Origin of the sequence: Pseudomonas fildesensis, assembly GCF_001050345.1 — a bacterium.
Lineage (GTDB): Bacteria > Pseudomonadota > Gammaproteobacteria > Pseudomonadales > Pseudomonadaceae > Aquipseudomonas > Aquipseudomonas fildesensis.
This window is the reverse complement of the sequence record NZ_LFMW01000006.1, coordinates 114,707-164,395: the sequence shown is the minus strand read 5'-3', so window position 1 is coordinate 164,395 and position 49,689 is coordinate 114,707. Positions and strand designations below refer to the sequence as shown.

Genomic DNA, 49,689 nt, shown 5'->3' with positions numbered 1-49,689 from the left:
CAGATCTCGTCGAAGTCCAGCTCGGCGCCGGCTTGTTCCTGGACCAGGCGTGCGAGCATTTCGCTCAGCAGTTCATCACTCGTGTCGTGCGCCCAGCGATTTTCCTCTTCATCGTAGTCGAAGTGAAAACCACCGGACCGCGCCGCCAGCCACAGCTGACGCAACGGCTCCTGGCGGCTGAAGATCAACTGAGTGCCGTTCTCGAACTTGACGGTCAGCACGCCGGCCGAGTTTTCCAGGTCGAGGTCCAGGCCGCTCTCATCGAAAATATCTTCCAGCGCCTGCTGGGTCGAATCCACCAGGTCGTGAAAACGGGCTTCGGTCAAACTCATTGTGGCAACCTCAAAAGTGTCTGGTTTTGCTCAAGCGCCGCACAATACGGACGAGCCCCGCCGATTGCAAAGGATACCGAGTTCATTACCGATGGAGGTACGAAATATCCCCAGCAAGCGTAGCCCGGTTCGCGCCCACGTCAGCAAACCCCCGCCGGACGGGTATTCCGGCGCATAGGCAAGCCGGCAGGTGGTCGGTATACTCGGGCGCAATTAATGCATATTCAAGGATTTCGCCATGAAGCGCCTGATCTCTTCCCTTGCTGCGCTCGTCGCGGTCGCTTGCCTCGTTAGTGCCTGTGGTCAAAAAGGCCCGCTGTACCTGCCCGATGACAGCAAAGATCCGAACGAACAGGCGCAATCGTCGCAGAAGCCACAAAAAGCGCACAAGCACGACACTTACTAAGGGAAAATCATGGACGCTTTTAACTACCGGGACGGCGAGCTGTTCGCGGAAGGCGTGGCGCTGTCCGCGATTGCCGAGCGCTTTGGTACCCCGACCTATGTGTACTCACGCGCGCACATCGAAGCTCAATACCGCTCGTTCACCGACCCGCTCAATGGCGTGCCGCACCTGGTGTGCTATGCGGTGAAAGCCAACTCCAACCTGGGCGTGCTCAATGTCCTGGCGCGTCTGGGCGCCGGTTTCGACATCGTGTCCCGTGGCGAACTGGAGCGGGTACTGGCCGCCGGCGGCCAGGCTGACAAGATTGTGTTCTCCGGCGTCGGCAAGAGCCGCGAAGACATGCGCCGCGCCCTGGAAGTCGGCGTGCGTTGCTTCAACGTCGAGTCCACCGACGAGCTGGAGCGCCTGCAAGTCGTGGCCGCCGAAATGGGCGTTCGCGCGCCGATCTCCCTGCGCGTCAACCCGGACGTCGACGCCGGCACCCACCCGTACATTTCTACCGGTCTCAAAGAGAACAAGTTCGGCATCGCCATCGCCGACGCCGAGGACGTATACATCCGCGCCGCCCAACTGCCGAACCTGGAAGTGCTGGGTGTCGACTGCCATATCGGCTCGCAACTGACCACCCTGCCCCCGTTCCTCGATGCCCTCGACCGCCTGCTGGCGTTGATTGACCGCCTGGGCGAGTGCGGCATTTACCTGCACCACATCGACCTCGGTGGTGGCGTGGGCGTGTGTTATCGCGATGAAGAGCCGCCGCTGATTGCCGACTACATCAATGCCGTGCGCGAGCGCACCGAAGGCCGCGACCTGACGCTGATGTTCGAGCCGGGCCGGTATATCGTCGCCAATGCCGGCGTGCTGCTGACCCAGGTCGAGTACCTCAAGCACACCGAGCACAAGGATTTCGCCATCGTCGATGCGGCGATGAACGACCTGATCCGCCCGGCGCTGTACCAGGCCTGGATGAATGTCACCGCCGTGACACCTCGCGACAGCGAAGCCCGTGCCTATGACATCGTCGGCCCGATCTGTGAAACCGGCGACTTCCTGGCCAAGGATCGTCAACTGGCCCTGGAAGAAGGCGACCTGCTGGCCATTCATTCGGCCGGTGCCTACGGGTTTGTCATGAGTTCCAACTACAACACCCGCGGGCGTACCGCCGAGGTGCTGGTGGACGGTGATCAAGCGTTTGAAGTGCGTCGCCGCGAGACGGTAGCCGAGTTGTATGCTGGCGAAAGCCTGCTGCCGGAGTAAGCCATGCTGCTGCGTTTTACCAAGATGCACGGGCTGGGCAATGATTTCATGGTCCTTGACCTGGTCAGCCAGCACGCACACATCCTGCCCAAACACGCTAAACAGTGGGGCGACCGTCATACCGGCATCGGCTTCGACCAGTTGCTGATCGTCGAGGCGCCGAGCAACCCTGAGGTGGATTTCCGTTACCGGATCTTCAACTCCGACGGCTCCGAAGTGGAACAGTGCGGCAACGGTGCGCGCTGCTTCGCACGCTTTGTGCTCGACAAGCGCCTGACCGCCAAGCGCCAGATTCGCGTCGAGACCAAGAGCGGCGTGATCGAACTGGACATTCGCAGCGACGGCCAGATCAGCGTCAACATGGGCGCGCCACGCCTGGTGCCGGCGGATATTCCGTTCCAGGCCACCGAGCAAGCCACGAACTACGCCGTTGAAGTCGACGGCAAGACTGTCGAGCTGGCCGCCGTGTCCATGGGCAACCCCCATGCCGTGCTGCGAGTCAACGACATCAATAACGCGCCGGTGCATGAGCTGGGGCCGAAGATCGAACATCACCCGCGCTTTCCGGCACGGGTCAATGTGGGCTTCCTGCAGGTGATCGACCGTTCCCGCGCGCAACTGCGTGTGTGGGAGCGCGGCGCCGGCGAAACCCAGGCCTGCGGTACCGGCGCTTGCGCCGCTGCCGTGGCCGCGATCAGCCAGGGGTGGATGGATTCGCCGCTGCTGATCGACCTGCCCGGCGGACGTTTGTCCATCGAATGGGCAGGCCCTGGCCACCCGGTGATGATGACCGGGCCGGCCACGCGCGTATACGAAGGACAGGTCCGTCTATGAGTGAGCAAAGCTAATGACCGATAAGCCTCAAGTACCCGCACAAGCTACCCCGAGCGAAAGTCTGGAGGCCGCTGCTGTCGCGGCGTACCTTGAGGCTAATCCGGACTTCTTCGTCGAGCATGAAGAACTGCTGCCAGCGCTGCGCATCCCCCACCAGCGCGGCGATACCGTGTCGCTGGTGGAGCGACAGATGAAGATCCTGCGCGAGCGCAATATCGAAATGCGCCACCGGCTCTCGCATCTGATGGACGTAGCCCGTGACAACGATCGCCTGTTCGACAAGACCCGCCGCCTGATCCTGACCCTGATGGATGCCACCAGCCTGGAAGAAACGGTGATCGCCGTGGAAGACAGTCTGCGCCAGGATTTCCAGGTGCCTTTTGTCAGCCTGATCCTGTTCAGCGACAACCCGATGCCGGTGGGGCGCTGGGTCAGCGGTAGAGACGCACAGACGGCGATTGGCGGTCTGCTCTCCGAAGGCAAAACCATCAGCGGCACCTTGCGCGAGCATGAACTGGACTTTTTGTTTGGCGCCGAACAGCGCCAGCAAATCGGCTCCACCGCCGTAGTTGCCCTCAGCCACCAAGGCCTGCACGGCGTACTGGCCATCGCCAGCCGTGATCCACAGCATTACAAAAGCTCGGTGGGCACGCTGTTCCTGACTTACATCGCCGAAGTGCTCGGCCGCGTACTGCCGCGCTTCACCACTGCCCTGCGCGCGGTGCGCTAGCCATGGAACGGCAACTGGACGCTTACTGCGCTCACCTGCGCAGCGAGCGCCAGGTGTCGCCCCATACCCTGGAAGCCTACCGGCGGGACTTGAACAAGGTCCTGGCCTGGTGCGAAAAACAGCAGATCTCCAGCTGGAAGACCCTGGATATCCAGAGCCTGCGCAGCCTGATCGCCCGCCTGCACCAGCAAGGCCAATCCTCACGCAGCCTGGCGCGCTTGCTGTCGGCGGTGCGCGGCCTCTACCACTACCTGAACCGCGAAGGCCTGTGCGACCACGACCCGGCCAATGGCCTGGCCCCGCCCAAGGGCGAACGACGCCTGCCCAAGACCCTCGACACCGACCGCGCCCTGCAACTGCTGGACGGCGCTGTCGAGGATGACTTCCTGGCCCATCGCGACCAGGCGATCCTTGAGCTGTTCTATTCTTCGGGCCTGCGCCTGTCGGAACTGACCGGCCTGAATCTCGATCAACTGGACCTCGCGGACGGCCTGGTGCAAGTGCTCGGCAAAGGCAGCAAGACCCGCGTGTTGCCGGTGGGCCGCAAAGCCCGTGAAGCGTTACAGCTATGGCTGCCGCTGCGCCTGTTGACCAACCCGGCAGACGATGCGGTGTTTGTCAGCCAGCAAGGTCGGCGCCTGGGGCCACGGGCGATTCAGCTACGGGTCAAGGCTGCCGGCGAGCGCGAGCTGGGGCAAAACCTGCACCCGCACATGCTGCGGCACTCCTTTGCCAGCCATATGCTCGAATCATCCCAGGACCTGCGCGCGGTGCAGGAACTGCTCGGCCATTCCGACATCAAGACCACACAGATCTATACCCATCTGGACTTCCAACACCTGGCAACGGTGTATGACAGCGCCCATCCACGGGCCAAACGCATCAAGGGCGGCGACTCATGAGCATCAAGCTGATCACCTTCGACCTGGACGACACCCTCTGGGACAACGTACCCGTCATCGTCAGCGCCGAAGCGTCGATGCGCGAATGGCTGGCGACCCACGCGGCCAAAGTGGGCGACTTGCCCCTGGAGCATTTCGCCAGCCTTCGCCAGCAGGTGCTGCAACGTCATCCCGAGCTCAAAAACCGCATCAGCCTCCTGCGCCATCGCGTATTGATGCACGCCTTTGAAGAGGCAGGCTATCCGCAGCCTGAAGCGACGCAGATGGCGGATGTGTGCTTTGAAGCATTCATACACGCGCGTCACCAGCTCACCGTGTTCCCCGAAGCCGAGCCCATGCTGCATGCACTGCGCCAGCACTTCCTGCTGGGCGTGATCACCAACGGTAATGCGGATGTGCAGCGCGTCGGCCTGGCGGACTATTTCCACTTCGCCCTGCGCGCCGAAGACATCGGCATCGCCAAACCGGATGCACGATTGTTTGAGGAAGCGTTACAGCGCGGTGGCGTGGACGCCAGTGCGGCGGTGCATGTGGGCGATCACCCGGGGGATGACATCGCCGGGGCGCAACAGGCCGGGCTGCGTGCGGTGTGGTTCAACCCGACGGGCAAGGCCTGGGAGGCGGATAAACGCCCGGATGCGCAGATTAGTAGCCTGAAGGAATTGCCGAAGCTGCTGGCAAGCTGGAAATAATCCCCTGTAGCAGCCATGAAAAAGCCCGCAGCGACGGCGGGCTTTTTCAGCAAGCAGGTGGTTGACCTTAGATAGGTCGGCTGCCGTACTTGTTATCGGGCTTCTTCGGTGGATCTGCCACCACGTTGGCCTCAACTTCCTGCACTCTGCCGCCTTTAGCGAGGAATTCTTCCATCGCACGGGCCAGCGCATCGCGCTCTTTGTTCTTGGCTTCAACGCTCGGCAGTTCGTCTACCGAAACAGCGGCCTTGGCCTTGCCTTTGGCTGCTTTGGCAGGCGTATCGTCGCCACCGTCATCGCCTTCGTCAGGAGCGTCTTCCGCTACCGCTTCAAGTTCTTCGGTATCGTCTTCATCACCGACTTCCAGTTCGTCGTTTTCCAGATCATCGTCGCTCATGTTCTACCTCATGACTTGCGAAAAGCAGATTAGTTATAGCCCAGCTTCACCCTCTGTCGAGTGCGCCGGAAAAAAATCAACATCCACTGGATAACCAGTGGCTTATGCCCCATCACCGTGCAAGGTGGCGAGGACTTTACGAGCACCGCCCTGATCACGGTGCTCGCCCAGATAAATACCTTGCCAGGTCCCCATCGCCAAGCGGCCGGCCTTGACCGGCAAACTCAGCTGGCAGCCCAGGAGACTGGCCTTAAAGTGCGCCGGCAGATCATCCGGTCCTTCGTCGTCATGTTCATATCCCGCCCGACCTTGCGGCACCAGCGCATTGAAAAAACGTTCGAAGTCACGACGAACCGCCGGATCGGCATTCTCGTTGACAGTCAACGAGGCCGAGGTGTGCTGCAGCCACAGGTGCAACAGGCCCACACGACAGGCCTTTAATTCAGGCAAGCCGGCAAGCAACTCGTCGGTCACCAGATGAAAGCCCCGGGGCTTGGCCCGCAGGGTTATCAGGTTCTGTTGCCACATACAGTTCTCCGCCCATCGGCGCGCATTCTAGCGCGCTCAGGGAAAAAACAAAGTGCCGAATACGCCTACATGCCTGTAAGACATTCGCACGCTGAAAAGTGCCGCGTGCGCACCATCACAAACTGGGCGCAAAAACCGGCACAGCTTGCTATGACAGACAAACGCCAGACAAAAAAATGCCCGGCAAGCCGGGCATCTTTTTTACGCGTACTTACAAGTTGTAACCGCGTTCGTTGTGTTGCGCCAGGTCGAGGCCGACAGCCTCTTCCTCTTCGGTCACCCGCAGACCCATGACCATGTCCAGCACCTTGAGGATGATGTAGGTCACGATGGCGGTGTAGATCACAGTGAAGCCGACGCCTTTGCACTGAATCCAGACTTGCGCAGCGATGTCAGTCACAGTGCCGAAGCCGCCCAGAGCAGGGGCTGCGAATACACCGGTGAGGATCGCACCGACGATACCGCCGATACCGTGCACGCCGAACGCGTCCAGGGAGTCGTCGTAGCCCAGCTTGCGCTTGAGGCTGGTAGCGCAGAAGAAGCAAACCACACCCGCGACCAGGCCGATCACCAGGGCGCCCATTGGGCCCACTGTGCCAGCAGCCGGGGTGACCGCAACCAGGCCGGCCACCACACCCGAGGCAATGCCCAGAGCGCTTGGCTTACCGTGAGTGATCCACTCGGCGAACATCCAGCCCAGCGCAGCAGCAGCAGTAGCGATCTGAGTCACCAGCATCGCCATGCCGGCAGTACCGTTGGCCGCAGCAGCGGAACCAGCGTTGAAGCCGAACCAGCCGATCCACAGCATGGCCGCACCCACCAGGGTGTAACCGAGGTTGTGAGGCGCCATCGGGGTGGTCGGGAAGCCTTTACGCTTGCCGAGCACGATGCACGCTACCAGGCCAGCCACACCGGCGTTGATGTGCACAACGGTGCCGCCGGCGAAGTCCAGCACGCCCCAGTCCCACAGCAGGCCACCGTTGCCGCTCCAGACCATGTGCGCGATTGGCGCATAGACCAGGGTGAACCAGATGGCCATGAAGATCAGCATCGCGGAGAACTTCATGCGCTCGGCGAACGCACCGACAATCAGTGCCGGGGTGATGATGGCGAAGGTCATCTGGAAGGTGATGAACACTGCTTCCGGGAACAAAGCCGCAGGGCCAGTGATGCTGGCCGGGGTGACACCCGCCAGGAACGCCTTGCCCATGCCGCCGAAGAAGGAGTTGAAGTTGACCACACCCTGTTCCATCCCGGTCGTATCGAACGCGATGCTGTAACCGTAGACAACCCACAGGATGCTGATCAGGCCAGTGATGGCGAAGCACTGCATCATCACCGACAGAATATTTTTGGAGCGGACCATGCCGCCGTAGAACAGCGCCAGGCCAGGGATAGTCATGAACAGCACCAGCGCGGTGGCTGTCAGCATCCAAGCAGTGTCGCCGGAATTGAGGACTGGAGCCGCCACTTCGTCTGCCGCCATAGCCAGGCTGGGCATTACGATGGACAACAGGGCTCCGAGCCCTGCGATTTTACGCAGAGTCATAGTGTTTTCTCCTGGGGCGTTGGGGTTTGGCGGCTTAGATTGCGTCGGTATCGGTTTCGCCGGTACGGATGCGAATAGCCTGTTCCAGATTGACCACGAAGATCTTGCCGTCACCGATCTTGCCGGTGTTGGCGGCCTTGGTTATCGCCTCGATAACCCGGTCAAGATCCTTGTCGTCAATGGCGACATCAATCTTCACCTTCGGCAGGAAATCGACCACGTATTCCGCGCCGCGATACAGCTCGGTGTGACCCTTCTGCCGACCGAAGCCTTTGACCTCAGTAACGGTAATGCCCTGCACGCCGATCTCGGACAACGACTCGCGTACATCGTCCAATTTGAACGGCTTGATGATGGCAGTGACTAGCTTCATGAAAACTCTCTCCCGAATTGGTGGACTTGCCCCAGGAAAACAAACCCGTCTCAAGTCTAAGCGCAGTGCCTGGCTTTGTAACGCGTCGTCGCCTCGGCATTTACCGTTGCGACGCCAGCGAACCACTGGTGACGAAACCTGTACCCCTGATCCGTCGGCGCACTGCATTCGTCACAGCGACTGCATCAGTGCATGGGTCATGATCGTCTAAGCAGAAACCTTGCCAGCTCCGTAAAAATCACTGAAATCAGTCCTTTGTTCACTTATGCCCACCTGCGGGCGCCCTTGACGAATGTAATGCGCACGAAAACAGTGCGTCACCGCCCAACCCCATGCGCGAAAAGCGTGCGTCTGCGGCCGTGAAAAGACTATAGACGCTGCGTGATACACTGCCCGCCAACAGTTTTCCGGAATGTTTCCCATGCTCGCGCCCAAAGACCTCCTCGACGCCCTGAGCGGCCACGCCTCTCGCCTGTTCAGCGGCGACACCCCGCTGCCCCGCAATGAAATCGAAAGCCAGTTCAAGGCGCTGTTGCAAAGTGGCTTCAGCAAGCTTGACCTGGTCAGCCGGGAAGAATTCGATAGCCAGATGGTCGTGCTGGCCCGCACGCGTGCGCGGTTGGAGAGCCTGGAGGCGAAGGTGGAGGAGCTGGAAGCGCGGTTGAGTCCACCAGCCGAGTAACGCCCACCGTTGTAGGAGCGAGCTTGCTCGCGAAGAACCCGAAAGCGCCGCGTTCATTCAGAATGCCCGCGTTATCGTTGACTATTTTCGCGAGCAAGGGCTAGCCGCCCGCCTCGCTCCTACAGATAGCCCCCTACAGGCAGTCACGTTCTGTAAAACCTCCCCGCCTCGATTTTCCCCACCTCGTCTACCCTTGAAAAACCCGCAGGAAGCGGCCCTCCACTCAAGGAACGAGCATGTCCCTCGCCATCGTCCACAGCCGCGCCCAGATCGGCGTTGAAGCCCCTGCCGTCACCGTCGAAGTGCACATGGCCAATGGTCTGCCTTCGCTGACGCTGGTGGGTTTGCCCGAAACCGCGGTCAGGGAAAGCAAGGACCGCGTGCGTAGCGCCATTCTCAATTCCGCGCTGCAATACCCCGCCCGCCGCATCACCCTCAATCTCGCGCCCGCCGACCTGCCCAAGGACGGCGGGCGTTTTGATTTGGCGATTGCCCTGGGGATTCTGGCGGCCAGTGTGCAGGTGCCGGCATTGATGCTTGATGACGTGGAATGCCTGGGGGAATTGGCGCTGTCCGGCGAAGTCCGCGCTGTGAAAGGTGTGCTGCCGGCGGCGCTGGCAGCGCGCAAGGCCGGACGCACCCTGATAGTGCCGCGGGCGAATGCCGAGGAGGCGTGCCTGGCTTCCGGGTTGAAGGTGATCGCCGTGGACCACCTGCTGCAGGTGGTGGCGCACCTGAATGGGCACGTACCGATTGAGCCTTACAAATCTGATGGTTTGCAGTACCTGAACAAACCCTACCCGGACCTGAGCGAGGTGCAAGGGCAGCTGGCGGCGAAGCGGGCGTTGCTGATCGCGGCGGCCGGCGCTCACAACCTGCTTTTCAGCGGCCCGCCGGGCACCGGCAAAACCTTGCTCGCCAGCCGCCTGCCCGGTTTGCTGCCGCCTTTGAGCGAGCAGGAAGCACTGGAGGTCGCGGCGATTCAATCGGTGGTCAGCCTCGCGCCGTTGAGCCACTGGCCCCATCGACCGTTTCGCCAGCCGCATCATTCGGCGTCCGGCCCGGCATTGGTAGGCGGCGGGTCGAAGCCACAACCGGGGGAAATCACCCTGGCGCATCACGGGGTGTTGTTTCTGGATGAGTTGCCGGAATTTGATCGCAAGGTGCTGGAGGTTTTGCGTGAGCCGCTGGAGACTGGTAGATGGTATTCTCACACTTTTCCAAACGTCACAGGAAGCCCGGAATGCCTACTGCCTACGCTTATATCCGCTACTCATCCAAGGCCCAAGGCGAAGCCGGTAGGGACTCCGTAGACCGTCAAATGGCTTCAATCCAAGCTATTACAAAGCAACAAGGTATTGAGTTGCCGCCCGAGAATATCTACTCGGATACGGGCATATCTGCACACGATGGAAGCAACAAACGAAAAGGAAAACTAAAAGAACTCATTGATATGATTAGCGATATGCATATCAAAGAGGGCGATTATATATTCGTTGAAAGTATCGACCGGCTTAGTCGCCAAAGGCTTCTACAAGCGAAAGAATTAGTCAATGGCATCCTTGAAAAAGGGGTTATTTTAATAACCACCATTGACGGTCAACGATATGAAAAACCAAACGAAACAAACCGTATTGATGACTTACAGCAAGATATTCTTTTAAGTGTTATCGCAAAGCGAGCATACGAAGAAAGCAACACAAAATCAGTTCGCAGAAAATCCGCATGGAATAGGGCCAAGAAATTAGCCGAAGAAGAAAAAGTCATTTTTAACGCTCATAATCCACCCTATGGCATTCGATACAATACAGAACTTAACTGCTTTGAAATCGAGGAAGAAGAAGCTCAGGAAATAAGAGATTTCTTTGAAAGTTTGAAGTATGTTGGCGTGTCATTGTCAATTAAAAAGCTCAACGCTTATTCAAAACGGAAATGGTCAAGTAGAAATATAAAGCACCTAATAGATACAAAATATGTTCTCGGTGCCTACATGGCTCAACGAAGAGACGAAAACAAAAAGAAAGTATTTGAGCGATACATTGAAAATTATTACCCCCAAATTGTTTCATATGAACTATTTAATGAAGCAATAGCTGCAATGAAAAACAGAGCACAGAGAAAAAACTACGGCAACCAAAGTGTTGGGAGCTTGAACATTTTCCGCCACAGCATCAAATGTGAATATTGCCAAGCGTCCATGTTGTTTGAAAAACAAACAAACCCAAAAGGTATTGTTTATCCGTATTTCCAATGCTACACACGCAAAGAATTAAAAAATGGATGTGACCAGCCACGCTTTCGTTTTGATTTGGCTTTTGGGTTATTTCTTGAACTCATATATCAATCAACAACAGATGAAGACTTCAACGTTCACCCATGGCAAAACGAAGCCCCAAATCCTGAACTTCAACATGAATGGATAACTCGCGAAAGCGGGATGAGGTATCGACTCCCAACACAGGAAGATATTGATGAAGAAGAACGAGTAGAAAACTTTAAAGAACTACTAATTAAACTCCTTTCAAACAGAGAAAACCAAACCAAAGACAACAAGAAAATTGTCGAACTGAATAACTTTTTACTTGAACAAAAAAGTTACAGAGAAAACCTAATGAAATCTTTTGCTGGTTTCACCAGCGGAGTTATCCCAAAAGAATTCTTAGAGGTAGTTAGCAAAACAGAAGCAAACATCAACGATATTGAACAAAACCTTGCAGAACTACAAACACAAATAAACATCAAGAAAACCACTATAAACATTTACTCGGAAAACGACATAGTTGATTTATACAAAACAGAAGATGGCCGATTAAAAATAAATCAATTCTTTGTTGCTAACGACATCACCTTCAAATTTAACTTCGACAAAACCACAAGAACTTTGTTTGCTAAGATTTTCCAGAGTGATTTTGAAATTGACCGCATAGCGAAACAGTTCAGCCTACATAATCCACTTAAAGAATTCGGTATCAACAATCTCAACGAATACTTTAATTGAAGCCATCACAATGAAAGTAGGCTGCCTAATCAAGTGGCCTTTTTTGTTCTCGCTTGAAAATAAAATAATACATGGTAACTTGTAGTTAAATAACTCAATCACTGAAAGTATGAGTATTTATCAACCAGTTGATGGTAATTTCACACTTTCACTTCGTGAAAGCCGCTACGCTTGCGAAATGACCACTGGTGCCTAGTCGGCAGGACAGAAACAAAAGCAACGGCAACACCTACTGTTCAACAAGAAAATTCTCACCATTTACAATGGCTCTAATTTCTCTTGTAGAACAATTTGCGAAGACTCCGCACCCTTTAGGGTCGTAGCCTTACGCAGTCACCAGCGGCCTTGTGGGCCTTCTGAGTGACAAAGACAACTCAGTTCACCTACCCGGTGAACATCGATCAGGAGCAAGATGTCCAAAACCAAAAGTATGATCTGGAAAAGATTAAATTTCACCAGTGGTAACCGTGTTAAGAAAACCCCCGGTATCAATCAACTTAAATCATCACTTGAACATTCTTTAAGGATTGTTCAAAAAAATGACCTTGAATTTAACAAAGACCTTATTGAAAAGAACATTGTTTTTTTCAATAACAAACTTACAAGAATGGATAAACTTTCGATTGATGACCGAAAGGAAATATTCATATCCATATACGCCCCACTCACTGAGCAAAAACAAAATAATGGGCAATTATCCGAAGTTAATTGTGAGCTGTCAAAATACGCTTATAAGTTAAAGGCACTTATCAAAAAAAATGAAGATAGTGAATTAACATCGTTCCTTCAAGCCTTGCTTCACAACCCAGAAGCTGTCGATATTGATTCTTCAAATGTTATTGACAAAATGAATATTCAACGCAAGAAGCAAAAGATTTCTTGTGTCAACAACTACATAGAATTAAAAAACAAATCTGTCGAATTGAATAAATCGGATGATGATTTCAGTTTGAAAAAAACTGTTATTCAAGAAGCATTCTGGAAATTCCCGTTCAACCAATGCGTGGACAATGTAAAACCTACTGATTACATGAATATAATCAATAACTTTTACAAAGAGCATCTGCCTGATTACCCAGTTAAATTAATCGTTTTTCATGGTGATGAAATCACCAATCGACATGATGAAAACTTGGGAGTTCACCCACATATATTCATAGATGGAAAAAACAAAAAAACAGGAAAATATGACTTAATCAATGATGAATTTAAAATGGTCAATGACTTTTTGAAAAGTGAGGGAAACCCTGAAATTGAAGGTAGAAAATTTTCCGACGCTCAGACATTAGGAGAAGCCTATCAGAGAATGATATATGCGTTTGTTAATAAGGAGCTTGTTAAAAAGGGTTATGATTTTCAAGTTGATGTATTACCTGAAACAGAAGATAAAAAAATAAGAAGGAAGTTAATCAATGCTGACGCCTCTAAACCAAAGATGTTTAGAACATTCAATTCAATAAATAAAAGCATGGACGAGCTTGCAGCTCTTGAAATCACATTAAAAGAAAAAGCCGAAAACCAAGCCAAGCTTGATAAAGACCTCAAAAGAGTTTTGGGCCTTAGTCAAATATACAAGCAAGAAAATGAAAAATTATCAGGCGACAACAAAAAACTTTATTCAAGAATAGATGATGGCAAACAAGAAGCTATTGTCATTGATAGCAATATCAAAGCAATGAGAAAAACCGAAAATGATTTAGCCACTTCAATAAATTCAAAGACTGATGAAATAAAAGAGCTTGATATTCTCATCGAAGACAAAAGAACTTATTACGAGAAGCTTAGCGACGCTTTTAAATCTGTCCGAAACTTTGTTGAAGCTTGTATTCATCGCAGCATACGCTACGAAACTACCAAACCAAATCAATCGCAACTAGATAACGTTAATAATGAATTAAAGATAATGCATAAAGAACTTCCTTCGCCAGAAGGTCAAAAGTTAATCAATGAATATCTTGATATACAAGAAGCTGAACTTCATAAAAATGACATCCCTGTTAAATTTGAAGGCGGTTTTTTAGATAGAAAATCAAACAGGTTAGCCAAAATAAGGACGTAATCTTTTAAGTCTAGATACAAGACAAACAGAATTTTTAATTCTGTTTTTTATTAGCCTGCTGCTAATTTCTAAAATGAAAAAAGCGATTCTGGATGGTAAGAGCAAAGCCGCGATTTGACTTTATCCAACAAAATGATACAACATTAAAAGGTGAAGCCCTAATGTGATTAGCATTAAGGCTTCGGCGTTGATACTGTTAACGGCAGTTTCAACTTGTAATTAAAGTTATAGCATATAATTTTAACCTTTCAAGTCTCTCCTGCCGTAAAAATCAAATCCTAATAATAAATTTCAGTATTAACACATGTAAGCAATGTTGGAAATTCAGGTGATTGTTCCGTTGCGTAGCCTAAGAGAAATAGAATGGGGATATTGGAAATTTCTCAACCCGCCAGCCATAGAGATATGTTGAACAGGGTTCCAATATGGTGTTGATATAGCCATCAAGTGTTCAAAGTTTAAACTGAGTATCACAGATTTAAACCCCGAGCTAAAATAAGCGTAATCGGGCAAAGCTCAACTGTTTTCAGTTATTGAAGATAGGAAGACCAGCTTTGCCCGAGCTTTATTCTGGTAAGAATAAAAGCGAAGGGCAAGGCTGGAATTAAAAAGATATCACACACACGTACGTACCTACACACCCACACACACGTACCTGCACACCTACACCTACACCTACCTACACACTCACACCTCTACGAGATTACATCGCTAAAACACTCGAAACACCCGAAATTTAGGTGGTTTATTAGGGCGGGAGTAGTAAGACACCTATGCAACTAATTACGCTTCGTAAGCACGCATTTTAAATAACATCTTTTGGTAGCAAAACTTTCGAAAATTTTAAACTCGTTATTTTGCCGTTTTTAGAGGACTCACCATCATCCTCGTATATTAATATCTACACGCAAAAATACGCTGTTTTTGGCCTGTTTCCGTTAACGCACCAAAAAATGCATTTGTTTTTTTATGAGTTTTTTATGTAGTTTTTTGAGTTTTCATTTTCTTGGACAGCCGTTTCTTGGCTTAAAATCAATGAAAACCACTGTCAATAGCAAAATGAAAATAAATTTAAGGTCGAACCTTATTAGTCAAATAGGGTTGGACCTTAATCAATGCAATCATCTGCTCATTTTTCAAACTTGAACAAGTTCAAGCTTTCAAAATGACCTTGCTTATCTATGCTTATGATTTGCACCACTTTCAGCGATTAACATTCCAACGATACGAGCCCCCCAAGTAATTACCAGAAGACCGACGACTATAAAAAACAATGTCCACATTCCTTTGAATGCACTGGCTAATAATGCAAATGGCACTACTGCTCCCCCAAGCAATACCATGCCAAGAATCGCCCAGAAACCACCCCATAGGAACCATGTAGTCAAAAGGCTAATGAGAAAACTCAGGAGGCCGAAAACATATGAAAAAATGTATATCGTTGCACCAGTAAAAACCCGAAGTCTTTTAAAGATTGAAAGTGGCAACAACACAAACAAAATCAACCCTATGCATATCCATCCTACTGATATTAACGGCGGAATTATTTGTTCGTAAGCTCTGGTTATACCTGCAAAAAATAAGAACGGTAAAGCCAGCAATCCTAGAAAAACGGCAATCCCGAACGCAATGCTCCCAGCTTTTGATAAAAATCCCATACAACCTCCTGTTGGCAAAATGCCATTCTCAGTCCAATCAGGAACAAAAATCCATTACTAAAAATTGTGTGGAATAACCCCCTACCATTCGAGTCCGGGCACATTGTGATTTCCCGGGCGCGCGACCGTGTGAGTTTCCCGGCGCGCTTTCAACTGGTGGCGGCGATGAACCCCTGCCCTTGCGGCTACCTGGGCGATCCCTGCGCGCGCTGCCGCTGCACGCCGGAGCAAATTCAGCGCTATCGCAACAAACTCTCGGGGCCGCTGCTGGATCGTATCGACCTGCACCTGACGGTCGCCCGGGAAGTCACTGCCCTTAATCCGGTCCGGCAGGCCGGCGACGACACGCCTACCGCGTCGGCGCTGGTTGCCGAGGCTCGGGAGCGTCAGCAACAGCGCCAAGGTTGCGCCAATGCCTTCCTTGACCTGCCGGGTTTGCGCCAGCATTGCGCACTGTCCAAGCCTGACGAAGCCTGGCTGGAACGCGCCTGCGAGCGACTAACCCTATCCCTTCGAGCAGCGCACCGCCTGCTCAAAGTCGCCCGCACCCTGGCGGATCTGGAGCGCGCAGACATGATCGGTCGCAACCACATTGCAGAAGCCCTGCAATATCGGCCATCGGCATCCAGTCAGGTCGATTGCGCAGGCGGACCCCATTAGTCATGGCTTGGCATTTTGCGCCCTGCGGCTTGGCAGGCGGCCGTTCAGCAGCACGTAGGCGGCCAAACCGATCAGCAACCCCCAAAACGCACCACCGATCCCCAACAGAGTGATATTTGCGGCGCATGCCAAAAAGGTGATCAGGGAGGCTTCACGGGACTTGATTTCAGCCATGGCGTTGGCGAGGCTCGCGCCGATGGTGCCGAGCAGGGCCAACCCGGCCAGCGCAGTAATGAAACCCGCCGGGAACGCAATGAATACGGCGGCGAGGGTCACCCCGAAAACCCCAATAACGATGTAGAACACGCCAGCAGCAACCCCCGCGATCCAACGCTTGGACGGGTCCTGCGAGGCCTCCTTGCCCGTGCAGATAGCGGCGGTGATGGCGGCGACGTTGAATGCGTGAGAACCGAACGGTGCCATTAACAACGAGCCCAGCCCGGTCACGGTCAGGATGGGGTTGGCGCTGGTCTTGAAGCCATCATTGCGCAACACCAGCATCCCAGGCATGTACTGGCCCGTCAGGGTGATCAGAAACAGCGGCAGAGCCACACTGAGCAGCGCATTGATCGAGAACTCAGGCCGGGTGAATACCGGCGCCGCCAATTGCAGGGACAGTCCCGACAAATCCACGCGGCCCTGCACCAGCAGAAATACCAACCCCAGCACCAGAATGCCGACGACGGCGTAGCGCGCGGTAAACCGCTTGAGTACGACATAAGCGGCAATCAACAACCCGACCAGGACAGGGTCCAGGCTCATGCCACCAAACGCGCCGATGCCGAACTGCAGCAGAATGCCAGCCAGCATGGCCGCAGCGATGCCCGGCGGAATCAGCCGAATGACTTTGTCAAAGAAGCCGGACAGCCCCAGCAGCACAAACGCAGCGGCTGAAATGATGTAAGCGCCGACCGCCTCGGCATAGGGCGTGGTAGAGAGGGCGACCACCAGAAACGCCGCGGCGGGGGTCGACCACGCGGTGATGATCGGCTCACGGCTCACCCAACTGAGAAACAGCCCGGTCACTCCAACGCCAATTGAAATCGACCAGACCCACGATGCTGTCAGTTCGGGACTGAGCCCGGCCACTTTGGCAGCCTGAAACACCAGAATAAACGTGCCGCCATAATTGACGATGACTGAAATCAGCCCCGCAACCACGGGTGGGAAAAGGTCGCGCAGGCGCAGCGACGATGGCGATACCAGAGAAGACATGGGTGCGTTGCTCCTTGCAATACGAGGTATTGAGCCTCGCCTGATGGGTCAGTTACCGGGGAAAAAGCCTGGGACACAGGGCCAAGCCTACGGCTAGACTGGCCTGCTGTTACAGACCAATTCCTCCAAATGGGGCAGACCGCATGGCGAAAACCTTCGAGCTGGAAACGCTGCAGATGCGGCTCAACGAGGCTGAGTTTCAACTGCTGGATCTGCACCAGCGCATTCAGCGCGCACTGCGTGCCCTTATCCTCGACGGAGCGCTTACGCCCGGCCTGAAGCTACCCGCGACGCGAGTACTGGCCAAGTCATTGGGGATTGCCCGCGATACGGTGGAGAACGCCTACGTGCAGTTGCACCGCGATGGTTTTATCGTACGGCGTGAGGGCTCCGGCAGTTATGTGTGCGAGGCCGTAGGTGCCGAATTGCGCGGCGCCTCCCGCCGACGCATCAAGGCGCAGGAAGTCAAAAGCAGCCAGGCGATAACCGGCGCCGGCTTGAGCCAGCGGGGGCGGATGATCCTCGACAGCGGTGGCGTGTGCGACCAACAGGTGATCAAGGCATTCGCCACTGGCCTGCCCGAAACCCGGTCCTTCCCGACCGACGTCTGGGAGCGCCTGCAACGCCAGGTGATGAAAGACTATCGCAGCAGCGTGCTATTGCACGGCGACCCGCAAGGGGCCGAGCCGCTACGCAACGCCATCGCCACCTACTTGAACCTCGAACGTGGGGCCAAGTGCTCCCCCGATCAGGTCGTGGTGCTGAGCAGTACTCGGCAGGCCCTGTTTCTGTGTGCGCAGTTGCTGGTGGACGTCGGCAAACCGATCCTGCTGGAGAATCCGGGTTACTTTGGCGCCAGGAAAGCCTTTGAAACCGCCGAGACCAAGGTAGTGCCCATCGATGTCGATGATCAGGGCATACGCACCGACTTGCTACACGCCGACCGCAGCGGCGCCAATTGCGTGTATGTCACGCCCTCTCATCAATACCCGACCGGCGCCACGTTGACGCTGGAACGGCGCCTTGAATTGATCAACTGGGCCGCGGAAAAAGGCAAATGGATCATCGAGGATGACTACGACAGCGAGTTTCACTACGACGGCAAACCCACTGCCTGCGTGCAGGGCCTGGACAAGTATCAGCGCACGCTTTACATCGGCACCTTCAGCAAGACCCTCTACCCCGGCCTGCGCATGGGCTACATGGTGCTGCCCCATGAACTGACCAAAGCCTTCACCTACGCCCGCAGCATGATGGACGGCCACACGCCGCAAATCCTGCAACTGACACTGGCGCGCTTTATGGAGGACGGTCACTACAATGCCCATGTACGCGCGATGCGCAAACTGTACGCCGGGCGCCAAGCCATCACGCTCGACGCCATCGGCAAGCACCTGGGTGATGTCGTTACGGCATGCCGGCCGCAGGGAGGGCTGCAAATTCCTTGTGTGTTGCACGATGGCTGGTCGGAAGAAAAAACCATCCGCCAGGCCGCCAGCGCAGGCGTGCAACTGTCCGGCCTCAGCCGGCTGTATGCCGGTGACGAAAAGAAACAGGGCTGGCTATTGGGCTACTCGTCCTTGACCGCTCATGAAATCGAAACCGCCATGCTGCGCTTGGCAAACGCGCTCAAAACCCGCTAGACCATGGGCCGCAGGGCGCCTGCTCAGTAGCATGCGCCCTTGTGTCGCTTTCAGCGAAACCGGTCTACTTCATGCCGCAAGCCTGCAGCCAGGGTCTCCAGCTCCTTGGCGGTAATCGCCAGGTTCGACACCACTTCACGCTGCTCGCTGTTGGCCAGCGCAATGCTCTGCAAGTTGCTACTCAGCAAGGTCGCGGTGCTGCTCTGCTCCTGGGTAGCGGTGGTGATTGCGGCGAATTGCTGACCGGCCGAGCGGCTTTGCTCGTCGATACGCGCCAGGGCCGAGGCCACGTCGGCGTTACGCGACAGGCCTTCCTGCATCAGCACGTTGCCTTGCTCCATGGTGCTGATGGCGTTGCCGGTTTCCTGCTGAATGCTTTGGATCATCCCGGAAATTTCATCGGTCGCCTGACGGGTGCGCGACGCCAGGTTGCGCACTTCATCCGCCACCACGGCAAAGCCTCGGCCTTGCTCACCGGCCCGTGCGGCTTCAATAGCGGCGTTCAGCGCCAGCAAGTTGGTCTGTTCGGCGATCGAGGTGATCACGCCGACGATCCCGCCGATTTCCTGGGAGCGCTGGCCCAGGGTATTGATCACCGCGGCCGTGCTGTTCAACGAGGTGGCGATGTGTTCCAGGGACGACGACGCGTCTTGCATCGAGGTGCGGCCGATACGGGTCTGCTGGGCGTTTTCCTGGGCCAGGCGCTCGGTAGCGCCCATGTTGTCGGCGATGTTCAGCGAGGTGGCGCTGAACTCTTCCACCGCACCGGCCATGCTGGTGATTTCGCCGGATTGCTGCTCCATGCCTTCATAGGCACCCCCGGACAAACCGGACAACGCCTGGGCACGGCTGTTGACCTCTTCGGCCGCCTTGCGGATATGCGAGACCATGGTCGACAGCGCTTCACCCATCTGGTTGAAGCTGCGGGCCAACTGGCCAATTTCGTCATGGCTGGACACGTTGAGGCGCGCGCTCAGGTCACCCGCGCCCAAGGCTTCGGCCTGGCGCACCAGGTCGCTCAATGGCGCCAGTTTGCTGCGCAACAGCCACACGGTGGCGCCCACCGCCAGCAACATCGCCAGCACGCTGCCGATCACCAGGCGGATGCCGACCGCCCAAGTCACGGAGCGAATCTCGGCCTTGGGCATGCTCGCCACCACCGCCCACGGCCCGCCTTCAAACGGCACCGAGACGCTGTAGAAGTCTTCGTTCTTGTCGCTCCAGAAGCGGCCTTTGCCGGGCTTTTTAGCCAGGTCGAGCATCACCGGGATCGACTGATCCAGCGCCTGCACGCCCGCCGGCGGTACCAGCCAGCGTTTCTGTTCGTCCAACAGGGCAAGGGAGCCGGTCTGGCCGATGCGGAAGCGCTTGAGGTTTTCGAACTGTGTGTTCTGGGCGTCGGTGTAGTCAAAACCGATGAACAGTACGGCGATGACTTTACCGCTGCTGTCACGTACCGGGCTGTACTGGGTCATGTAGGAACGGTCGAACAATACGGCCCGACCGATATAGGTCTGCCCACCGACCACGCGCTGGTAAGCCGGGCCCTGGCGGTCAAGCACAGTGCCGATGGCTCGGTTGCCATCCTGCTTGGTCAAGGAGGTGCTGATGCGGATGAAGTCGTCGCCGCTGCGCACGAATACCGTGGCCACGCCGCCGGACATCTGCTTGAACTCATCCACTTCATCGAAGTTGTTGTTCAGCGCCTCACTGCCCAGGTACAGGCTGGGCGTCTGCACACCGGCCACCGTCACGGGTTGGTCCGCGTGCACACTCAAACCCGCGCCGAAGCGCTTTTCAAACAGCCCGCTCAAACGCTGAGTACTCTCGCGCAAGGTGCTGTGGAAGGTATTGAGTTGGTCGGCGAGCAGGCGCGCCTCGCTGGCCAGGTGTTCTTCCCGGGTGTCGAGGTTGGCGGAGTCGAGGGAACGCAAGGCGAAAACAGTGCTGCCACTGATGACGACAGCCAAAATTGCGGCTAATGCGAGGCCTAACTGCGAGGCAATCCGGGCGCGAGGTTGAGACATGAAAGCTCCTGGCCGAGGCCAGGATCATCCTGATCTCATAGCGTTGCTCGGCGAATTATCTGGTGGGAAACGTTGGTGCACGTTGGTTCCAACACACCTGCTTCGGCGGGGTTTGCCAATACTTGAGCTATTCGCAGAGGTATCACGCAAACGATTGCCGAACAGCGCTGAACAGATTCAATCGAGACGCTCTACCGCAGGCAATACCATGGCCTGCACTTCGCTTTGCAGAAAGTCGGCCAATCGGCGCAAACGCTCACCGCCAGGGCGGGTTTTCGGCCACACCAGGTAGTAATTTTCCCCGCTGGCCACAGCGGTTGGCCACGGCAGGCTCAGCCGTCCCTGGGCCACGTCTTCGGCCACCATCAGCAGATCGCCCATGGACACGCCGTAGCCCCGCGCGGCGGCAATCATGCCCAACTCCAGGGTATCGAACACCTGCCCGCCCTTGAGTGACACCTGTGACGACAGCCCCATGCGCTCCAGCCAATTGCGCCAGTCGCGGCGATCAGGCGTGGGGTGCAGCAGTTCGGCGCTCGCCAGGCGGTTGACGTCCCACGGGCCGTCACTCAGCAGGTTCGGGGCGCCTACCGGGATCAGCAGCTCCGGGAACAGGTAACTGGCCTCCCAATCCGCCGGAAAGTGCCCGTAGCTCAGTAACACCGCGCAATCGAAAGGCTCCTGGTTGAAGTCCACTTCATCCACGCTCATCCACGCGCTGGTCAGTTGCACCTCGTTGCCCGGCTTTAACGCCCGGAAGCGACTGAGTCGTGCCAGCAACCAGCGCATGGTCAAGGTGGACGGCGCCTTCATGCGCAGAATGTCGTCCTCGGCGTTCAGGGTATGGCAGGCCCGCTCCAACGCAGCGAACCCCTCGCGCACACCGGGCAATAGAAGGCGCGCGGCTTCGGTGAGTTGCAGGTTGCGGCCGCTGCGCTGGAACAGACGGCAGGCAAAATGCTCTTCGAGGGTGCGAATATGCCGGCTGACCGCGCTTTGCGTAATCGAAAGCTCCTCCGCCGCACGGGTGAAAGAGTTGTGCCGGGAAGCCGCTTCAAATGCACGCAGGGCATAAAGCGGAGGAAGACGACGAGACATTGGGAAAGCTCCGACAGCGCAATGCTGAAACCCTACCAGAATCAAACCAGCATGAGTTTTAATCATGCGAACGATCGCTTTTATCCCTTTGTGCAATGCGCTGAGAGCGCCGAGAATCAACCCTTCCCCAACCCTCTGACTTTTTGAGCGTGATGATCATGCAGCATCCGGCACGTACCGAACTCTGGGCCATTCTGCGGCTGTCAGGACCGTTGATTGCCTCACAGTTGGCACACATGCTGATGGTGCTGACCGACACCCTGATGATGGCCCGCCTGAGCCCCGAAGCCTTGGCCGGTGGCGGCCTGGGCGCGGCGAGTTATTCGTTCGTGGCGATTTTCTGCATCGGCGTGATTGCCGCCGTGGGCACCCTGGTTGCGATCCGTCATGGCGCGGGCGACATCGAAGGCGCCACCCGCCTGACCCAGGCCGGGCTTTGGCTGGCCTGGCTGATGGCGTTCGCAGCGGCCTTGTTGCTGTGGAACCTCAAGCCGGTACTGCTGATGTTTGGCCAGACCGAAACCAACGTGCACTCGGCGGGGCAATTCCTGACGATGCTGCCGTTCGCCCTGCCCGGCTACCTGAGTTTCATGGCCTTGCGCGGCTTCACCAGCGCCATCGGCAAGGCCACTCCGGTGATGGTCATCAGCCTCGCCGGCACGGTGATCAATTACCTGCTCAACCATGCGCTGATCGAAGGCATGTTCGGTCTGCCGAAACTCGGTTTGATGGGCATCGGCCTGGTCACGGCGATTGTCGCCAACAGCATGGCGCTGGCGTTGATGTGGTACATCCGCAGTAACCGGGCCTATGCGGCATATCCGCTCAGTACTGGCCTGCTGCGTCTCAACACCCAGTATCTGCGCGAGCTGTGGCGCCTGGGCCTGCCGATTGGCGGCACTTATGCAGTGGAAGTCGGGCTGTTCGCCTTTGCAGCGCTGTGCATGGGGACCATGGGCAGTACGCAATTGGCGGCGCATCAGATCGCGCTGCAAATCGTCTCGGTGGCGTTCATGGTGCCGGCGGGGATGTCGTACGCGGTGACCATGCGCATCGGCCAGCATTACGGCGCCGGGCAGTTGCTGCAGGCGCGCATGGCCGGTCGTGTTGGTATCAGCTTTGGCGCCACGGTGATGTTAGGATTTGCCGTCGTGTTCTGGTTGTTTTCCGACCCGCTGATCGGCCTGTTCCTCGACCATAACGACCCGGCCTTCCACGACGTGATCGTGCTGGCCGTCAGCTTGTTGGCCGTCGCGGCCTGGTTCGAACTGTTCGATGGCGTGCAGACCATCGCCATGGGCTGCATCCGTGGCCTCAAAGACGCCAAGACTACCTTCCTGGTGGGGCTCGGTTGCTACTGGCTGATCGGCGCGCCATCCGCCTGGTTGATGGCCTTCACCTTGGGTTGGGGGCCGACTGGCGTGTGGTGGGGCCTGGCGCTGGGCCTGGCTTGCGCGGCAGTGAGCCTGACCTGGGCGTTTGAAGCGAAGATGAAGCGGATGATTCGCCAGGAGCCTGAAACTCAAAGCGCATTCCGAGTTGCGCAAACGGAGTAAGGGCCTTACTCGGCCAAAAACTGTGGGAGGAGCAAGCCGAATCGTCGCACCGCCCCTCCCACATTTCTAATTGGGTTTGCAACGCTAGATTGCGCAACCCGTCAGGCCTTGCTGACCTTTGCCAAACGTCAGGTATTCCACCAACTCCGGCAAGGGCAGCGGCTTGCTGATCAAGTAACCCTGGGCCTGATCGCAGCCGAACAACCTCAGCAGCGCCAGCTGTTCCGCAGTTTCCACCCCCTCGGCCACCACTTCCAGGTTGAGGTTGTGGGCCAGATTGATCATGGCGTGGACCAGCTTGCGGTTCTCTTCGCGCTCTTCCATACCGCCGACAAAGCTCTTGTCGATCTTCAACAAGGCAATCGGCAGGCTGTTGAGGTGCACGAACGATGAAAAACCGGTGCCGAAGTCATCCAGGGAAAACCGTACGCCGAGACGACCGAGCGCATCCATGGTCTGCTTGACCAAGTCACTGCGGCGCATCACGGCGGTTTCAGTCAGCTCGAACTCCAGCCATTGCGCGTCCACACCCCGCTCGGCGATCAGGCGGCTGAGCGTCGTGAGCAACTGGCTGTCCTGGAACTGGCGAAACGACAGGTTAACCGCCATGTGCAACGGCGGCAGACCGCGTTCGCGCAGGTCTTGCATGTCGCGCAGGGCCCGGGAAATCACCCAGTACCCCAACGGCACAATCAGGCCGCTCTGTTCGGCGAGGGGCACGAACTCGCTGGGCGGCAACAGGCCGCGCTCGCCGTGACGCCAGCGCACCAGGGCTTCCAGGCCGACGATATGCCCATCGTCCAGGTCCAGGCGCGGCTGGTAATGCAGCTCCAGCTCATCGCGACGCAACGCACGGCGCAGCTCACTTTCCAGGTCGGCCAGGCTGCGCGCGTTGCGGTTGATGCGTTCGTTGAAGATGTGAAAGGTGCAGCCCTGGGTGCTCTTGGCTTGCTGCATGGCGATGTGGGCGTGCCACATCAGTGGGTCGGCGCCGGCACGGGCGCGGGCATGTGCCACGCCAAGGCTGCAGCCGATCAGCAGGCTTTCGCCGTCCACCCAGTAGGGTTCGGACATGGCTTCGGTGATGCGTTCGGCCATCCACTCGGCACGCTGAGGTGCGCGGCGGGTGTCGATCAGCAAAGCAAATTCATCACTGCCCAGGCGCGCCAATTGGTCGCCGGCTTCGAGCTGGCTCTTGAGCCGCGAGACCACTTGCAGGATCAGCCGGTCGCCGGCCTGGTGGCCAAGGGCATCGTTGGCGTGGCGGAAGTTATCGAGGTCGAGGTGGCCGAGGGCCAAACCGCGCCCTTCATTTTCAGCCAGCCGCGCCGTCAGCAACGTCTGGAAGCCCTGGCGGTTGGCGATACCGGTAAGCGGGTCCTGCTCGGCCAGGCGTTGCAGGGTATTTTCCAGCACGCCGCGCTCACGCACATGGCGCAGACAGCGGCGTAAAGTGTCGGCGTCCAATACGTCAAGGACCAGCCAGTCACTGACGCCCAGCGGTGAAACCAGCGGCTCCTGCTCCAGCAGCAACACGCACGGCAAGCTGCAACGGCCAGCGCCGGGCTGCAGGCTGGGCGTGGTCAACAGCACGGCATTGTGGTCGTCATCGAACAGACGACTCACCGAGTCCCAGTTGGGCGCGCTGATCAGCACAGCCCCATCGCCCATCGGCGCCAGGCACTCGCGCAACAACGCTGCCCACGCTGGCTCATCGGCCAGTAGCAGCAAACGCAAGGGTTCGACAGGCGTAGACAAGCTAGCTCCCTAGACTCTGCAAAATTTCGTTGGCGGCGGGCATTATGACGCGCGACCTGATGGTGACCAATGATAGGGGTTATCAAATACGCAAGCTGTAAACATTAGTCATAGCTAATCACATTAAGCCCCCCACATCCTGCGGCAAAGTATCAAAACCGGCAAATTTAGATCGAGTGGTACGTCACACCGTCGATCCAAGGCAGCAGAATCTTGCCAGCCTGTTAAAATGCCCGCCCTTTTGAACAACGACTCCCTGAACTCTGTATGTCCCGACTCAATCCCCGGCAGCAAGAAGCCGTGAACTACGTCGGCGGCCCTCTATTGGTGCTCGCCGGTGCAGGTTCCGGCAAGACCAGCGTGATCACCCGCAAGATCGCGCACCTGATCCAGAGCTGCGGCATCCGCGCTCAGTACATCGTCGCCATGACCTTTACCAACAAGGCGGCGCGGGAAATGAAAGAGCGTGTCGGCACCCTGCTCAAGGGTGGCGAAGGCCGCGGCCTCACGGTGTGTACCTTCCACAACCTGGGGCTGAACATCATCCGCAAGGAGCATGTGCGGCTGGGCTACAAGCCGGGCTTCTCGATCTTCGACGAGACCGACGTCAAGGCGCTGATGACCGACATCATGCAGAAGGAATACGCGGGCGACGACGGCGTCGACGAGATCAAGAACATGATCGGCTCGTGGAAAAACGAGCTGATCCTGCCCGCCGAAGCCCTGGAAGCCGCGCGCAACCCCAAGGAACAGACCGCCGCCATCGTCTACACCCACTACCAGCGCACGCTCAAGGCGTTCAACGCGGTGGACTTCGACGACCTGATCCTGCTGCCAGTCAAACTGTTCCAGGAACACAAAGATATCCTCGAAAAGTGGCAGAACAAGGTGCGCTACCTGCTGGTGGACGAATACCAGGACACCAACGCCAGCCAATATTTGCTGGTGAAGTTGCTGATCGGTACGCGCAACCAGTTCACCGTGGTAGGCGACGACGACCAGTCGATCTACGCCTGGCGTGGCGCCCGCCCGGAAAACCTGATGCTGCTCAAGGATGACTACCCGTCCCTGAAAGTGGTGATGCTGGAGCAGAACTACCGCTCCACCAGCCGCATCCTGCGCTGCGCCAACGTGCTGATCTCGAACAACCCTCACGAGTTTGAAAAACAACTGTGGAGTGAGATGGGCCACGGCGATGAGATCCGCGTGATCCGCTGCCGCAACGAAGACGCCGAAGCCGAGCGCGTGGCCGTCGAATTGCTGACCCTGCACCTGCGTACCGACAGGCCCTACAGCGATTTTGCGATCCTGTATCGCGGTAACTATCAGGCCAAGCTGATCGAGCTAAAGCTGCAGCACCACCAGATTCCGTATCGCTTATCGGGAGGCAACAGCTTTTTCGGACGCCAGGAAGTGAAAGACCTGATGGCCTACTTCCGGCTGATCGTGAACCCGGACGACGACAACGCCTTCCTGCGGGTGATCAACGTGCCGCGACGTGAAATCGGCTCGACCACCCTGGAAAAACTCGGCAACTACGCCACCGAACGCAAGATTTCGATGTACGCCGCCACCGACGAAATCGGCCTGGGCGAACACCTGGACACGCGCTTCACCGATCGCCTGGCGCGCTTCAAGCGCTTCATGGACAAGGTGCGCGAGCAATGCTCCGGCGAAGACCCGATCAGCGCCCTGCGCAGCATGGTCATGGACATCGACTATGAAAACTGGCTGCGCACCAACAGTTCCAGCGACAAGGCTGCGGATTACCGCATGGGCAACGTCTGGTTCCTGATCGAAGCGCTGAAGAACACCCTGGAAAAAGACGAAGACGGCGAGATGACCGTCGAAGACGCCATCGGCAAGCTGGTGCTGCGCGACATGCTCGAGCGCCAGCAGGAAGAGGAAGACGGCGCCGAAGGTGTGCAAATGATGACCTTGCATGCGTCCAAGGGCCTGGAATTCCCCTACGTGTTCATCATGGGCATGGAAGAGGAAATCCTCCCGCACCGTTCCAGCATTGAAGCCGACACCATCGAAGAAGAACGGCGCCTGGCCTACGTGGGCATTACGCGCGCGCGTCAGACCCTGGCCTTCACCTTCGCCGCCAAGCGCAAGCAATACGGTGAAATCATCGATTGTGCCCCCAGCCGGTTCCTCGACGAACTGCCGCCGGACGATCTGGCCTGGGAAGGCAATGACGACACGCCGACCGAGGTGAAGGCCGTTCGCGGCAACACCGCCCTGGCGGATATACGCGCGATGTTAAAGCGCTAGAATCGACTACTTTTTAATCTACTTTTCGGCGCACAGCGCGCCATTAGAGGAAGCTTTCCGTGGAAGCACTGCACAAGAAAATTCGCGAAGAAGGCATCGTGCTTTCCGATCAGGTACTCAAGGTTGACGCCTTTTTGAACCACCAGATCGACCCGGCGCTGATGAAACTGATCGGCGACGAGTTCGCCGCGCTGTTCAAGGATTCGGGGATCACCAAGATCGTCACCATCGAAGCCTCGGGTATCGCCCCGGCGATCATGACCGGCCTGAACCTCGGCGTGCCGGTGATCTTCGCCCGCAAGCAGCAGTCCCTGACCCTGACCGAAAACCTGCTGTCGGCGACGGTGTATTCCTTCACCAAGAAGGTGGAAAGCACCGTGGCGATCTCGCCGCGCCACCTGACCAGCAGCGACCGTGTGCTGATCATTGATGACTTTTTGGCCAACGGTAAGGCGTCCCAGGCGCTGATCTCGATCATCAAGCAGGCCGGCGCGACCGTTGCCGGCTTGGGGATTGTGATCGAGAAGTCGTTCCAGGGCGGGCGTGCCGAACTGGATGCGCAGGGTTATCGGGTTGAGTCGCTGGCGCGCGTACAGTCGCTGGCCGGTGGCGTGGTTACCTTCATCGAATAACCCCCAATGTGGGAGGGGGCTTGCTCCCGATAGCTGAGTGTCAGTCACTGATGTGTTGACTGATACACCGCTATCGGGAGCAAGCCCCCTCCCACATTTGATGGGTGTCGTTTGTCAATGCGCTGTGGATTGGAGTCCGGCGAGCAGCAAGCGCTGATACAGGTCTTCCTTCAAACCCTCCGGCTTATCCAACCGCATCCGTTTCAGATGCTCGGGAAACGCACCCGGCTCCGGTGCATCCAACGCAGCCTTGCCCAACTCCAGCATCTCCGTCAGCTTGAATTTGCTCTTCAGCCAGTTCAACGCCCGCAACAAATCCCGCTCCTCATCCGTGAAGTCACTGCCCAGCGGATACTCCGGAAACAACCGTCGATGCCGTGCCTGAATGCCCTGGAGGCGCTCCGGCGTGTTATCGGCAAAACGCGGGTCCAGCTGGAAATCCTTGGGTAACTTGCCGGCTTTTTGCGCCTGCTCGATCAGGTCATCCTGGAAGCGCGAATCGGTGATATTGAGCAACGCCTCAATCACTTTGGCATCCGTCTGCCCGCGCAAATCGGCAATCCCGTACTCAGTGATGACGATATCCCGCAGGTGCCGTGGAATGGTGCAGTGGCCGTACTCCCAGACGATAGTGGAACTGACCTCCCCCGCTGCTTCGCGCCAGCTGCGCAGGATCAGGATCGAACGCGCGCCTTCCAGCGCATGCCCCTGGGCAACAAAATTGTATTGCCCGCCCACTCCGCTGAGCACGCCACCGCCTTCCAGCTGATCAGCCACACCGGCGCCGAGCAACGTCACTATGATCGCGCTGTTGATAAACCGCGCATCCAGGCGCTGCAAGCGCTTGAGGTCTTCCTGTCCGTACAGCTCGTTGATGTAGCTGATGCGGGTCATGTTGAATTCCAGGCGCTTGGTATGAGCCATTTCCTGCAAGCGCTGGTAAAAACTGCGTGGCCCCAGGAAGAAGCCGCCGTGGATTGAAACACCATCGGGCTGCGCTGCATCGTCGATCAGGCCGGCGTTGGCCTGCTCCTGTGTCGCCACATCCGGGTACACCTTGCGCCGCACAATCCCTGCATCTGCCAGCACCAGCAGGCCGTTGACGAACATTTCGCTGCAGCCGTAGAGGCCACGGGCGAAGGGCTCGACGCCGCCTTCACGGCTAATCAACGGCGCCCACTGGTACACATCGAGGTCGGTCAGCAGCAGTCGATAAGCCTCATTATCGGCCTGGCGCGCCAGCAAGGCGGCGGTCAGCGCATCGCCCATCGAACCGATGCCGATCTGCAGGGTGCCGCCATCGCGCACCAGGGTGCTTGCGTGAAGGCCGATAAAGTGGTCCTGGAAACCCACCGGCATATTCGGCGTGGAGAACAGTGTGGTGCTGTCCTTTTCATCGAGCAGGTAATCGAATGCGTCCATGCCCAACTCGGCGTCGCCGGGCATATAGGGCAAATCACTATGGACCTGGCCGACGATCAGGATGGTCTCCCCGGCATCGCGACGCTTGGCGATCATCGGCAACAGGTCGAGGGTGATGTCGGGGTTGCAGCTCAGGCTCAGGCGATCGGGATGTTCAGCGCTGCTCGCAACCAGCTGCGCCACCAGGTTCAGGCCGGCGGCATTGATATCGCGGGCGGCATGGCTGTAGTTGCTGCTGACGTAATCCTGCTGCGCCGACGTGCTGTGGAGCAGGCTGCCGGGCTGCATGAAGAACTGCTGTACGTGGATATTTTTTGGAAGGCTGTCTTTATGCAGGTCGGTGAGGAAATCCAGCTCGGGATAGTCGCCAAACACGCGCTCGATAAACGGTTCGAGAAAGCGTTTCTGCAAGCCATCGCCCAAGGGCGGGCGGCCCAGGCTCAACGCGGTATAGATCGTCAGCGCCCGCTCCGGCAACTTGGCGATGCGCCGGTACAAGGCATTGGCAAACAGGTTGGGTTTGCCCAGGCCCAGCGGCATGCCCATGTGGATATGCGCCGGTAGCCGCGCCAGTACGTCGTCAACTGCTTGCTCGATTGAACACAACTGCACCATCCGACCCTCCTGAACATTCCATGATTAGGGGTTGGACCGAGCTTGCCGGGTCTTTGCTGCAATGAACAGCCTCGAAACACAAATCTCAGGCACAAAAAAGCCGCTCGTAAGCGGCTTTTTTGACGAAGATCGGCGGGTTAAAGGCCGGACATCTTCTTGATAGCGCCCTTCAGGTCGTCATCCGAGCAATCAGCACACGTGCCCTTTGGCGGCATGGCGTTGATACCCGTGATCGCCTTGGCCAGGATGCCGTCGAGGCCGCCCTGGTGGTCGGCGCGTTCTTTCCAGGCGGCGGTGTCGCCGACTTTCGGCGCGCCCAACAGGCCGGTGCCGTGACAGGCATTGCAGTGTTTGGCGATGATCTCGTCCGGTGTTTTCGCTCCGCCGCCGCCGCCCGCTGCTACGGCGACTTCCATGCCTTTGCACTCCTGGCCCTGGACGCATACCTGGCCCACAGGCTCCAGGCGTTTGGCAATGTCATCATTGGTCGCAGCTTGAGCGCTGACAGCCCATAGGGCCAGTACGGTTGCTGGTACAGCCAGCATTTTCATAATTAGGTTCACGCGTTCACCCTCAATGGTGGCTATTCACGCCTGCGGCCACGGTTTCGCAGGCGGCGAAAGTATAACGGTTAGCCCGCCTGGCTGAAACAACCCTATTAAATAAAGGGAGATTCAGTCTCGCGGAATACTGCTCGGGTGTCTCTGCAACGCTGGCAGGACGCCTCTATTCTTAAAAGTTCGCGGGTGTGGCTGCGCTGATTAGTCGCGCCGGCACATCGAACGGATTGCGAAAACGATGAGGCTTGGTGCTTTCAAAGTAGTAGCTATCGCCGGTTTCGAGCACAAAAGTTTCAAGACCGACCACCAATTCCAAACGGCCTTCCACCAAAATCCCGGTTTCCTCGCCTTCGTGGGTGAGCATTTCTTCGCCGGTGTCGGCGCCAGGCGGGTAGATTTCGTTGAGAAACGCGATTGCCCGGCTGGGGTGCGCGCGGCCCACCAGCTTCATGGTCACGGCGCCGTCAGAGATGTCGATCAGCTCATTGGCTTTATAGACGATCTGCGTCGGTATTTCCTGGAGGATCTCCTCGGAAAAGAACTCGACCATCGACATAGGGATGCCGCCCAGCACCTTGCGCAAGGAGCTGATGGAGGGGCTGACACTGTTTTTTTCGATCATCGAAATGGTGCTGTTGGTGACACCCGCACGCTTGGCGAGCTCGCGCTGGGAAAGACCCTTCAGTTTACGGATGGATTGCAGTCGTTCGCCGACGTCCAATGCAGGTGCCTCCTAGGATTCAGGCTTTGTTGTAATTGAGCGTTATCATGGCGACAGCGTTCAGTATTTACAACACTTGGGCCTAAATCCCAGGCAGCTGCGTTCGTCTGTGGCAATCAAGCGCCGGAATAGAGCCTTGGCACCCGGCGCAGGTTGCAGAATATCTGGTAGGGAATGGTCTCGGCGGCCGTCGCGACATCACTGGCAAGGATGTTTTGGCCCCACAGCTCCACGGTGGAACCGAGGCCCGCCTGAGGGATGTCGGTGAGGTCGACGCACAGCATGTCCATGGACACACGCCCCAGCAGTTGGCTGCGTTGGCCTGCCACCAGCACCGGCGTGCCGGTCGGCGCGTGGCGGGGATAGCCGTCGGCATAACCCATGGCAACCACGCCGATGCGCATCGGTTTGGGCGTGATGAACTTGGCGCCGTAGCCCACCGGCTCACCGACCGGCAGTTCGCGTACGCAGATGACTTTTGATTCCAGGGTCATCACCGGCTGCAAACGCGCAGCAATGGCCTGATCCTCGCCAAACGGCGTGGCGCCGTAGAGCATGATCCCGGGGCGCACCCAGTCGCTCGAAACACTCGGCCAGCCCATCACCGACGGCGAGTTGCGCAGGCTGACCTCGGCTGACAAACCCTGGCGCGCCGCTTCAAACACCGCCACTTGCTCGTTGCTGCTCACGCAGTCCAGCTCATCGGCGCGGGCGAAGTGGCTCATCAGCACGATCTTCGCCACTTTGCCGCTGGCCAGCAGGCGCTGGTACGCCTCGTGGTAATCCTTGGGGTGCAGGCCGACGCGATGCATGCCCGAATCGAGCTTGAGCCACACGGTCAGCGGGCTGCTCAGCTTCGCCTGTTCAATCGCCTCCAACTGCCACAACGAATGCACCACACACCAGAAGTCATGCTCGATGATCAGCGGCAGCTCGTCGGCTTCGAAAAACCCTTCCAGCAGCAGCACCGGCGCGCGGATACCGGCGGCACGCAGTTCCAGCGCTTCCTCGATGCAGGCCACGGCAAAGCCGTCGGCTTCGGCTTCCAGCGCCTGGGCCACACGCACGGCACCATGCCCGTAGGCGTCGGCCTTGACCACTGCAAGGGCTTTGGCCCCGGTGACGTCACGGGCCAATTGGTAGTTGTGACGCAGGGCTTGGAGGTCGATCAGGGCACGGGCAGGACGCATGGCGGCAGGCTTCTAGGCGGCAGAGTGAAGAAAAACCGGCGCCGACCAACAGCGTCGGCACCGGGAGAGGGATCGTTGTTTAAGGCAGCGCGGCCACGACGGACAGCTCTACCAGAATTTCCGGTTCGCACAGCTTCGCTTCAACCGTGGCACGGGCCGGGGCGACGCCTTTGGGCAGCCACTTGTCCCACACCGCGTTCATGCCGGCGAAATCGGCGTCGATGTCTTTCAGATAAATCGTCACCGACAGCAGTTTGCTCTTGTCTGTACCGGCGAGGTCCAGCAGCCGTTCGATATTGGCCAGGGCTTCACGGGTCTGCTGTTCAATCCCGGCGTTCATGTCGTCGCCGACTTGCCCGGCCAGGTACACGGTACCGCTGTGGACAACGATCTGGCTCATGCGCTCATTGGTGAGCTGGCGTTGGATTGACATGTTGTGCGGACTCCTGGTGGTTGCCATAACGGGAAATATCGAGGCCTTCGGCGCTGATTTGTGGCGTCCTTGAAGCCATCAGGTCGGCCAGCAAGCGGCCGGAGCCACAGGCCATGGTCCAGCCGAGCGTGCCGTGACCGGTGTTCAGGAACAAGTTCTTGAACGGGGTGGCACCGACAATCGGCGTGCCGTCGGGGGTGGTCGGGCGCAGGCCGGTCCAGAATGTGGCTTCGGTCAGATCGCCGCCCTGAGGATAAAGGTCGTTGACGATCATCTCCAGGGTTTCACGCCGACGCGGGTTCAGCGACAGGTCAAAACCGGCTATTTCAGCCATGCCACCGACGCGGATGCGATCGTCGAAACGGGTGATCGCAACCTTGTAGGTCTCGTCGAGAATAGTCGAGGTCGGCGCCATCGCCGGGTTAGTGATTGGCACCGTCAGGGAATAACCCTTGAGCGGGTACACCGGCGCTTTTATCCCCAGCGGCTTGAGCAACTTCGGCGAGTAACTGCCGAGGGCCAGCACGTAGCGGTCGGCGGTTTCCAGCTTGCCGTCGATCCACACGCCGTTGATGCGATCACCGGCATAGTCGAGGCGCTGGATGTCCTGTTCGAAACGGAACTCCACGCCTAACTGCTTGCACATATCGGCCAGGCGAGTGGTGAACATCTGACAATCGCCGGTCTGGTCGTTCGGCAGGCGCAGAGCGCCGGCGAGGATATCGGTGACGCTGGCCAGGGCGGGTTCAACGCGGGCGATGCCGGCGCGGTCGAGCAATTCGAACGGCACGCCGGACTCTTTCAGCACGGCGATGTCTTTGGCGGCACCATCGAGTTGGGCCTGGGTGCGGAACAGCTGCGTGGTACCGAGGCTGCGGCCTTCGTAGGCAATACCGGTTTCAGCACGCAGTTCGTCAAGGCAGTCGCGGCTGTACTCGGACAGACGCACCATGCGCTCCTTGTTCACCGCATAGCGGCTGGCGGTGCAGTTGCGCAGCATCTGCGCCATCCACAGGTATTGATCGATATCGGCCGTGGCTTTGATCGCCAGTGGCGCGTGGCGTTGCAGCAGCCACTTGATGGCCTTGAGCGGCACACCCGGCGCGGCCCATGGCGACGCATAGCCAGGGGAAACCTGGCCGGCGTTGGCGAAACTGGTCTCCATGGCAGCCGCCGGCTGACGGTCGACCACGACCACCTCAAACCCGGCCCGCGCCAAATAGTACGCACTGGTCACACCAATGACGCCGCTACCCAAGACCAGAACGCGCATTTTTATATCCTCATCGCGGGCTTGGCCGCTGACGTGTGTTGTTCGAGCAATGATGTACGCAGTATAAAAAGCAATCGCCAGTGCATTTCACTATATAAGTGCCTATATTTGGCGACAGTTCTCGGCAAAAACCCTTTTCACAGAGGCGTATCCCCTATGCGTACCAACACCCAGACCAAGCGGGAGCTGGACAAGATCGACCGCAACATCCTGCGCATCCTGCAAACCGACGGGCGTATCTCGTTCACCGAGCTTGGGGAAAAGGTCGGGCTGTCGACCACGCCGTGTACCGAGCGGGTGCGTCGCCTGGAGCGCGAAGGGATCATCATGGGCTACAACGCGCGGCTCAATCCACAGCATTTGAAGGGGAGTTTGCTGGTATTTGTCGAGATCAGCCTGGATTACAAATCCGGCGACACCTTTGAAGAATTCCGCCGCGCCGTGCTGAAACTGCCCCATGTGCTGGAGTGTCACCTGGTGTCCGGGGACTTCGATTACCTGGTGAAAGCGCGGATTTCCGAGATGGCGTCGTACCGTAAATTGCTCGGCGATATCCTGCTCAAACTGCCCCATGTGCGGGAGTCCAAGAGCTATATCGTGATGGAAGAGGTGAAGGAAAGCCTGAACCTGCCGATCCCGGACTAACTGACACAACTCAGTCAAATGTGGGAGGGGGCTTGCTCCCGATTGCAGTCTGTCAGTAACCAGGCGTACTGACTGATCCACTGCCATCGGGAGCAAGCCCCCTCCCACATTTTGACCGAGTACGCCTGCTAGACCAGCACCTGCCGGGTGCTCGCCATGTACTCGTGAATCTGCTTTTCCACTCGCGGGTGGATCAGTTCTACGGGGCCTCGCCCGTTGGGGCACGGCAAGGTCTTTGTGGTGCCGAAAAGCCGACAGATCAACGGCCGCTCGCCATACACCGTGCAACCGTTGGGGCCAAGGTGCACGCAGTTCAGCTCGTCCATGGCCGCATCCTGCTCGGCAGCGGTCTTGCGGGGCAGGCGCGACATTTCCTCGGGCGAAGTGGTCACTGGCCCACAGCAGTCGTGGCAACCGGGGACGCACTCGAACGAAGGAATCTGTCGGCGCAGCGCACTGATTTTCTGACTGTTGCAACTCATCGAAACACGTACCAAACGGCGAATAGGCGTGGATTCTGCCGCAAAAGGCCGCGATGAGACAGCTTCGTCCGACCGCTGTATCCTGCGTCAAATTTTCCAAACAGGGATGCTCCCCATGACTGCCAGCGCCCGGCACACCGCTTCCTACTACGCCGCAAGCAGCGTGCCGCAACCCGATTACCCGGCGTTGACGGGCGATGTGAGCGCCGACGTGTGCGTGATCGGCGGCGGTTTTTCCGGGCTCAACACCGCCCTGGAGCTGGCCGAGCGCGGCTTCAGCGTGGTGCTGCTGGAAGCGCGCAAGATCGCCTGGGGCGCCAGCGGGCGTAATGGCGGCCAGTTGATTCGCGGCGTCGGCCATGGCCTGGACCAGTTCGCTAATGTGATCGGCAGCGACGGCGTGCACCAGATGAAGCTGATGGGCCTGGAAGCCGTGGAGATCGTGCGCGAGCGTGTCGAGCGCTTCCAGATCCCCTGCGACCTGACCTGGGGTTACTGCGACCTCGCCAACAAACCCCACGACCTGCAGGGGCTGGCCGAAGACGCCGAAGAACTGCGCAGCCTTGGCTACCGCCACGAAGTACGCCTGTTGCAAGCCAACGAGATGAGCAGCGTGATCGGCTCCGACCGCTATGTGGGCGGCATGATCGACATGGGCTCGGGCCACCTGCACCCGCTGAACCTGGCCCTTGGCGAGGCAGCCGCCGCGCAAAAATTGGGCGTGAAGCTGTTCGAGCAATCCGAAGTTACGCGCATCGACTACGGCCCCGAGGTCAACGTACACACCGCGCACGGTCATGTGCGCGCCAAGACCCTGGTGCTGGCCTGCAATGCCTATCTCAATGGCCTGAACCCGCAGCTAAGCGGCAAAGTACTGCCCGCCGGCAGCTACATCATCGCCACCGAACCCTTGACCGAAGCCCAGGCCGCCAACCTGCTGCCACAGAACATGGCGGTGTGTGATCAGCGTGTGACGGTGGATTACTTCCGGTTGTCCGCCGACCGCCGCCTGTTGTTCGGCGGTGCCTGCCACTATTCGGGGCGCGATCCCCAGGACATCGGCGCCTACATGCGGCCGAAGATGTTGCAGGTATTCCCACAGCTGGCCGACGTGAAGATCGACTACCAGTGGGGTGGCATGATCGGCATCGGCGCCAACCGTCTGCCGCAGATTGGCCGTTTGCCGGATCAACCCAACGTGTATTACGCCCAGGCCTACGCGGGCCACGGCCTCAACGCCACGCACCTGGCGGGCAAACTGTTGGCCGAAGCCATCAGCGGCCAGCAGCAGGGGCGCTTCGATCTGTTCGCCCAGGTGCCACACATCACCTTCCCCGGCGGCAAACACCTGCGTTCGCCGCTGCTGGCGCTGGGGATGCTCTGGCACCGCCTCAAAGAGCTGGTGTGATCAATCGCGCCAGAACGGCTTCAAGCCCTCCTGGCGCGCCTGCTCTGCGGTCAGCCCGATGTCCTGAAGCTGCTCACGCGTGAGGTTCAGCAACGCCTTGCGGGTGTGGCGACGATGCCAGAACAGGCTCCAGCGGTCGCCAGCGGGCGCTGACATTGCCCGCCCCTGCGCCGCTTCCAGTTCCTGACTGTGTAACGTCAGCCGCACATCGCTCATGCCGTTCATTTTGCTGCCCCTCATTTGCCTGTTGCCATGAGTGACTAGAATGGACGAGTGGGCAAAACCATTACAGATTCAACCAGGCTTTATTAAATCCATACAGATACTGCCTATGCGCGGCTGAATCCTGTATTTTCCTGGTATCTGTACTGGTCCCCTGGGAGCGACCGCCATGACGCTTTACGTCAACCTCGCCGAATTGCTGGGCACCCGCATTGAGCAGGGCTTCTATCGCCCCGGCGATCGACTGCCGTCTGTGCGAGCCTTGAGCGTGGAACACGGGGTCAGCCTGAGCACCGTGCAGCAGGCTTATCGGTTACTGGAAGACAACGGCCTGGCGATGCCCAAACCAAAATCCGGCTACTTTGTACCCGTCAGCCGTGAGCTGCCGGCCCTGCCCGAGATAGGCCGCCCCGCCCAGCGCCCGGTAGAAATTTCCCAATGGGACCAGGTGCTCGAACTGATTCTCGCAGTGCCGCGCAAAAACGTCATACAGATGGGCCGTGGCATGCCGGATGTACTCTCCCCGACCATGAAGCCCTTGCTGCGCAGCCTGGCCCGCGTGAGCCGGCGCCAGGATCTGCCGGGACTGTATTACGACAATATCCTCGGCTGTATGGAGTTGCGTGAGCAAATCGCCCGACTGTCATTGGATTCGGGCTGCCAGCTCACCGCCGAAGACATTGTGATCACCACCGGTTGCCATGAGGCGCTGTCGGCCAGCATCCGCGCGATTTGCGAACCGGGCGATATCGTGGCGGTGGACTCGCCAAGCTTCCACGGCGCCATGCAGACCCTCAAGGGCCTGGGCATGAAAGCCCTGGAAATCCCCACCGACCCGCTCACCGGCATCAGCCTCGAAGCGCTGGAACTGGCGCTGGAACAGTGGCCGATCAAGGTCATTCAGCTGACGCCCAACTGCAACAACCCCCTGGGCTACATCATGCCGGAGGCACGAAAGCGGGCGCTGTTGACCCTGGCCCAACGCTTTGACGTGGCGGTCATCGAAGACGATGTGTATGGCGAACTGGCCTACAGCTACCCGCGCCCTCGCACCATCAAATCCTTCGACGAAGATGGCCGTGTGCTGCTGTGCAGTTCGTTCTCGAAAACCCTGGCGCCGGGCCTGCGCATTGGCTGGGTCGCGCCGGGGCGGTACCTGGAGCGGGTGCTGCATATGAAATACATCAGCACCGGCTCCACCGCCACCCAGCCGCAGATCGCGATTGCCGAATTCCTCAAGGGCGGCCATTTCGAACCGCATTTACGGCGGATGCGTACGCAATACCAGCGCAATCGCGACTTGATGCTCGACTGGGTCAGCCGCTATTTCCCGGCGGGCACCCGCGCCAGCCGCCCCCAAGGCAGTTTCATGCTGTGGGTGGAACTGCCGGAGGGCTTCGACACCCTCAAGCTCAACCGTGTGCTGGTGGAACAAGGCGTACAGATCGCGGTAGGCAGCATCTTTTCCGCTTCCGGCAAATACCGGAACTGCCTGCGCATGAACTACGCTGCCAAGCCCACCCCGCAGATTGAAGAAGCCGTGCGCAAGGTCGGGGCTGCCGCGAGCAAAATGCTGGCCGAGGCAGCCGACTGACCTTTCCCGGGAAATAGCCGTCCTATGTCGACAACCGCCCTGATCCGGAAGCAGCGCCCTTGAAGATTCGACGGCTTTTACCGTTTTTCCTGTTGGGCGCCCTCACGCTGGGAGGTTGCGCCACGGTGAGTTCGCCGCGCATCCCCAGCGACGCGCTGCCGGCGACGGACTCATCGTTCGGCCGTTCGATCCAGGCCCAGGCCGCGCCCTATCAAGGGCGCTCCGGCTTTCGCCTGCTGCCCAACAGCAGCGAAGCCTTCATGGCCCGCGCCGAGCTGATCCGCAACGCCCAAAGCAGCCTCGACCTGCAGTACTACATCGTGCATGACGGCATCAGCACTCGCATGCTGGTGGATGAGCTGCTCAAGGCCGCCGACCGGGGCGTGCGCGTGCGCATCCTGCTGGACGACACCGCCAGCGACGGCCTCGACCAGATCATCGCCACCCTCGCCGCCCACCCCAAGATCGAGATTCGCCTGTTCAACCCGCTGCACCTGGGGCGCAGCACCGGCGTCACGCGCGCCATGGGCCGCTTGTTCAACCTGTCGCTGCAACATCGGCGCATGCACAACAAGCTGTGGCTGGCGGACAACAGCGTGGCCATCGTCGGTGGGCGCAACCTGGGGGATGAGTATTTCGACGCCGAGCCGAACCTGAACTTCACCGATATCGACATGCTCAGCGTCGGGCCGGTCGCCGAGCAGTTGGGCCACAGCTTTGACCAGTACTGGAATAGCGCCCTGAGCAAGCCCATTGATGACTTTGTCTCCACTGCGCCGTCAAAAGGCGACCTGGCCGCCGCACGCGTGCATCTGGAAGCGTCGCTGGCCGAGTCGCGCCAGCAGAACCACGCGCTGTACAACCGCCTACGCACCTACCAAACCCAACCGCGCATGGACATCTGGCGGCGCGAGCTGATCTGGGCCTGGAACCAGGCGCTGTGGGACGCGCCGAGCAAAGTGCTGGCCAAGGCCGACCCAGACCCTCGCTTGCTGCTCACCACCCAACTGGCGCCGGAGCTGGAAGGCGTCAGCCATGAGTTGATAATGATCTCGGCGTACTTCGTACCGGGGCAGCCGGGGCTGGTGTACCTCACCGGGCGCGCCGATGCAGGCGTGTCGGTCAGCCTGCTGACCAACGCCCTCGAAGCCACCGACGTACCGGCCGTGCACGGCGGCTATGCACCGTATCGCAAGGCGCTGCTGGAGCATGGCGTGAAGCTCTACGAGTTGCGCCGTCAACCGGGCGACCCCAGTGCAGGCAGCGGGCCGCACTTGTTTCGCCGTGGAACGTTCCGGGGCTCGGACTCCAGCTTGCACAGCAAGGCGATGATCTTTGATCGGGAGAAGTCGTTTATCGGCTCGTTCAACTTCGACCCGCGGTCGGTGCTGTGGAACACCGAAGTCGGCGTGCTGGTGGACAGCCCCGAACTGGCGGAGCACGTGCGCAACCTGGCGCTGCAAGGCATGGCGCCGGCCTTGAGCTATGAGGCGAAATTGCAGGACGGCAATGTGGTGTGGGTGACCGAGGACAACGGCCAATTGCACACCCTGACCGAGGAGCCGGGCAGTTGGTGGCGACGGTTCAATGCCTGGTTCGCCACGTCGGTCGGCCTGGAACGCATGCTCTGAAAACCCCCTGTAGGCGCCGGCTTGCCGGCGCCTACAGTGCCTGCATTTCAGGTCAGGCTGGCTGTGCTGAGCCGAATGCGCCCTGGCGCAGCAATATCACCACGAGGCCCAGCGCACCGGCCGCCATCAGCAACGGCAGCGCATGCCCGCTGATCCACTGGCTGCCCGCGCCGGCCACCAGCGGTCCGATAAGGCAACCAATGCCCCACAGCTGCGCCACATGGGCATTGGCGCGTACCAACGCGTCGTCGCGGTAGCGCTCGCCGATCAGGATCAACGACAAGGTGAATAACCCTCCGGCACTGGCGCCGAACACCACCCACACCGGCCAGATCAGCAACGAATGCAGCGTCAGAGGAATCGCCAGGCTCGACGCCAGCAACAGCAGCGCACAGCTCAAAAACAACGTGCGTCGCGGCAGGTAATCGGCCAGTGCCCCGATGGGCAATTGCAACAGTGCATCACCCACCACCACCGTGCTGACCATCGCCAAGGCGATCTCAGCGGTAAAGCCCTGCTGCAGGCAATACACCGGCAGCAGCGTCAGAATCATCGCCTCGAACGCGGCGAACAGCGCCACTGCCCAGGCAATCGCCGGCAGGCTCAGGCAGAAACGCCACAGGTCGCCAAAGGTCACGCTGAACGACTCGGCAGTCGGTGCCCCGGAACGCCCCAACAGCAACAAGGGCGCCACCATCAAGAGGCACACGCCGACCCAGATCCCGTAGTCATGGTCGGTGCCAATCAATCCCAACAGCAATGGCCCCGACAGTTGGCTCAAGGCATAACTACAGCCATACAGCGCCACCAGGCGGCCGCGCCACTGCTCCACCACTAACTGGTTGATCCAGCTTTCGCCCAGGATAAACACGATGGTCAGGATCACCCCGATCATCAGGCGCAACACCAGCCACACAGGGTAGCTGGGCAGGATCGCCAGCAAGCCGATGGACACCGCCCCGGCCCACAGGCACAGGCGCATCAGGTTGGCGGTGCCTAGCCAGGACGCCAGCCGGCTGGAGACCTTCGCCCCCAACAGCACGCCGAAAGCCGGCATCGCGGCCATCACCCCGATGGCGAAGCTGCCGTAGCCCCAGCTCTCAAGGCGCAGGGACACCAGCGGCATACTGACGCCCAGGGCCAGGCCGACGCTGAGTACAGAGGCCAGGACGGCGAAATAAGTCGCCCAACGCATTTCCACGCTCCTGTGGATAACTATTTTCAGGGTTGTAAACGAACTGTAGGAGCGAGTTTGCTCACGAAGAACTCAAAGACACCGCGTTCAACCAGACAGCACGCGTTATCGTTGGCGTTTTTCGCGAGCACGCTCGCTCCTACAGGGGACCTACGGTGTTGCTTACAGCTTGATCCAGGTCGCCTTCAGCTCGGTGTACTTGTCGAACGCATGCAGCGACTTGTCGCGACCGTTGCCCGACTGCTTGAAGCCACCAAACGGTGCGGTCATGTCGCCGCCGTCGTATTGGTTGACCCACACGCTACCGGCACGCAGGGCCTTGGCGGTCAGGTGCGCCTTGGAGATATCCGCCGTCCACACCGCTGCGGCCAGGCCGTATTGGGTGTCGTTGGCGATGGCGATCGCTTCTTCGGCGCTGTCGAAAGTGATCACCGACAAGACCGGGCCAAAGATCTCTTCCTGGGCGATCTTCATGGCGTTGGTCACACCGTCGAAAATCGTCGGCTCGACGTAGGTGCCGCCGGTCTCTTCCAGCGTGCGCTTGCCACCGGCCACCAGCTTGGCGCCATCAGCATGGCCGGCTTCGATGTACGAAAGCACGGTGTTCATCTGCTGGGTGTCCACCAGCGCGCCGACAGTGGTGGCCGGGTCCAACGGGTTGCCTGGCTTCCAGCCTTTGAGGGCCTCGATCACCATCGGCAGGAATTTATCCTTGATCGAACGCTCCACCAGCAGGCGCGAACCGGCAGTGCAGACTTCGCCCTGGTTGAAGGCGATGGCGCCGGCAGCGGATTCGGCAGCGGCTTGCAGGTCTGGCGCGTCGGCGAACACGATGTTCGGGCTCTTGCCGCCCGCTTCCAGCCACACGCGCTTCATGTTCGATTCGCCGGAGCGGATCAACAGCTGCTTGGCGATTTTGGTAGAACCGGTGAACACCAGGGTGTCGACGTCCATGTGCAGCGCCAGAGCGTTACCCACGGTGTGGCCGTAGCCCGGCAGCACGTTGAACACGCCTTTTGGAATACCGGCCTCAACGGCCAAGGCCGCGATGCGGATGGCGGTCAGCGGGGATTTTTCAGAAGGTTTCAGAATGACGGAATTACCGGTAGACAGCGCCGGTCCCAGCTTCCAGCAGGCCATCATCAACGGGAAGTTCCACGGCACGATGGCGCTTACTACGCCCACTGGCTCGCGGGTCACCAGACCCAGCTGATCATGGGGAGTGGCGGCGACTTCGTCGTAGATCTTGTCGATCGCCTCGCCGCTCCAGCTCAGGGCGTTTGCCGCGCCGGGGACGTCGATGCCAAGGGAGTCGCTGATCGGCTTGCCCATGTCCAGGGTTTCCAGCAGCGCCAGCTCTTCGGCATTGGCCTTGAGCAGCGCAGCAAAACGAATCATGGTGGCTTTGCGCTTGGCCGGCGCGAGACGCGACCAGACACCGGAATTAAAGGTGGCGCGCGCATTTTCCACGGCGCGCTGGGCGTCGGCGGCGTCACAGCTGGCAACGGTGGCCAGCAGGCGGCCATCGACTGGGCTGATGCATTCGAACGTGTCACCGGAAACAGCAGCGGTGTATTCGCCATTGATATAGGCGCGGCCTTCGATCTTCAGATCCTTGGCGCGTTGTTCCCAGTCGGCACGGGTCAGGGTGGTCATGCGAGTGTCCTCCTCTTATTGAATACAAGGGCCAGGCGATGTCCCCCGGCAGCCTCAAAGAATTCTTGCCCGGCCAGCCATCTGTTCGGCTCAAGGCAGCTGCCACCCTAAACCAGCCGCCAGGGATGTTTCAATATATTTGACATAACGGCGGTAAACGCCCTTGCGATGTTCATTTTAATAAACATAGACTTTGGGCTCTCCAACCGCAGGCCAGACGGGACACGCACATGAGCATCCAGGACATCGTCGACTTCAGCCAAGCCAACACCGCCCCAGACCGCTACCGCCCTGCTGCGGAAAAAATCCTCAAAGGTGATCCCGAGCAAACGGTCTACAACCACTACAACAGCCCATGCGGCCAAATGAGCGCTGGCGTCTGGGAAGGCGAAGTCGGGCAGTGGAGGGTCAACTACACCGAACATGAATACTGCGAGATTGTGCAGGGCGTTTCCGTATTGCGTGATGCCGACGGCAACGCCAAGACCTTGCGCGCCGGCGACCGCTTCGTGATTCCCGCCGGGTTCAGCGGTACCTGGGAAGTGCTGGAGACGTGCCGCAAGATCTACGTGGTGTTCGAGCAGAAAGCCTGATCAGCAAGTCACAGGCAAAAAAAAGCCCGCATCGTGAGTTTGTTGATCGTTCCCATGCTCCGCGTGGGAATGCATCCTATGACGCTCTGCGTCACCCATGCGCAAGTGTCGGACTTTGCGCCGACAGCGGGACGCGGAGCGTCCGGGGCGGCATTCCCACGCAGAGCGGGGGAACGATCAGGCAGCTTGGTCAGCAAGTCACAGGCAAAAAAAAGCCCGCATCGTGAGATACGGGCTTTTTTTCACAATGAAGAAAATCAATTACTTGATTTTGCCTTCTTTGTAGATCACGTGCTTGCGAACGCGCGGGTCGAACATTTTCTTTTCGAGCTTGTCCGGGGTAGTACGCTTGTTCTTGTCGGTAGTGTAGAAGTGACCAGTACCGGCGCTAGAGATCATTCGAATCAATTCACGCATGATAGAGCTCCTTAGATCTTGCCAGCGCGGATTTCGGCCAGCACGACAGTGATGCCACGCTTGTCGATGATACGCATGCCTTTGGCAGATACGCGCAGGCGCACAAAACGTTTCTCTTCTTCAACCCAGAAGCGGTGATGCTGCAGGTTCGGCAGGAAACGACGACGGGTTTTGTTATTTGCGTGGGAAATGTTATTCCCAGTCACCGGACCCTTACCGGTAACTTGACAGACTCTCGACATGCCTCAGCCCTCTAAAACCACATGCCCAACCCGGCATGGGTTGGCCGCTTAATCTCTCAGTCATTTGGCGCCAGGCGCCGCGTTTCTTTAGGGTCTTACCGGCTACACCTACAAGCGAAGGAACCGGGCCCCTAGAAAAGAGCGCTGCTTTATACCAGAAAGACCCAAGTGCAACAACAGCCCGTGTGTTTTTACCGAAGTAAATCCCGGCCATTGTCGCCTGAACCGTTGCCAGGAGGGGCCGCCGTAACAGCCGACCGCTCGTCGCACAGAATCATTTACAGCGCCCGCAGGCACCAAGAAGTGCACGGCGAAACGCGCTGAGGCGCCATCAAAACAGCATTTGAGCCAAAAGCACAGGCAAAAATGGGCTAGTCATTTATCAATCAGACCTCTACGGTAGGACTTTTCCAGACTGCACTTGCAGATGGGCCTTCGATTTGCAAAGGAAACCGAACATGCGCCTCGCTGCCCTACCGCTATTGCTAGCCCCCTTGTTTATCGCGCCATCGGCCCAAGCGGCCACCAGTTTGAGCGTTTGCACCGAGGCCAGCCCCGAAGGGTTCGATGTGGTGCAATACAACTCGCTGACCACCACCAACGCCTCGGCCGACGTGCTGATGAACCGCCTTGTGGACTATGACGCCGCCAGCGGCAAGCTGGTACCGAGCCTGGCGGACAGCTGGGAAGTCTCGCCGGATGGCCTGACCTACACGTTCAAGCTGCACCCGGCCGTGAAATTCCATCGCACCGAATATTTCACCCCCAGCCGCAGCCTGACAGCCGAAGACGTACGCTTCAGCTTCGACCGCATGCTCGACCCGGCCAACCCATGGCACAAGATCGCCCAGAGCGGCTTCCCCCACGCCCAGTCCCTGCAATTGCCGGCACTGGTGAAAAAAATCGACGCCCTCGACCCGCTGACCGTGCGCTTCACACTTGATCACGCCGACTCCACCTTCCTCGCGGCCCTGAGCATGGGCTTTGCGTCGATCTACCCGGCCGAATACGCCGACAAGCTGCTCAAGGCCGGCACCCCGGAGAAGCTCAACAGCCAACCGATCGGCACCGGCCCGTTCATCTTCACACGCTTCCAGAAAGATGCCGTGATTCGTTACAAGGCCAACCCCGATTACTTCGCCGGCAAACCGGCTGTGGATAACTTGATCTTCGCGATCACCCCGGACGCGAACGTTCGGCTGCAGAAACTGCGCCGCGATGAATGCCAGGTCGCCCTGTCACCTAAACCCCTGGATGTGGGTGAGGCCGAGAAAGATCCCACGCTCAAGGTGGAAAAAACCGCAGCCTTCATGACCGCCTTCGTTGCGATCAACAGCCAGCACCCGCCTCTGGACAAGCCTGAAGTGCGCCAGGCGATCAACCTGGCCTTCGACAAGGCGAGCTATCTCAAGGCCGTGTTTGAAGGTACCGCCGAAGCCGCCAACGGTCCCTTCCCGCCCAACACCTGGAGCTACGCCAGGGACCTGCCGGGTTATCCACAGGACCTCGCCAAAGCCAAGGCTTTGCTGGACCGTGCGGGGCTCAAGGACGGTTTCAAGACCACAATCTGGACCCGCCCGACAGGCAGCCTGCTGAACCCCAACCCGAACCTCGGCGCGCAACTGTTGCAGGCCGACCTGGCCAAGGTCGGCATCCAGGCCGAGATCCGCGTGATCGAATGGGGCGAGCTGATTCGGCGCGCCAAGGCCGGTGAGCATGACCTGCTGTTCATGGGCTGGGCCGGCGACAACGGCGACCCGGATAACTTCCTGACCCCGCAGTTCTCCTGCGCGGCGGTGAAGTCCGGCACCAACTTCGCCCGCTACTGCGACCCCGCCCTGGATAAACTGATCAGCGCCGGCAAGACCACCAGCGAACAAGGGGTGCGCAGCAAGCTGTATCAACAGGCCCAGGCGCAGATCCAGCAACAGGCGCTGTGGTTGCCGCTGGCACACCCGACGGCGTTTGCCCTGACGCGCAACAATGTCGAGGGGTATCAGGTAAGTCCGTTTGGTCGGCAGGATTTCTCGAAAGTCAGCGTCAAGCCCTGAGCTGCAAGCTGCAAGCTGCAAGCCCACGTGAGGCTTGCAGCTTGAAACTTACTGCTGCTCTCCTCCTACATCCATCCGTATTCGGCCATCGACAACGGATCGCCATCCCCCACGATGATGTGATCCAGCACCCGCACATCCACCACTTCCAGGGCCTTTTGCAGCAACCTGGTCAATTTTCGATCAGCAGCGCTCGGCTCCACGCTTCCCGAAGGATGGTTGTGACACAGGATCAGCGCCGCGGCGTTGTACGCCAGTGCGCGCTTGACCACTTGCCGTGGGTAAACCATAGCGCCGTCGATGGTGCCCTGGAACAACGCCTCGAACCCCAGCACTCGATGCTTTGAATCGAGAAACAGACAACCGAACGTCTCGTGAGGCTCATGACGCAATAGGGCTTTGAGGTAATCGCGCACGGCCACCGGGCTTTCCAGTACCGAGTTACTGCGCAGGCGCTCGGCCATATGCCGCCGAGACATTTCCAGTACCGCCTGCAACTGCGCAAACTTCGCTGGCCCCAACCCCAGTTGCTGGTTGAACAGCGCCTGGCTGGCCTCCAGCAGCGGGCGCAGGCCACCGAATTGCACCAGCAGGTGGCGCGCCAGGTCTACCGCGCTTTTGCCGGAAACCCCGGTACGCAGGAAAATCGCCAACAGTTCGGCATCCGACAGACTCGCCGCCCCCCACTCCAAAAGCTTCTCTCGCGGCCGCTCTGCCGCCGGCCAATCGCGAATACTCATCCCACCTCCGTGTGTACGTGCGCCGCTGTTGCCGGGCGGACGCTGTGTTATCGTAGGCCCTCTTTTTTGCATGCGATTTCACCTGGGGAGGGGGCATCGCACGCGTCACTGAACTGGCATCACTGAACTGGAAAGGCAAACCAATGCAGCGTCTGTATCGGAAACGCATCGTTCTCGGCGTCGGCGGCGGCATTGCCGCCTACAAGAGCGCAGAACTGGTTCGCAGGCTCCTCGACCAGGGCGCTGAAGTGCGCGTGGTCATGACCCGTGGCGGCAGTGAGTTCATCACCCCGCTGACCATGCAAGCCTTGTCCGGCCACCCCGTTCACCTCGACCTGCTGGACCCGGCGGCCGAAGCTGCCATGGGCCATATCGAGCTGGCCAAATGGGCCGACCTGGTACTGATCGCCCCGGCCACCGCCGACCTGATCGCCCGCCTGGCCCAAGGCATCGCCGATGACCTGCTGACCACCCTGGTACTGGCCACCGACGCCACTGTTGCCATCGCCCCGGCCATGAACCAGGCCATGTGGCGCGACCCGGCCACCCAGGCCAACACCCAACTCCTGCAAAGCCGTGGCCTCAAGGTGTTCGGCCCGGCCTCCGGCAGCCAGGCCTGCGGCGACGTCGGCATGGGCCGCATGCTCGAAGCCACCGACCTTGCGCTGTGCGCCGCCGAGTGCTTCCAGCACCTGGCCCTGACCGGCAAGCACGTGCTGATCACTGCGGGGCCGACCCAGGAAAACATCGACCCGGTGCGTTACATCACCAACCATAGCTCAGGAAAAATGGGCTTTGCCTTGGCAGAAGCGGCGGTCGAGGCAGGCGCACGCGTCACCCTGATCACCGGCCCGGTGCATTTGCCGACCCCCGATCGCGTCACGCGAATCGACGTAGTCAGCGCCAGGGACATGCTGGCGGCCTGTGAGGCAGCCATTCCATGCGACCTGTTTATCGCCTCGGCAGCGGTTGCGGATTACCGGCCGGAAGTTGTCGCCCCGCAAAAACTCAAGAAAGACCCTACAAGCGGCGACGGCTTGCTCCTGCAAATGGTGCGCAACCCCGACATTCTGGCAACCATCGCCACCCGTCCGGACCGTCCGTTCAGCGTCGGCTTTGCCGCCGAAACCGAGCACTTGCTGGACTACGCCGCACGCAAACTGAAAGACAAAAACCTCGATTTGATCGTTGCCAATGATGTTGCCAACCCGAGCATCGGCTTCAACAGCGAGGAAAATGCCATCAGCGTGATCGACCGCGAGTTGCACGCCACCGTTTTCGCCCAGACCAGCAAAGGCAAGATTGCCCGCCAACTGATCTCTTTTATCGCCCAACGGCTGAACCAGGTTTAATTTCCATGCACGCTTTGCAAGCCAAGATTCTCGACCCCCGCATCGGCACCGACTTCCCACTTCCGGCCTACGCCACTCCAGGCTCCGCCGGCCTGGACCTGCGCGCCATGCTCAAGGAAGACACGATCCTCGAACCGGGCCAGACTCTCCTCATCCCCACCGGCCTGTCGATCTACGTCGGCGACCCGGGCCTGGCGGCGTTGATCCTGCCGCGCTCCGGCCTGGGCCACAAACACGGCATCGTGCTCGGCAACCTGGTGGGCCTGATCGACTCGGACTACCAGGGCGAGCTGATGGTGTCGTGCTGGAACCGTGGCCAGACCGCCTTCAACATCGCCGTCGGCGAGCGCATCGCCCAACTGGTACTGGTGCCGGTGGTGCAGGCGCACTTCGAACTGGTGCAGGAATTCGACGAAACCCAGCGCGGCGCAGGCGGCTTTGGGCATTCAGGCAGTCACTGACCAAGCTGAACCTGGCCGGATGAATGCTTTCGTCCGGCCAGACGCCACCGCATGGCTTTTCAGGATGAAGAATGCGCGGACCTATCAGCGGTATTTCACTAGCAAAATCAAAGTATTACGCGGACAACAGTACAGCGCCCGAGCGCCGATGGCACTTTTGCACCACGAACTCTATGCCGAAAACGCCGTCATACCCTTCAGTTCAAGCCTGCCGGTCAGCCACTTTAAGGCCAGCCTTGCCCACATCAGATGGAGTTTCCCCCGCGATGAGTACCGCAGCCCGAGTAGCCCCGACCTTTCCCGACAGCATCTTTCGCGCCTACGACATTCGTGGTGTCGTGCCCAAGACCCTGACCGCCGAAACCGCCTACTGGATTGGCCGTGCCATTGGCTCCCAAAGCCTGGCCCAGGATGAGCCCAACGTATCGGTAGGCCGTGACGGCCGCCTGTCCGGCCCCGAGCTGGTAGAACAACTGATTCAGGGCCTGGCCGACAGCGGCTGTCATGTCAGCGATGTCGGCCT

The 49,689-nt window shown here is 58.5% G+C and carries 44 protein-coding genes and 3 pseudogenes (1 of these 47 running past the window's edge); 24 read left to right on the top strand and 23 right to left on the bottom strand.

The window, feature by feature from the left end:
• On the bottom strand, positions 1-332 hold a 332-nt coding region (gene cyaY / locus ACR52_RS10445), incomplete at its 3' end, for an iron donor protein CyaY (RefSeq protein WP_048723728.1).
• A gap of 238 nt (positions 333-570) precedes the next feature.
• On the opposite strand from cyaY, the gene lptM reads away from it, so the two are divergent.
• The 6 genes from lptM to ACR52_RS10415 are packed head-to-tail and all read left to right on the top strand — an operon-like array spanning position 571 to position 5,153.
• A complete protein-coding gene (gene lptM, locus ACR52_RS29300) occupies positions 571-738 on the top strand; it encodes an LPS translocon maturation chaperone LptM (protein ID WP_048723727.1) in 168 nt (55 codons plus the stop codon).
• A gap of 9 nt (positions 739-747) precedes the next feature.
• Positions 748-1,995: a diaminopimelate decarboxylase gene (gene lysA / locus ACR52_RS10435; protein ID WP_048723725.1), complete on the top strand. Its 1,248-nt coding sequence runs from the start codon at positions 748-750 to the stop codon at positions 1,993-1,995.
• Between the two features lie 3 nt (positions 1,996-1,998).
• The gene (dapF, locus tag ACR52_RS10430; RefSeq protein WP_048723724.1) at positions 1,999-2,829 is read left to right on the top strand and encodes a diaminopimelate epimerase; all 831 of its coding nucleotides are present in this window, start codon (positions 1,999-2,001) and stop codon (positions 2,827-2,829) included.
• 13 nt (positions 2,830-2,842) lie between these two features.
• Positions 2,843-3,559 carry a DUF484 family protein gene (locus tag ACR52_RS10425; protein WP_048723723.1) on the top strand — a complete coding sequence of 239 codons (717 nt, stop codon included), beginning with the start codon at positions 2,843-2,845 and terminating at the stop codon, positions 3,557-3,559.
• 2 nt (positions 3,560-3,561) lie between these two features.
• Positions 3,562-4,461, top strand: coding sequence for a tyrosine recombinase XerC (gene xerC, locus ACR52_RS10420; RefSeq protein ID WP_048723722.1), 900 nt, complete (start codon positions 3,562-3,564; stop codon positions 4,459-4,461).
• Positions 4,458-5,153 carry an HAD family hydrolase gene (locus ACR52_RS10415; protein ID WP_048723721.1) on the top strand — a complete coding sequence of 232 codons (696 nt, stop codon included), beginning with the start codon at positions 4,458-4,460 and terminating at the stop codon, positions 5,151-5,153. The genes xerC and ACR52_RS10415 overlap by 4 nt, the downstream gene beginning before the upstream one ends.
• Before the next feature lie 67 nt (positions 5,154-5,220).
• Here the strand turns inward: ACR52_RS10415 and sutA are convergent, their stop codons facing one another.
• The 4 genes from sutA to glnK form a co-directional block, all read right to left on the bottom strand.
• The gene (gene sutA, locus ACR52_RS10410; RefSeq protein ID WP_048723719.1) at positions 5,221-5,550 is read right to left on the bottom strand and encodes a transcriptional regulator SutA; all 330 of its coding nucleotides are present in this window, start codon (positions 5,548-5,550) and stop codon (positions 5,221-5,223) included.
• Positions 5,551-5,652: 102 nt separating this feature from the next.
• On the bottom strand, positions 5,653-6,078 hold the full coding sequence (locus ACR52_RS10405) for a secondary thiamine-phosphate synthase enzyme YjbQ (RefSeq protein WP_048723717.1): 426 nt from the start codon (positions 6,076-6,078) through the stop codon (positions 5,653-5,655).
• A gap of 211 nt (positions 6,079-6,289) precedes the next feature.
• On the bottom strand, positions 6,290-7,627 hold the full coding sequence (locus ACR52_RS10400; RefSeq protein ID WP_048723715.1) for an ammonium transporter: 1,338 nt from the start codon (positions 7,625-7,627) through the stop codon (positions 6,290-6,292).
• Positions 7,628-7,661: 34 nt separating this feature from the next.
• Positions 7,662-8,000: a P-II family nitrogen regulator gene (gene glnK / locus ACR52_RS10395; RefSeq protein WP_002555808.1), complete on the bottom strand. Its 339-nt coding sequence runs from the start codon at positions 7,998-8,000 to the stop codon at positions 7,662-7,664.
• A gap of 421 nt (positions 8,001-8,421) precedes the next feature.
• Between glnK and ACR52_RS10390 the strand changes: the two genes are divergently transcribed.
• From ACR52_RS10390 to ACR52_RS10375, 4 genes and pseudogenes are all read left to right on the top strand, one after another.
• Positions 8,422-8,682, top strand: coding sequence for an accessory factor UbiK family protein (locus ACR52_RS10390; protein WP_048723675.1), 261 nt, complete (start codon positions 8,422-8,424; stop codon positions 8,680-8,682).
• Positions 8,683-8,918: 236 nt separating this feature from the next.
• Positions 8,919-9,881, top strand: a pseudogene (locus ACR52_RS10385) (YifB family Mg chelatase-like AAA ATPase); the annotation flags it as partial.
• Positions 9,882-9,925: 44 nt separating this feature from the next.
• Positions 9,926-11,680, top strand: a complete 1,755-nt coding sequence (locus ACR52_RS10380; RefSeq protein ID WP_161799292.1) for a recombinase family protein — start codon at positions 9,926-9,928, stop codon at positions 11,678-11,680.
• A gap of 412 nt (positions 11,681-12,092) precedes the next feature.
• On the top strand, positions 12,093-13,739 hold the full coding sequence (locus tag ACR52_RS10375) for a hypothetical protein (protein WP_048723672.1): 1,647 nt from the start codon (positions 12,093-12,095) through the stop codon (positions 13,737-13,739).
• A 1,175-nt stretch (positions 13,740-14,914) separates the two neighbouring features.
• On the opposite strand, the gene ACR52_RS10370 is transcribed toward ACR52_RS10375, so the two are convergent.
• A complete protein-coding gene (locus ACR52_RS10370) occupies positions 14,915-15,397 on the bottom strand; it encodes a hypothetical protein (protein WP_048723670.1) in 483 nt (160 codons plus the stop codon).
• Between the two features lie 84 nt (positions 15,398-15,481).
• On the opposite strand from ACR52_RS10370, the pseudogene ACR52_RS10365 reads away from it, so the two are divergent.
• A pseudogene (locus tag ACR52_RS10365) lies at positions 15,482-16,057 on the top strand (ATP-binding protein); the annotation flags it as partial.
• On the opposite strand, the gene ACR52_RS10360 reads toward ACR52_RS10365, so the two are convergent.
• Entirely contained in the window at positions 16,058-17,272 is a 1,215-nt protein-coding gene (locus ACR52_RS10360; RefSeq protein WP_048723669.1) for a benzoate/H(+) symporter BenE family transporter, read from the bottom strand.
• A 143-nt stretch (positions 17,273-17,415) separates the two neighbouring features.
• Here ACR52_RS10360 and pdxR point away from each other — a divergent pair, with 143 nt between their 5' ends.
• Positions 17,416-18,915 (top strand): MocR-like pyridoxine biosynthesis transcription factor PdxR, encoded by a 1,500-nt coding sequence (gene pdxR / locus ACR52_RS10355; protein ID WP_048723668.1) that lies wholly within the window; start codon positions 17,416-17,418, stop codon positions 18,913-18,915.
• Between the two features lie 50 nt (positions 18,916-18,965).
• Here pdxR and ACR52_RS10350 read toward each other — a convergent pair whose 3' ends face one another.
• A complete protein-coding gene (locus ACR52_RS10350; protein ID WP_048723666.1) occupies positions 18,966-20,942 on the bottom strand; it encodes a methyl-accepting chemotaxis protein in 1,977 nt (658 codons plus the stop codon).
• Between the two features lie 177 nt (positions 20,943-21,119).
• The gene (locus tag ACR52_RS10345) at positions 21,120-22,040 is read right to left on the bottom strand and encodes a LysR substrate-binding domain-containing protein (RefSeq protein WP_048723665.1); all 921 of its coding nucleotides are present in this window, start codon (positions 22,038-22,040) and stop codon (positions 21,120-21,122) included.
• 152 nt (positions 22,041-22,192) lie between these two features.
• On the opposite strand from ACR52_RS10345, the gene ACR52_RS10340 reads away from it, so the two are divergent.
• Positions 22,193-23,596, top strand: a complete 1,404-nt coding sequence (locus ACR52_RS10340; RefSeq protein WP_048723663.1) for a NorM family multidrug efflux MATE transporter — start codon at positions 22,193-22,195, stop codon at positions 23,594-23,596.
• Between the two features lie 84 nt (positions 23,597-23,680).
• Here the strand turns inward: ACR52_RS10340 and ACR52_RS10335 are convergent, their stop codons facing one another.
• A complete protein-coding gene (locus ACR52_RS10335) occupies positions 23,681-25,354 on the bottom strand; it encodes a putative bifunctional diguanylate cyclase/phosphodiesterase (RefSeq protein ID WP_048723661.1) in 1,674 nt (557 codons plus the stop codon).
• A 267-nt stretch (positions 25,355-25,621) separates the two neighbouring features.
• Between ACR52_RS10335 and rep the strand changes: the two genes are divergently transcribed.
• Positions 25,622-27,631, top strand: coding sequence for a DNA helicase Rep (rep, locus tag ACR52_RS10330; protein ID WP_048723660.1), 2,010 nt, complete (start codon positions 25,622-25,624; stop codon positions 27,629-27,631).
• Between the two features lie 59 nt (positions 27,632-27,690).
• On the top strand, positions 27,691-28,263 hold the full coding sequence (locus ACR52_RS10325; RefSeq protein ID WP_048723657.1) for a xanthine phosphoribosyltransferase: 573 nt from the start codon (positions 27,691-27,693) through the stop codon (positions 28,261-28,263).
• A gap of 114 nt (positions 28,264-28,377) precedes the next feature.
• Here the strand turns inward: ACR52_RS10325 and ACR52_RS10320 are convergent, their stop codons facing one another.
• The 6 genes from ACR52_RS10320 to dadA all read right to left on the bottom strand — a co-directional run bounded on the left by ACR52_RS10320 (position 28,378) and on the right by dadA (position 34,477).
• The gene (locus ACR52_RS10320) at positions 28,378-30,300 is read right to left on the bottom strand and encodes an acetyl-CoA hydrolase/transferase C-terminal domain-containing protein (protein WP_048723655.1); all 1,923 of its coding nucleotides are present in this window, start codon (positions 30,298-30,300) and stop codon (positions 28,378-28,380) included.
• A gap of 137 nt (positions 30,301-30,437) precedes the next feature.
• Positions 30,438-30,851 carry a c-type cytochrome gene (locus tag ACR52_RS10315; RefSeq protein WP_048723653.1) on the bottom strand — a complete coding sequence of 138 codons (414 nt, stop codon included), beginning with the start codon at positions 30,849-30,851 and terminating at the stop codon, positions 30,438-30,440.
• 181 nt (positions 30,852-31,032) lie between these two features.
• On the bottom strand, positions 31,033-31,581 hold the full coding sequence (locus ACR52_RS10310; RefSeq protein ID WP_048723650.1) for a cupin domain-containing protein: 549 nt from the start codon (positions 31,579-31,581) through the stop codon (positions 31,033-31,035).
• A 116-nt stretch (positions 31,582-31,697) separates the two neighbouring features.
• Complete coding sequence (gene alr / locus ACR52_RS10305) at positions 31,698-32,771, bottom strand: alanine racemase (RefSeq protein ID WP_048723648.1); 1,074 nt, start codon at positions 32,769-32,771, stop codon at positions 31,698-31,700.
• A 79-nt stretch (positions 32,772-32,850) separates the two neighbouring features.
• Positions 32,851-33,204: a RidA family protein gene (locus ACR52_RS10300; protein WP_048723646.1), complete on the bottom strand. Its 354-nt coding sequence runs from the start codon at positions 33,202-33,204 to the stop codon at positions 32,851-32,853.
• Positions 33,176-34,477: a D-amino acid dehydrogenase gene (gene dadA, locus ACR52_RS10295; RefSeq protein WP_048723644.1), complete on the bottom strand. Its 1,302-nt coding sequence runs from the start codon at positions 34,475-34,477 to the stop codon at positions 33,176-33,178. The genes ACR52_RS10300 and dadA overlap by 29 nt, the downstream gene beginning before the upstream one ends.
• Positions 34,478-34,633: 156 nt before the next feature.
• On the opposite strand from dadA, the gene ACR52_RS10290 reads away from it, so the two are divergent.
• Positions 34,634-35,122: an Lrp/AsnC ligand binding domain-containing protein gene (locus ACR52_RS10290; RefSeq protein WP_003176896.1), complete on the top strand. Its 489-nt coding sequence runs from the start codon at positions 34,634-34,636 to the stop codon at positions 35,120-35,122.
• Between the two features lie 128 nt (positions 35,123-35,250).
• Here the strand turns inward: ACR52_RS10290 and ACR52_RS10285 are convergent, their stop codons facing one another.
• On the bottom strand, positions 35,251-35,604 hold the full coding sequence (locus tag ACR52_RS10285; RefSeq protein WP_048723641.1) for a YkgJ family cysteine cluster protein: 354 nt from the start codon (positions 35,602-35,604) through the stop codon (positions 35,251-35,253).
• A 115-nt stretch (positions 35,605-35,719) separates the two neighbouring features.
• Here ACR52_RS10285 and ACR52_RS10280 point away from each other — a divergent pair, with 115 nt between their 5' ends.
• Positions 35,720-37,012 carry an NAD(P)/FAD-dependent oxidoreductase gene (locus ACR52_RS10280; protein WP_048723639.1) on the top strand — a complete coding sequence of 431 codons (1,293 nt, stop codon included), beginning with the start codon at positions 35,720-35,722 and terminating at the stop codon, positions 37,010-37,012.
• On the opposite strand, the gene ACR52_RS10275 is transcribed toward ACR52_RS10280, so the two are convergent.
• On the bottom strand, positions 37,013-37,237 hold the full coding sequence (locus ACR52_RS10275; RefSeq protein WP_048723637.1) for a DUF1127 domain-containing protein: 225 nt from the start codon (positions 37,235-37,237) through the stop codon (positions 37,013-37,015). It abuts the gene before it with no gap.
• 166 nt (positions 37,238-37,403) lie between these two features.
• Here ACR52_RS10275 and ACR52_RS10270 point away from each other — a divergent pair, with 166 nt between their 5' ends.
• Together ACR52_RS10270 and ACR52_RS10265 are read left to right on the top strand one after the other, a co-directional pair.
• On the top strand, positions 37,404-38,828 hold the full coding sequence (locus ACR52_RS10270) for an aminotransferase-like domain-containing protein (protein ID WP_048723635.1): 1,425 nt from the start codon (positions 37,404-37,406) through the stop codon (positions 38,826-38,828).
• A gap of 59 nt (positions 38,829-38,887) precedes the next feature.
• Positions 38,888-40,459 (top strand): phospholipase D family protein, encoded by a 1,572-nt coding sequence (locus ACR52_RS10265; protein WP_048723633.1) that lies wholly within the window; start codon positions 38,888-38,890, stop codon positions 40,457-40,459.
• A 52-nt stretch (positions 40,460-40,511) separates the two neighbouring features.
• Here the strand turns inward: ACR52_RS10265 and ACR52_RS10260 are convergent, their stop codons facing one another.
• Both ACR52_RS10260 and ACR52_RS10255 read right to left on the bottom strand, forming a co-directional pair.
• The gene (locus tag ACR52_RS10260; protein WP_048723632.1) at positions 40,512-41,654 is read right to left on the bottom strand and encodes an MFS transporter; all 1,143 of its coding nucleotides are present in this window, start codon (positions 41,652-41,654) and stop codon (positions 40,512-40,514) included.
• A gap of 162 nt (positions 41,655-41,816) precedes the next feature.
• Entirely contained in the window at positions 41,817-43,310 is a 1,494-nt protein-coding gene (locus tag ACR52_RS10255; RefSeq protein WP_048723630.1) for an aldehyde dehydrogenase, read from the bottom strand.
• 230 nt (positions 43,311-43,540) lie between these two features.
• On the opposite strand from ACR52_RS10255, the gene ACR52_RS10250 reads away from it, so the two are divergent.
• Positions 43,541-43,903 carry a cupin domain-containing protein gene (locus ACR52_RS10250; RefSeq protein ID WP_048723629.1) on the top strand — a complete coding sequence of 121 codons (363 nt, stop codon included), beginning with the start codon at positions 43,541-43,543 and terminating at the stop codon, positions 43,901-43,903.
• Between the two features lie 261 nt (positions 43,904-44,164).
• Here ACR52_RS10250 and rpmG read toward each other — a convergent pair whose 3' ends face one another.
• Together rpmG and rpmB are read right to left on the bottom strand one after the other, a co-directional pair.
• Complete coding sequence (gene rpmG / locus ACR52_RS10245) at positions 44,165-44,320, bottom strand: 50S ribosomal protein L33 (RefSeq protein ID WP_003176906.1); 156 nt, start codon at positions 44,318-44,320, stop codon at positions 44,165-44,167.
• An 11-nt stretch (positions 44,321-44,331) separates the two neighbouring features.
• Positions 44,332-44,562, bottom strand: a complete 231-nt coding sequence (gene rpmB / locus ACR52_RS10240; protein WP_048723627.1) for a 50S ribosomal protein L28 — start codon at positions 44,560-44,562, stop codon at positions 44,332-44,334.
• A gap of 458 nt (positions 44,563-45,020) precedes the next feature.
• Between rpmB and ACR52_RS10235 the strand changes: the two genes are divergently transcribed.
• Entirely contained in the window at positions 45,021-46,613 is a 1,593-nt protein-coding gene (locus ACR52_RS10235; RefSeq protein ID WP_048723626.1) for an ABC transporter substrate-binding protein, read from the top strand.
• Positions 46,614-46,678: 65 nt separating this feature from the next.
• Here the strand turns inward: ACR52_RS10235 and radC are convergent, their stop codons facing one another.
• A complete protein-coding gene (gene radC, locus ACR52_RS10230; RefSeq protein WP_048723624.1) occupies positions 46,679-47,353 on the bottom strand; it encodes a RadC family protein in 675 nt (224 codons plus the stop codon).
• Positions 47,354-47,496: 143 nt separating this feature from the next.
• Between radC and coaBC the strand changes: the two genes are divergently transcribed.
• From coaBC to ACR52_RS10215, 3 genes and pseudogenes are all read left to right on the top strand, one after another.
• Positions 47,497-48,705, top strand: a complete 1,209-nt coding sequence (gene coaBC, locus ACR52_RS10225; protein ID WP_048723622.1) for a bifunctional phosphopantothenoylcysteine decarboxylase/phosphopantothenate--cysteine ligase CoaBC — start codon at positions 47,497-47,499, stop codon at positions 48,703-48,705.
• A gap of 5 nt (positions 48,706-48,710) precedes the next feature.
• Complete coding sequence (gene dut / locus ACR52_RS10220) at positions 48,711-49,166, top strand: dUTP diphosphatase (RefSeq protein WP_048723621.1); 456 nt, start codon at positions 48,711-48,713, stop codon at positions 49,164-49,166.
• A 257-nt stretch (positions 49,167-49,423) separates the two neighbouring features.
• Positions 49,424-49,689 (top strand): annotated as a pseudogene (locus ACR52_RS10215) (phosphomannomutase/phosphoglucomutase) (its annotated part continues 1,141 nt past the right edge of the window); the annotation flags it as partial.

Coding starts and splice junctions, on each gene's coding strand:
- ACR52_RS10300 (WP_048723646.1), bottom strand. CDS start 33,204: ATGTCAATCCAACGCCAGCTCACCAATGAGCGCATGAGCCAGATCGTT.
- glnK (WP_002555808.1), bottom strand. CDS start 8,000: ATGAAGCTAGTCACTGCCATCATCAAGCCGTTCAAATTGGACGATGTA.
- sutA (WP_048723719.1), bottom strand. CDS start 5,550: ATGAGCGACGATGATCTGGAAAACGACGAACTGGAAGTCGGTGATGAA.
- ACR52_RS10415 (WP_048723721.1), top strand. CDS start 4,458: ATGAGCATCAAGCTGATCACCTTCGACCTGGACGACACCCTCTGGGAC.
- ACR52_RS10285 (WP_048723641.1), bottom strand. CDS start 35,604: ATGAGTTGCAACAGTCAGAAAATCAGTGCGCTGCGCCGACAGATTCCT.
- dapF (WP_048723724.1), top strand. CDS start 1,999: ATGCTGCTGCGTTTTACCAAGATGCACGGGCTGGGCAATGATTTCATG.
- ACR52_RS10290 (WP_003176896.1), top strand. CDS start 34,634: ATGCGTACCAACACCCAGACCAAGCGGGAGCTGGACAAGATCGACCGC.
- ACR52_RS10405 (WP_048723717.1), bottom strand. CDS start 6,078: ATGTGGCAACAGAACCTGATAACCCTGCGGGCCAAGCCCCGGGGCTTT.
- dadA (WP_048723644.1), bottom strand. CDS start 34,477: ATGCGCGTTCTGGTCTTGGGTAGCGGCGTCATTGGTGTGACCAGTGCG.
- ACR52_RS10275 (WP_048723637.1), bottom strand. CDS start 37,237: ATGAACGGCATGAGCGATGTGCGGCTGACGTTACACAGTCAGGAACTG.
- ACR52_RS10280 (WP_048723639.1), top strand. CDS start 35,720: ATGACTGCCAGCGCCCGGCACACCGCTTCCTACTACGCCGCAAGCAGC.
- ACR52_RS10235 (WP_048723626.1), top strand. CDS start 45,021: ATGCGCCTCGCTGCCCTACCGCTATTGCTAGCCCCCTTGTTTATCGCG.
- xerC (WP_048723722.1), top strand. CDS start 3,562: ATGGAACGGCAACTGGACGCTTACTGCGCTCACCTGCGCAGCGAGCGC.
- rpmG (WP_003176906.1), bottom strand. CDS start 44,320: ATGCGTGAATTGATTCGAATGATCTCTAGCGCCGGTACTGGTCACTTC.
- ACR52_RS10260 (WP_048723632.1), bottom strand. CDS start 41,654: ATGCGTTGGGCGACTTATTTCGCCGTCCTGGCCTCTGTACTCAGCGTC.
- lptM (WP_048723727.1), top strand. CDS start 571: ATGAAGCGCCTGATCTCTTCCCTTGCTGCGCTCGTCGCGGTCGCTTGC.
- ACR52_RS10400 (WP_048723715.1), bottom strand. CDS start 7,627: ATGACTCTGCGTAAAATCGCAGGGCTCGGAGCCCTGTTGTCCATCGTA.
- ACR52_RS10350 (WP_048723666.1), bottom strand. CDS start 20,942: ATGTCTCAACCTCGCGCCCGGATTGCCTCGCAGTTAGGCCTCGCATTA.
- ACR52_RS10340 (WP_048723663.1), top strand. CDS start 22,193: ATGATCATGCAGCATCCGGCACGTACCGAACTCTGGGCCATTCTGCGG.
- ACR52_RS10425 (WP_048723723.1), top strand. CDS start 2,843: ATGACCGATAAGCCTCAAGTACCCGCACAAGCTACCCCGAGCGAAAGT.
- coaBC (WP_048723622.1), top strand. CDS start 47,497: ATGCAGCGTCTGTATCGGAAACGCATCGTTCTCGGCGTCGGCGGCGGC.
- rpmB (WP_048723627.1), bottom strand. CDS start 44,562: ATGTCGAGAGTCTGTCAAGTTACCGGTAAGGGTCCGGTGACTGGGAAT.
- dut (WP_048723621.1), top strand. CDS start 48,711: ATGCACGCTTTGCAAGCCAAGATTCTCGACCCCCGCATCGGCACCGAC.
- ACR52_RS10250 (WP_048723629.1), top strand. CDS start 43,541: ATGAGCATCCAGGACATCGTCGACTTCAGCCAAGCCAACACCGCCCCA.
- ACR52_RS10345 (WP_048723665.1), bottom strand. CDS start 22,040: ATGTCTCGTCGTCTTCCTCCGCTTTATGCCCTGCGTGCATTTGAAGCG.
- ACR52_RS10360 (WP_048723669.1), bottom strand. CDS start 17,272: ATGTCTTCTCTGGTATCGCCATCGTCGCTGCGCCTGCGCGACCTTTTC.
- rep (WP_048723660.1), top strand. CDS start 25,622: ATGTCCCGACTCAATCCCCGGCAGCAAGAAGCCGTGAACTACGTCGGC.
- ACR52_RS10380 (WP_161799292.1), top strand. CDS start 9,926: ATGCCTACTGCCTACGCTTATATCCGCTACTCATCCAAGGCCCAAGGC.
- radC (WP_048723624.1), bottom strand. CDS start 47,353: ATGAGTATTCGCGATTGGCCGGCGGCAGAGCGGCCGCGAGAGAAGCTT.
- lysA (WP_048723725.1), top strand. CDS start 748: ATGGACGCTTTTAACTACCGGGACGGCGAGCTGTTCGCGGAAGGCGTG.
- alr (WP_048723648.1), bottom strand. CDS start 32,771: ATGCGTCCTGCCCGTGCCCTGATCGACCTCCAAGCCCTGCGTCACAAC.
- ACR52_RS10255 (WP_048723630.1), bottom strand. CDS start 43,310: ATGACCACCCTGACCCGTGCCGACTGGGAACAACGCGCCAAGGATCTG.
- ACR52_RS10375 (WP_048723672.1), top strand. CDS start 12,093: ATGTCCAAAACCAAAAGTATGATCTGGAAAAGATTAAATTTCACCAGT.
- ACR52_RS10270 (WP_048723635.1), top strand. CDS start 37,404: ATGACGCTTTACGTCAACCTCGCCGAATTGCTGGGCACCCGCATTGAG.
- pdxR (WP_048723668.1), top strand. CDS start 17,416: ATGGCGAAAACCTTCGAGCTGGAAACGCTGCAGATGCGGCTCAACGAG.
- ACR52_RS10315 (WP_048723653.1), bottom strand. CDS start 30,851: ATGAAAATGCTGGCTGTACCAGCAACCGTACTGGCCCTATGGGCTGTC.
- ACR52_RS10370 (WP_048723670.1), bottom strand. CDS start 15,397: ATGGGATTTTTATCAAAAGCTGGGAGCATTGCGTTCGGGATTGCCGTT.
- ACR52_RS10390 (WP_048723675.1), top strand. CDS start 8,422: ATGCTCGCGCCCAAAGACCTCCTCGACGCCCTGAGCGGCCACGCCTCT.
- ACR52_RS10320 (WP_048723655.1), bottom strand. CDS start 30,300: ATGGTGCAGTTGTGTTCAATCGAGCAAGCAGTTGACGACGTACTGGCG.